The sequence below is a fragment of the Streptomyces sp. NPDC051776 genome, assembly GCF_040681345.1.
GTDB lineage: Bacteria > Actinomycetota > Actinomycetes > Streptomycetales > Streptomycetaceae > Streptomyces.
Map to the genome: position 1 here is coordinate 1 of NZ_JBFAYQ010000030.1, position 57,487 is coordinate 57,487.

Sequence of the window (57,487 nt, forward strand, 5' to 3'; positions counted from 1 at the left end):
CACCCCCCAGGCCATGCACTCGACAGGGGGACCCAGTCATGCCAGCTCCAGAGGCCGGGAGCCCCATTGCGGGGCCACGAAGAAGGTAATGGGGACCGCGGCCCGGCGTCCACGATCCACGCGTGCCTTGACGTGGTGTACGTACGCCGTGTACAGCGTCTCCGTCCGCCCGCAGGCAGGCCGGCAGGAGGTCAGGCATTTTGCGGGTACCACCGCAGTTCCACCGTGTTGCCGTCCGGGTCGCGGACGTAGAGCGACTGCGCGTAGCCCCGGGCACCGAAGCGTTCGCCCGGCCCGTCCAGGACCGTGAACGTGCCGGAGGCGACGACCTGTTCCCAGTCCAGCGGCTCGACGACCAGGCAGATGTGGTCCACGTTGGAGCCCACCGGGGAGTCTTCGGGGCGCTGGACGACGTCGATGATGGTCGACGGGCTCACCCGGACCGAGGGGAACGGTGCCCTGCCCGCCCGCCATTCCTCCACGCGCACCGGCTCCAGGCCGAGCGGGCCGCAGTAGAAGTCCAGCGTGCGCTCGATGTCGGCGACGCTGAGGACGAGATGGTCGAAGTCGATCACGCGCATGCTTTCCTCCACGGGATGCGGGGCCTGCTCGTCGGCTGTGGGGGCCTGGGGCGTCACCGGGACCCGGGGCTTTACCGGGGCTCGGGGCTTTGCCGGGGCCAAGGGGGCTTTACCGGGGCTCGGGGGCTTACCGGCGCCCAGGGCGTCGGAAGACAGTCTCGGTCATGCGCGGGGCGCGATGGCCGAGCCACCCGCCGGGCGCTGGGCGGGACCACCCGCCGGGCCGCTCGCCGCGCCACTGCCTCGGACCGTCACCTACGGCGGCTCCCGGACCGACCCGTCATGCGAAGAGGGGCAGCCCCGCCTCGCGCCGTACCGGATACGTGAGGACGGGCTCGACCCGGTTCCGGGCCGCCGGTCCCGCGCCCGGTCCGACGAAGCGGCCGAGATCCGGACGGCGTACCGCGGTGCGGCCGCCCACGGGTCCACGGTGCGTTCCCGCGCGAAGCCTTGACAAGGGCATTGGTCTGGACCACGTTGTACCGCAACAGCGCAGGGGCCCCCGCGTTCACCACGAACCACTCTCCCAACTCCCCCCACCCCGGAGGCAGTCGTGGAACGCGCACGCACACATCGGTCCAGGAACAGATCCCGGCTCGCAAGCGCACTGACCGCCGCGGCGATCGCGGCCGGCGCGCTCACCGGGCTCGGCAGCGGGCTCGGGACCGCCAACGCGGCGGAGGAGCCGGTGGCCGCCCCCAGGCACGCGGTGACCGGCTACTGGCAGAACTTCGACAACGGCGCCACCGTGCAGAAGCTGCGGGACGTCCAGGACGAGTACGACATCATCGCGGTCGCCTTCGCCGACGCCACCGGCACCCCGGGCGCTGTCGGCTTCACCCTCGACCCGGCGCTCGGCTACGGCTCCGAGGACGAGTTCAAGGCCGACATCAGGGCGAAGCAGGACGCGGGCAAGTCCGTCGTCATCTCGGTCGGCGGCGAGAGGGGCACCGTCTCGGTGAACGACTCCGCCTCGGCCGCCAATTTCGCGGACTCCGTCACCGGGCTCATGGACGAGTACGGCTTCGACGGCGTCGACATCGACCTGGAGAACGGCCTCAACTCCACCTATATGTCCCAGGCCCTGAAGGCCGTCCACGCCGAGGCGAGCGACGTGGTCGTCACCATGGCCCCGCAGACCATCGACATGCAGTCGACGTCGAACGAGTACTTCAGGACGGCCCTCGCCATCAAGGACTTCCTCACCGTCGTCAACATGCAGTACTACAACAGCGGTTCCATGCTCGGCTGCGACGGCAAGGTCTACTCCCAGGGCTCCGTGGACTTCATCACCGCCCTCGCCTGCATCCAGCTCGAAGGCGGCCTCGACCCGTCCCAGGTCGGGATCGGCGTCCCCGCCTCCCCCCGGGGCGCGGGCAGCGGCTACGTCGAACCGAGCGTCGTCAACGCCGCCCTGGACTGCCTCGCCAGGGGCACGAGCTGCGGCAGTTTCGAACCGGACAGGACCTACCCGGGCATCCGCGGCGCGATGACCTGGTCCACGAACTGGGACGCGAGCAACGGGAGCGCCTGGTCCAAGGCGGTGGGCCCGCACGTCCACGGCCTCCCCTAGCCAGGGAGAAGCTGGCTGCGGCGATAGTGGTCCGCCTCACGAAAGGGTGATGGCCCATGGAGGAACAACGTGGGCCGAACGAGGGCGAGTTCGTGGCGGACGGGAGGTGCCGGGCTCTGCCGGTCGTTCGATAGGCATCGCTGTGCCGAAGAGAGTGCGGAGTCACCCGGTATCCGCCGGGCCGTCGCGAAATACGCTGAAGCGGTGCCAGTCTTGTAAGGACCTCAATGACCCGACGGTCTGCTCGTCGGGTGCGTCGAAGACCTCGTGGATCAGGCGCTGAGCCACGCGCGGGGCCTCGGCCCGGATCACGTCAACGATCCTGCGACGACCGGCCTTTCGCACGTGACCTCGCCGAACGGGTAGATCCTGCCAGGCGGGGCTTGGCGCGGCGCAACGGCAGCGAAGCGGTTCATGCCAAGCTTGAACAAGCGTTGAAGAGCCTGTCACCGAAGAGCTCATTGAACTCAGCAAGCTTTGGCACGATACCTGACAATGACAGCGAGGACGCGTGCACCGAATGGCGTTGTGGAAATGTCCTCGGATTGAGCCCCGTTGGTGGGTCGCGATCACCTCGTCCGGCGCGCTCGCCCTGTGCTACGTCGACCAAGAGGCGGTCGCCATCGCCCTCCCCAGCATCCAGCGTGATCTAGACGCGACGACCACGCAGCTGCAGCTCATCGTCAATGCGTATTTGATCACGCTCGCCGCATGCATTGCGCTGGCGGGGCGGGCTGGGGACGTCTTCGGCTGCCGCAGGGTGTTCCGGCTGGGTATTGTGACTTTTCTGGTCGGCTCCCTGATGTGCGGACTCAGTCCTGCGGTCATGGACATCGTGATCGGCAGGCTGGTCCAGGGCGTGGGGGCGGCCATGATGGTCCCCAATGCGACGGCCGCTGTCCTTGCCGCCTTCGCCCCCAGTTCACGTGGCCGGGCACTGTCTGCCAGTACCGGCGTGGCTATGGTCTTCCTGTCTCTGGGACCGTTCATCGGTGGGCTGCTCACCTCCCTCATTTCATGGCGCGCAGTCTTCCTGATCAATCTGCCGCTCGGACTTGCCCTGCTGGTGGTCATGGCGGTGACTCTGCCCCCGGAGAGCCACTTGCCCGCAAAAGCCGCCGCGCGGCGGCTCGACTGGTTCGGGCAGCCGCTGCTCGTGCTGGGCCTGGGCGCCCTCATTCTCGGCGTGATGCAAACCCGACCATGGGGATGGCGCTCTCCCGGCGTGATCGCACTGGTCATCAGCGGAACTGTCTTCCTGTTCATCACAGTGGTCTGGGAGCTGCGGTGCCCCGATCCGCTGATCGACTTGCGCCTCCTTGCCCAGCCCCGGTTTGCCGTCGAACTCACGGCCGTCACGGTGGTCCGATTTGCCATCGTGGGCTTTTCTCTGTTCAGCGCCATCTGGATCCAGGACATCCTGGGCTTCGACCCGATTGAGGCAGGCCTGGCGCAGCTGCCATTCTTGCTGACGCTGCTCGTGGTCACCACTCTGTCCGGCCTGTTGTACGACCGCGTCGGCCCCGGGCGGCCCGTCATCGTGGGAGTGACGGCCACCGGGGTGTCGCTGCTGTGGATGGCGGCGACACTGCATCACTATTCATATCCGCGGTTGATTGCTCCATATGTCCTGCTGGGCGTGGGACTGGGGCTGGCGGTGAGCCCGGCGATCACGGACCTGCTCGAAGCGGCGGCCGAGGACCGCCGGGCCCGGGCTTCTGGCCTGGTCCAGACCGTTCGCGAATTCGGTGCCTCCCTCGCCATCGCAGTCATGGGGGCGGTCGTGGCAAATGTGCAGATCGAGCGCATCCGTCAACTCGCGCGCACTGGAGCACTTCCGCCCGGCCTGGACCTTGGCCGGGTGGAGCGGGATGTCGGTGGCGCGGTCGCCGCGCCGGACCGCGCCGGCACTGAGGGCTTTCCTTTGAGACAACTGCCGGAGATCAAGGAAGCAGTGACCTTCGCCGTCGCGGTCTCGTACGTCCTGGCGGGTGTCTTGACGCTCCTGGCGGCGCTCCTCGCTTTCGTGCCGCTGCGGTCGGTTTCAGCAGCACGGAGGGGCGCGGCAGGTGGCAGACATCGCTCCGCGAAGTGAGAAAAAAGCGACATATATAGGTATAATCGCCCAATGGGGCTATCATCCGAGGTCGACATCGAAGCAGCTACACGTGCGGCCCGTGCATTCATTGAAACCCTCGGCGTCTCCTTCGACAACGAGTGCATGGAGAACACACCCGGCAGAATGGCTCGTGCCTACTGTGAGTTGCTCTCTCCGCGCGAGGTCAATCTCAAAACCTTCCCCAATGATGACGACTATGACCAACTGATCCTTGCGCGATCCATCCCGATGCGGACCGTGTGTGAGCACCACATGCTCCCTGTTGTGGGGACCGCCCACGTTGGCTACCTCCCAGACGACCGCATCCTGGGTCTGTCCAAGCTCGCCCGCGTCGTGGAGCACTTCGCGCGGCGTCCCCAGGTCCAGGAACGGCTCACCAAACAGATCGCCGAGTGGCTGTACGAAGCACTGAGACCCAAGGGGGTCGGCGTGGTGATCACGGCATCGCACTCCTGCATGACACTGCGCGGCGTAGCTGCCGCGGGTTCAACCGCCGTGACGTCTGCACTGTTTGGCACGCTGCGCGATGACCACAGCGCGCGTCACGAGTTCCTGTCCTTGATCGAATTGGACGCCCCGGCCTGACCGCTCCGGTCACCGATTACCCCGAGCACACCTCACCAGAAAGCCATCGGAATGGATCGGTTCGCCCTCGTCACAGTCCTGGAGTTCTCCTACGGCCACCGTCTGCTCCATTACAGCGGCAAGTGCCGGCATCTCCACGGCCATAACGGCCGTCTCGAGGTCGTCATCGAAGCGGACCGGCTGGACGACATCGGGATGGCCCTGGACTTCGGACAGATCAAGGCCGGCGTCGGCACCTGGGTCGGCGAAAACCTCGACCATCGCATGTTGCTGTGCGATGAGGACCCCCTGGTTCCCATACTCCGGGCCGCCGATGAACCCCTCTACCTCATGGATGCGAATCCCACCGCGGAGAACATCGCCAAACTGATCTGGTCCTGGGCACTGGGCGCTGGATACCCGATCAGCGAAGTCCGCCTATGGGAGACCTCCACCGCTCTGGCGTCCTATCGCGGGAGCGAGTGATGGAAGAGGTCGCCCTCCTCGCCAGCGGAGGCCTGGACAGCTGCGTCCTGATAGCTGACCTCGCAAAGCGCACTCGCGTTCATCCCGTCTACGTCATGTTCGGCCTCACCTGGGAGCCTGCGGAGCGAGCGGCTCTCGAACGCTTCCTGCCCGCTCTGAATTCCGACGCCGTGGAGCCACTGACCCTCTTGGAGGTCCCCGCCGCCACCGTCTACTGCGATCACTGGAGCCTCACTGGCCAGGGCGTTCCTGATGCGCAGACATCGGACGCCGCAGTGCTGCTGCCCGGCCGAAACGTGTTGATGCTGGCCGTAACCGCCGTCTGGTGCTCCCTGAGGGACATTCATACCATCGCGATGGGCACCCTGAGCGCGACCCCCTTCGCGGACGCAACACCCGAGTTCTTCCGGGACTACGCACGCTGTCTGGGGGCCGGACTGGCACCGCACCACATCAAAATCAACACGCCATACCGCGACCGGACCAAGGCGGACGTGATCGCGGAGTTCCCGGACCTTCCGCTCCACCTGACCCTGACCTGCCTCGCGCCGACCTCAGACGCCCACGGCCCGCTCCACTGCGGAGCGTGCAACAAGTGCGCCGAACGCAAGCTCGCCTTCGAGCAGGCCGACGTCAACGACCCGACACGCTATGCAATCCGCGAGAGGCCGTGATCACCACGTGGATCGGAGCATCGTTGCTACGCCGTGCTCAATCAACAGGACCGTGAGCCACCATCGTCGCTGACCTGGGGTCTGCAAAGTTGACGGCTCTGTCCCGTAATCGGGGCTCCTGCGGGAACTGCTGGCCGCCTGCCCCGAGAGGGATGAACTCTCCCGGCTCATAGCAGAGTTCACCACACTCCTCACTCCCGACCCGAGCAGTGGCTTCCGGCTCACTGAGTGGATCGCGGCCGTCCGCGATTGCGGCCTGCCCCCCACCTGCACGGCTTCGTCAACGGCCTGTCTGCCCCCTGCCGGCGGACGACGCTACGTTGAAGACGGGCCCTGGAACGGTATGCCGGAGCCGACACCCGGAACCGCCGCCGAAAACTCACTGGCCGCCACCACCCCCGCGTCCGTGCGAGGCCACCACCCCACGCCGGCCGCCGCCGTCCCGTACGGAGGCGGCCCGTACGGAGGCGGCCCGTACTGAGGCGGCCCGGCACATGCCCGGCGCCCGTACCGGCCGCTGCCGCCCTGTAGCGTCGGAGGGTGTGAGCGCCTCCTCCCCCGGCAAGGACGCACGGCTGCAACGGAGCCTCGGGGTCCTCGACGCCGTCGTCATCGGACTCGGCTCCATGGTCGGCGCCGGGATCTTCGCCGCACTCGCACCCGCCGCCGACGCCGCCGGGTCGGGGCTGCTGCCCGCACTCGGGGTGGCCGCGGTCGTTGCCTACTGCAACGCCACCTCCTCGGCGCGGCTCGCGGCCCGCTATCCGGCCTCCGGCGGCTCATACGTCTACGGGCGCGAGCGGTTGGGCGAGGCATGGGGCCATCTCGCGGGCTGGGCCTTCGTGGTGGGCAAGACCGCCTCGTGCGCGGCGATGGCGTTGACGGTGGGCGCCTACGCGTGGCCGGAGCAGGCTCACGCGGTGGCCGTGGCCGCCGTCGTCGCGCTCACGACCGTGAACTGTGCGGGCGTGAGGAAGGCCGCATGGCTGACCCGGGCGATCGTCGCTGTGGTGCTGGCCGTCCTCGCCGCGGTCGTCACCGCCTGCCTGGCCGGCGGTACGGCACGCGCCGTACGGCTCGAACTCGGCGGCGACGCAACGACCTCGGGCGTGCTGCAGGCAGCCGGGCTGCTGTTCTTCGCCTTCGCGGGCTACGCGCGCATCGCCACACTGGGAGAGGAGGTCCGCGACCCGGCACGCACCATCCCGCGCGCCATCGCCGTCGCGCTGGGCATCGCGCTGGCGGTGTACGCGGCGGTGGCCGCGGCCGTTCTCGCGGTGCTCGGCCCGGAAGGGCTGGCGGACGCCGCCGCACCGCTCGCCGACGCCGTGCGTGCCGCGGGCACCCCCGAACTCGCCCCCGTCGTACGGGCCGGGGCCGCCGTCGCCGCGCTCGGCTCGCTGCTCGCCCTGATCCTCGGCGTCTCGCGTACCGCGCTCGCGATGGCCCGGGACCGCAATCTGCCGCACGCACTGACCGCCGTCCATCCGCGGTCCGGTGTGCCGCAACGGGCGGAGCTCGCCGTGGGCGCGGTCGTCGCAGCGGCGGCCGCGACGGCCGATCTGCGGGGGGCGATCGGCTTCTCCTCTTTCGGCGTGCTGGTCTACTACGCGATCGCCAACGCCTCGGCGTGGACGCTCACCCGCGAGGAAGGCCGCCCGCCGCGCGCCGTACCCGTCGTGGGCCTCGCCGGCTGCGGGCTGCTCGCCTGCACTCTGCCACCCCCCTCGGTGGCCACGGGAGCGGCGGTACTGGCGGCCGGTGCGGCGATCCACCTGCTGCGGCACCGCTTCGGGCACCCGCGGCCGCCCGGTTAGGACAGTCCCGCGCGGCGGGTGGCCGGGGGAGCGCCGGACGGAACTCGCCCTGTGGCAGCCCTGCGGCAGGTGGAGTTCGCTTCACGGCGGAAGGAACTCACCGCCACCGGCCGGACGGCACACCCGGGCCGGGATGCCCGGACCGCACGCCCCGGACCGGAACGCACACCCGGGCTGGGATGCCCGGACCGCCGCCCGGACCGGAACGCACACCCGGGCCGGGATGCCCGGACCGCACGCCCCGGACCGGAACGCACACCCGGGCCGGGATGCCCGGACCGCCGCCCGGGCGACCGGAACTCGCTCCGGCCGCCCGGGAGCGGACATGATCCGGAGCGGACGCCCGCCCTGTCGACCCCGCCGTAGTCCACAGGGGCGGGCGCCTCCGCTCCACGTGCCCGGTCGTTGCGACTACTGCTGGGGCTTGGGCAGTTCGCACCCCGGCAGGCCGAGGTCGACCTTGTTGCCCGTGCCGATGCACTTGGTGATGCCGTAGGTCTGCTGGGCGTAGTTGATCCCCTGGCGGACGGTCACCTTGCCGTTCTCGTCCACCTCGCAGGGGTTGTTCATGGTGCACTCGCCGCCGCTCTCGTTGCCCGTGTTGTTCACGGCGACGACCTTGCCGCTCGCACTGTCGACGACCGGGGAGCCGGAGGTGCCGCCGATGGTGTGGCAGGCGGGGGTGTAACGGACCGAGTCCTTCCAGGTCCAGTCGGCCTCCCGCAGTTCATGGACGAAGCCGTCGATCTCGCAGCTGTAGATCCGCTTCCAATAGCCGGAGACGACGTCGATCGCCTTGCCCTGCTCGGGGTGGTCGGCCGACAGCTCCAAGGCCTTGATCCCGTGCTGGGACTCGATGTCCGCGTAGGTGGTGTCCAGTTCGTAGAGGGATATGTCGGTGTCGGTCATGGTCGCGTACGCGACCTTGGTGGCCTTCAGCGATGCGACCTCGTCGCCGTCGGCGTTCAGCAGGTCGAAGGTGCGGTCGGACGGCTCGTCGACCACGACGTCGCCGGCGCCCGGCATGCCGCTCTCCAGGCAGTGGCCGTTGGAGAGCACGAGAGCCGGGTCCTGGTCCTGGGATCCGGGCATCCGCACCACGGACCCCGAGCAGTTGGAGAGTGCGACGGTGCCGGCGAAGTCGGCCGCCTTCGCCTTCTGCCGGAGGGCCGCGGGCTTCGCCGCTTGTGCCTGCTGGAACTGTCGGCCGGGCTGCGCCGACTCCTCGGCCGCGGTCATGGCTCCTGTGGGAGCCGTACCGGCGGCCAGGAAAAAGGCAGCGAGCGCACCGACGAGAGGCTTGTTCATGTGGGGGGTTCCTCTCCCTACCGAAGTTCTTTCGGTATTGACATGCGCATTGTGGATGCACGGACGCGGAGAGGACAAGCATCCGACGAACTATTGACCTATCCATGCCAGTTCCCCAGCATGGGTCGAACAACCGCACGCGCCAGTCGCCTTGAGCACCCCCCACACTGGAATCCCAGGAGACTCCATGCGACTCCCCATACGCGGCAGAAGGACCACAGCCCTCGCCGCACTTCTCACCCTTGCCTTGGCCGTCCCCATCACGGCCCAGGCAGAGGACCCCTCTCCCTCGCAGGTGGCGTCGGCCACCGATGAACAGCTCCAGCAGTACGAGATCCACGGGCCGGCGACCGTCGCCGAACGCACCCGGATCGCCGGGACCGGCGTCAGCATCGACGAGACGCACGAGCACACCGTGGTCGTCACCGCCGACCCTGCTCAGGCGAAGAAACTCCGCTCCATGGGCTACGAGTTGAAGGCCCGCCCGGCGCCCCCGGACCGCTCGACGGGCCGCGCGGCCGAGCCCTTCGACTTCCCCTCCGACGACTCCGGCTACCACAACTACGCGGAGGCCGAGAAGGAGATCAACGACCGGGTCGCCGCACACCCGGACATCATGAGCAAGAAGGTCATCGGCAAGTCCCACGAGGGCCGCGACATCGTCGCCATCAAGATCAGCGACAACGTCGGCGAGGACGAGAAGGAGCCCGAGGTCCTCTTCACCCACCACCAGCACGCGCGCGAGCACCTCACCGTTGAGATGGCGCTGTACCTGGTGCGCGAGTTCGGCGACGACTACAAGAAGGACGAGCGCATCACCAAGGCGGTCGACGGGCGCGAGATCTGGATCGTCCCGGACCTGAACCCGGACGGCGGCGAGTACGACATCGAGTCCGGCGACTACCGCATGTGGCGCAAAAACCGGCAGCCCAACGAGGGCTCCTCGGAGGTCGGCACCGACCTGAACCGCAACTGGGACTACAAGTGGGGCTGCTGCGGCGGCTCTTCGGACGACCCGGGCTCCGAGACCTACCGCGGTGCGTCCGCCGCGTCCTCGCCCGAGGTGAAGGTCGTCACGGACTTCGTGCACAGCCGCGTCGTCGGCGGCAAGCAGCAGATCAAGGCCGCGATCGACTTCCACACGTACAGCGAGCTGGTGCTCTGGCCGTTCGGCTGGACCGAGGACGACACCGCTGAGGGGCTCACGCAGGACGACCACGACGCGTTCGCGGCCGTCGGCGAGAGCATGGCGAAGAGCAACGGCTACACACCGGAGCAGTCGAGCGACCTCTACATCACCGACGGGTCGATCGACGACTGGCTGTGGGGCGACCAGAAGATCTTCGCCTACACCTTCGAGATGTATCCGTCGGGCGGCGGCGACGGCTTCTACCCGCCGGACGAGGTGATCGAGCGGGAGACGGACCGCAACCGGGACGCGGTGCTGCAGTTGCTGGAGAACGCGGACTGTATGTACCGCTCCATCGGCAAGGAGGAGCAGTACTGCTCGGAGGGCTGAGACGGAACGGCAGAGTCGTGGAGGGAGGCCCCGGGACCGCGGTTCCGGGGCCTCCCTCGCGGGAGGGTCTCAGCCGAGGACGGCCAAGGCGTCGATCTCGACGAGCAGCCCAGCGGGAAGTCCGACGTACACGGTGGTACGCGCCGAGGGAGCTTCCTTCAGACCGGCGAAGAACTCGTCGTAGACGGCGTTGAATGCGGCGAAGTGGGACGTGTCGGTGAGGTGGACACGGACCATCATCACGTCCTCCCAGCTCGCACCGCCCTCTTCGAGGACGGCCTGCACATTGCGCAGCGTCTGTACGGTCTGCTCGCGCAGCCCCGGGCCCACGGGTGCGGGCGTCCGGCCGGGCTCGGCGGGGCCGAACCCGACCTGTCCCGCGACCTGAAGGATGTTGCCCTTCCTGACTCCGTGCGAGAACTTGGCCGGCGGGGTGGTGTGGTTCGGCGGGGTGATGGCGGTCTTCCGAAGCGTGTCGCCCATCAGGCTGGCTTCCTTCCCTGGGGTCGTGCGGGCGGGTGTGCGAGGGGGAGGCGGTGGCAGGTGTTCGTCACCGGCCAGTGCCGGAATAGTCGCGGCTGATGGCCTCTGCCGTCCGGCGCACCAACGGGATGAGGGTGAGGAGTTCGTCGGCGCTGACGACCACGTTCGGGGCCGAGACGGAGCAGGCGGCGGCGACGCGGCCGTCCGCGCCGCGGATCGGCGCGGCGACGCAGTTGATGGACTCCTCGTGGCCGCCGAGGTCGGTGGCCCAGCCCTGTTCCCTTACGGTGGCCAGCTCTGTGAGGAAGGCGGCCGCGTCGGTGGTCGAACGGGCCGTGTAATGGGGGTAGTCGAGCCGCTCGGCGAGCGCGCGCCGCTCGGGCTCCGGCAGGTCGGCCAGGAGCAGCTTGGCGACGGCGGCGACGGTTATCGCGACGGGCTTGCCGATCCGCGAGTACAGCCGGACCGGATAGCGGCTCTCGACCTTGTCGATGTAGAGGACCTCGTTCTCCTCGTGGACCGCGAGGTGGACGGTGTGCCCGCACTTCTCGTTGAGCTCGACGAGGTGCGGGTGGGCGATCTCCCGGATGTCGAGGTGCTCCATCGCCTCCTGGGCGAGGGTGAAGAGACGGGCGCCGAGGCGGTAGCGCTGGTCCTGCTGGCGGTAGACGATGCCGTGCTCGTGCAGGGTGCGCAGCAGGCGCAGCGCGGTCGACTTGTGCACGCCGAGCCGCTGGGCGACCCGTTCCAGATTGGCCGGTCCCTCGGCGAGCAGCGGAAGGATGCTCAGTGCGCGATCGACGGTCCGGCTCATGGTGTGCGTACCTCCACCCGTCCTGTGCCCGCCCGTTCGCCGTCCACCCGGGGTCGAGACGCGGTGTCGCCCAGTGGGCGGTGTCGAGCGCTCCTTGAGGGCTGCAACCGGGGGGCTTCCGTACACCATTGACCCGGTGGTTGCGTGGATGTTAGACAGCCATCAGCGACATACGCAATGCACGTTGCACATGGTGCAACGCGAACGGAGGAGCCTCCATGGCCGCCGACACCGCCGCCGGACGACTCGCGGACGAACCGATCGACCACCGGTTCAAGGCGCTCCCCCCGGACGCGGAAGGGCTCACCGTCGGCGAACTGGCCGCCCAGCGACGTGACCTGTTCACCGGTGGCTTCACCACCCCCGTCCTCGCCCTGTCGGCCGAGGCCATGGAGCACAACCTCGCTCTGATGGAGCGTTACGCGACCGGGCACGGGCTCGCGTTCGCCCCGCACGGCAAGACCTCCATGTCCCCCCAGCTCTTCGAGCGCCAGATCGACCGCGGCGCCTGGGGCATCACCGCGGCCGTGCCGCACCAGGCGCGCGTCTACCGGGCGTTCGGAGTCCGCCGGATCTTCCTCGCCAACGAACTGGTCGACGCCGCCGCCCTGCGCTGGCTCGCCGGTGAGCTCGACGCCGACCCGGACTTCCGCTGCATCACATACGTGGACTCGGTGCGCGGCGTGGAGCTGATGGACGAGACCCTGCGCGCATGCCGCGCCCGCCGCCCGGTCGAGGTGATGGTCGAACTGGGTGCGGGGGACGGGGCGCGCACCGGAGCCCGTACGGAGGCCGACTGCACGGCGGTCGCCGACGCGGTCGCGGGCACGCGCTCACTGCGGCTGGTCGGCGTGGCCGGATACGAGGGCGAGGTCCCGCGGCCGGACAGCGAGCGCGTCCGCGCCTGGCTGGACCGGCTCGTCGCCCTGACCGCCGCCTTCGACAAGGCCGGGCGCTTCGCGGACGTCGACGAGATCGTGCTGAGCGCGGGCGGCAGTGCCTGGTTCGACACGGTGGCGGAGGTCTTCGCGGACGTTCCCGCGCTGTCCCGGCCGGTGCTGAAGCTGCTGCGCTCCGGCGCGTACGTCTCCCACGACGACGGCCACTACCGCCGCATCACGCCCTTCAACCGGGTCCCGGAGGAGGGTGCGCTGCATCCCGCGTTCCGGCTCTGGGCCCAGGTCGTCTCCTGCCCCGAGCCGGGCCAGGCGTTCGTCAATGCCGGGAAGCGCGACGCCGCGTACGATCTCGACCTCCCCGAACCCCGGGTCGTGCGCTCCGTCCGCGACGGCTCCACCCGCCCCGCGACCGGCATCACGGTCTCCGGGCTGTCCGACCAGCACGCGTGGCTGCGGCTGGAGGAGGGGGCGGAGCTGGAGGTCGGCGACTGGGTGGGCATGGGTCTGTCGCACCCCTGCACGTCCTTCGACAAGTGGCAGCTCATCCCCGTCACCACGGACCAGTCGACGGTCACCGACTTCATCCGCACGTTCTTCTGACCCCCCGGTCGCCGCACCGCACCCCGGGCGGGAAGAGGCATCCGCATGGATCTCGTGGTCCGCGAGGCACGCGTCATCGACGGGACCGGCGGACACCGGGGGAGCGACGGCACTCTGCAGGGGGCAAGCCGCGCCCACGGGCGTAGGGGACGTTCCCGCACTACCTCGGCCGCTACGTCCGCGAACTCGGTGTACTGACGCTGGAGCACTGGCTGGCACATCGTGCTGACACTGGAGGAGCGGGTGGCACATCTCACGTCCCGCCCCGCGGCTCGCCCGCGGCTGCCGGACCGGGGTCTCGTACGCGAGGGCCACCGCGCCGACCTCGTGCTCATCGCCCCGGAGACGATCCCGGCCGGCTCCACTTTCGAAGATCCGCGGACCCTCCCCGCCGGCATTCCGCATGTGCTCATCCACGGCTGCTTTGTCATCGAAGACGGGCGGTGCACGGACGTTCTCGCGGGGCGGTCGGTTCGCCGGACACGCGGGGCGTGATCGCACCTCCCGCGACCCCGTGCAGGCCTGCGAAGCGCCGCCCACGTGGCGGAAAACATCGCGCCGCTTCCGTCGCCCGGCCGTATCGTGTCGGACATGCAGGTGATCCAGTCAACCAAGCTCGCCAATGTCTGCTACGAGATCCGTGGCCCGGTCCTCGAGGAGGCAATGCGGCTGGAAGCGGCAGGTCATCGCATCCTCAAGCTCAACACGGGCAACCCGGCGCCGTTCGGCTTCGACTGCCCGCCCGAGATCCTCGAGGACATGCTGCGCAACGTGGGTTCGGCCCACGGCTACGGGGACGCCAAGGGCCTGCTGTCGGCCCGGCGCGCGGTCATGCAGCACTACCAGACGCAGTCCATCGAACTCGACGTCGAGGACATCTACCTCGGCAACGGCGTCTCCGAGCTGATCCAGATGTCGATGCAGGCGCTGCTCGACGACGGGGACGAGGTGCTCGTCCCGGCGCCCGACTACCCCCTGTGGACGGCCGCCGTCTCCCTTGCCGGCGGCACCGCGGTGCACTACCGCTGCGACGAGCAGGCCGACTGGATGCCCGACCTCGCGGACATCGAGCGCAAGGTCACCGACCGCACCAAGGCGCTCGTCGTCATCAACCCCAACAACCCGACGGGCGCGGTCTACGACGAGGAGCTGCTTCGCGGCCTCACCGAGATCGCCCGCCGCCACAACCTGATCGTCTGCTCCGACGAGATCTACGACAAGATCCTCTACGACGGCGCCACGCACATCCCGACCGCCGCGATCGCCCCCGACCTGCTGACGCTCACCTTCAACGGGCTGTCCAAGGCGTACCGGGTGGCGGGCTATCGCAGTGGCTGGATGGCGGTCTGCGGCCCGAAGGAGCATGCCGGCAGCTACATCGAGGGCCTGACGATCCTCGCCAACATGCGGCTGTGCGCCAACATGCCGGCCCAGCATGCGGTGGCCACGGCCCTCGGCGGACGGCAGTCGATCAATGACCTGGTCCTGCCGGGCGGCCGGCTGCTGGAGCAACGCGACACGGCGTACGACCTGCTGACGCAGATCCCGGGCGTGACGTGCGTGAAGCCGAAGGGCGCGCTGTACGCCTTCCCGCGGCTCGATCCGAAGGTCTACAAGATCAAGGACGACCGGCAGCTCGTCCTCGACCTGCTGCGCGCCGAGAAGATCATGATCGTCCACGGTACGGGCTTCAACTGGCCGGAGCCCGACCACTTCCGGCTCGTCACGCTGCCGCACAAGGAGGACCTGGCGGACGCGGTGAACCGGATCGGCCAGTTCCTGGACGGCTACGGGCAGCCGTAGCGCGCCCGGCACCGTCGGCCGTCCGGCGCGAGGGCCCGCCCGGCCCCGGCCGGCCCGCACGACGGTCGGCCCAGCCCCGCCCGTCCCGCACCACCGCCGGCACGGCCCCGGCCCTCCGGCACCTTCGCGAACCCGCCCCGGATTACGCCCCTTTGGCGCCCGGGGCGGGAGTTTGCGGCGCTGCGCGCACCTGCCCCGCGCACGCCTCGGCGGCGACCGGGACTCGGCTGAACTTTAGACTGCGTCTAATGTAGGATGGACTCCTGAATATGGCTGGAGGCCATCATGTACGAGCCGATCCGCACCAAGTCGGTCCACTCCACCGCCGAGCAGGGGTTTCCGCACCGCTCCCGGGAAGAGGAGCTGGACATTCAGCTCGCCGGGCATCTGGCCGCGCTCCTGTCGGTGACCGATGACCTGCGAGCCGGCACACCGGCCCCGGCCCCCGGTCTCGACCGGGCGGCGAACCGCATTGCCGAGCAGGTCGCGCGGCTGCGCAGGGGGGCGAGCCCGGCCCGCGTCCCCGAACCGTCCGAAGCCTCCGGTTCTGCGACGGAGTCCGCCCGTACGGCAACGGATTCCGCCCGTACGACACCGGGTTCCGCCCGCATCGCGTTCGGGGATGCCCGTACCGCGGCTCTGCACCGGCGGGCGCACGCCCTCGCCGGCCGGGCGCTGGTGGTCGCCGCGTCCCGAGCGGACACCGCCGCCGCGATCCTCGCCGCCGAGCAGATGGACCTCCACGCGGCCGCACTGGACGGCGAAGACCTCGACGCGACGCACGCCGTCCAGCCCTCGCCCGCCCTGAGCGCGGCCCCCTGAACCGGCCCTGGGCCGCGCACCTGCGAGGTGCGCGGCCCAGGAGCCATCTCTTTGCGATTGGCGGCCCGGCGCTCGGTGAAGCGCCGGGCCGGGCCCGTACGTAGCCGGGCATCACCGGGCTACAGCCGGGGTGCACGTCAGCCGAGGCGCTCCACGAGCGCGCGGTACTCGTCCCACAGCTCCTTGGGCGTGTGGTCACCGAAGGTGTTGAGGTGCTCGGGGACGAGCGCGGCCTCCTCGCGCCACACCTCCTTGTCGACGGTCAGCAGGAAGTCGAGATCGCTGTCGGAGATGTCGAGCCCGCCCGTGTCCAGGGCCTCCTTCGTCGGCAGGACGCCGATCGGCGTCTCGACGCCTTCGGCCCTGCCCTCCAGACGCTCGACGATCCACTTGAGCACGCGACCGTTCTCGCCGAAGCCCGGCCACACGAAGCGGCCGTCGGCATCCTTGCGGAACCAGTTCACGTAGTAGATCTTCGGCAGCTTGGACTGGTCCTTGTCCTTGCCGACCTTGACCCAGTGGCCCATGTAGTCGCCCATGTTGTAGCCGCAGAACGGCAGCATGGCGAACGGGTCACGGCGCAGCTCGCCGACCTTGCCCTCGGCCGCCGCGGTCTTCTCGCTCGCGACGTTCGCGCCGAGGAAGACACCGTGCTGCCAGGTGAAGGACTCGGTCACCAGCGGCACGGCGGAGGCGCGGCGTCCGCCGAAGAGGATCGCCGAGATCGGCACGCCCTTCGGGTCCTCCCACTCGGGCGCGATGGTCGGGCACTGGGCGGCGGGCACGGTGAAGCGGGCATTGGGGTGCGCCGCCGGGGTGGCGCTCGCCGGGGTCCAGTCGTTGCCCTTCCAGTCGGTCAGGTGCTCCGGAGTCTCCTCCGTCATGCCCTCCCACCAGACGTCGCCGTCGTCGGTGAGCGCGACATTGGTGAAGACCGAGTTGCCCCACAGGGTCTTCATGGCGTTGGCATTGGTGTGCTCGCCGGTGCCTGGCGCGACACCGAAGAAACCGGCCTCGGGGTTGATCGCGTAGAGGCGGCCGTCCTCGCCGAAGCGCATCCAGGCGATGTCGTCGCCGATGGTCTCCACCGTCCAGCCGGGGATGGTCGGCTCGAGCATCGCGAGGTTGGTCTTGCCGCAGGCGGACGGAAAGGCCGCTGCGACGTACTTGGGCGCACCCTGCGGCGGGGTCAGCTTCAGCACGAGCATGTGCTCGGCGAGCCAGCCCTCGTCGCGGGCCATGACGGAGGCGATGCGCAGGGCGTAGCACTTCTTGCCGAGCAGCGCGTTGCCGCCGTAGCCCGAGCCGTACGACCAGATCTCGCGGGTCTCGGGGAAGTGCGAGATGTATTTGGTGCTGCTGCACGGCCACGGCACATCGGCCTGACCGGGCTCGAGCGGGGCGCCGAGGCTGTGCACGGCCTTGACGAAGAAGCCGTCCTCGCCCAGTTCGTCGAGAACGGCCTGCCCCATACGCGTCATCGTGCGCATGGCAACGGCGACGTACGCGGAGTCGGTGATCTCCACGCCGATGGCCGAGAGCGGCGAACCGAGCGGTCCCATGCAGAACGGCACGACGTACATCGTGCGGCCGCGCATCGAACCCCGGAAGATCCCTGTCTCCCCGGCGAAGATCTCCCGCATCTCTCCGGGAGCCTTCCAGTGGTTCGTGGGGCCCGCGTCCTCCTCCTTCTCGGAGCAGATGAAGGTGCGGTCCTCCACGCGCGCCACGTCACTGGGATCGGACGCGGCGTAGTACGAGTTGGGGCGCTTGATCGGGTCGAGCTTCTTGAAGGTGCCCTTGGCGACGAGCACCTCGCACAGGCGCTCGTACTCGGCCTCGGACCCGTCACACCAGACAACCTCGTCGGGCTGGGTCAGGGCCACGATCTCGTCGACCCAGGTGACCAGTTCCTGATGGTTGGTGGGGGGCTTGGGAGCCGCATTGCTGCGCGCCACGATCGCTCCGTTCCACGCCGGGACCGCGCCCCAGCGACAGGTATGAGGGTTGTACGGACGCTCCTGAGCCGGGATCCCCCCGCCGGACGGCGAAGGGGTCCTTTCCAAGGGAGTCCGTTCTCTTCAGGTAGTTGCCCCGTGGGGGCCGCGACCCGGATGCTTCGTGACCGCTCATCCGGTGCCGACCGCACTCATTTGATCATCCGACCCCGGCGAGATTCTGTCCAGGGGGCGCCCTCGTGAGCATCGCCACTTGATACCTGCGCGTAACCTACGGTCCCGTAGGTAGCATGTCGCGCATGACTGCCGCCGCGCCCGACGCCGTACCCGACGCCGCGTCCGACGACTCCGCCACCGCCGAGCCCCGCTCCGGCTCGAACCCTCTCCACCTGTCGATACCGGTCAAACCCGTGCTCCGCGGCTGGCTTCACGCCGGGATGTTCCCGGCCGCACTGATCTCGGGCGTCTTTCTGACGGCGCTCGCGGACAGCACGCGCGGACGGATCGCCTGCGCCGTATACACCCTGACCGCCTGCCTGCTCTTCGGGATCAGCGCGCTCTACCACCGCGGGAACTGGAGTCCGCGCGTCACGGCGGTACTGCGGCGCCTGGACCACGCGAACATCTTCTTGATCATCGCCGGAACGTATACACCGCTTACGATCCTGCTCGTACCGACCGGCCGCGGACAGCTCCTGCTGTGGGCGATCTGGGCCGCGGCCGTGGCCGGGATAGTGTTCCGGGTCTTCTGGGTGGGTGCGCCGCGCTGGCTCTACACACCCTGCTACATCGCGATGGGCTGGACGGCCGTGTTCTTCCTGCCCGACTTCATGCGGAGGGGCGGCATCGCGGTGCTCGTCCTGGTGATCATCGGCGGCGTTCTCTACAGCGCCGGTGGCGTAATCTACGGGATCAAGCGGCCGAATCCCTCACCGCGCTGGTTCGGCTTCCACGAAGTCTTCCACTCGTTCACGCTCGCGGCCTTCGTCGTCCATCACGTGGGGATCTCCCTGGTCGCGTACCAGCACCGCTGACCGGCCGCCTGCACGTCGCGGCCGCCTCGACGGCCGAGTTGTCAGCCGAATCGACGGGTGGCGCATCGAAACCGACACCCTCCGTATTGACGGCACGAATCTTTTGAGAGTCGCTGTCATTTGATGCGCAGCTCTCGGATGCGTGCACGGGGGTGGATGCATCCGGGTACGTAGGGCGGCGCGCGGTCGAAGATCGGGACGGCGGTCATCCGTGGTCGCGGCCGACGCGGATGCCCGACAATGACCCGTATGGCTCCTGCACACACCTCTCCCGGCGCCGTTTCCGGGCCCGAACTCGGCCTGCGCGAACGGAAGAAGATCAAGACCCGGCAGGCGATCCGCCACGCCGCCTACCGGCTCTTCACCGAGCAGGGCTACGACGCCACCCCGGTCGAGCAGATCGCCGACGCCGCGGAGGTGTCCCCCAGCACAGTCTTCCGCTACTTCCCGACGAAGGAAGACATCGTGCTCACGGACGAGTACGACCCGATCATGGAGAACGAGCTGCGGAACCGCCCGCCGGGCGAGCCGCCGCTCGTATCCATCCGACACGTGATGACACAGACGGTGCGAGCGTTCGTCGCCCATGAGCAGGAGGAGACGGTGCTGCGGGCCCGACTGCTGCGCGACGTCCCGGCGATCCGCGCCCGGATGTCGGAGAGCAACGTGGTGACCGGGCGCATGCTCTGCGGGGTTCTGGCAGGGCGCACCGGCCGTCCCGCGGACGACCTGGAGCTGCGGGTGTTCACGGCGTCGGTGCTCGCCGCCGTCGAGGAGACGATGTTCCACTGGATCGAAGGCGGCGCGCGCGAGGACCTCGCCGAGTTGCTGAACCGGGCCCTGGACATGCTGGGACGCGGTCTCGCCCTTTGACCGTCCCGCCCCGGACCTGACGTCGAGCTGCCTCGAGGCTGGCGGAACGGGCGATCGCAAGGCGGTGCAGCCTCAACGCTGACGGGGCCTCAAGCCGGACGGATTCTCAAGTCCGCGACGCGCATGGACTGTTGAAATGCTGAGCCGGGCACAGAGCTCAGGGTCGCAATCTCCGCGGCCAGTTGCAGCCGACCGGGGCGTCTCCGCCTTGCCGTGGCGGTCACGGCGCCGCCCCGTGCACGGCGTCCCGGTACGTCTCTTCGCTGATGATCGGCAGATCCTCCTCCAGCGGGCAGGACAGCCGTGGCGGTCGCTGGGGCCACGGCCGGTCACTGCGGCGGCGGCACAACCGAGGGCTCTCCGGCACAGTCGGATACGAAAGCCGCCGTCGTCAGACCGTTGTGCCGCCCACCTTTCCGGCCAGCGCCGAGGGGTCCACCGTCGGTGCGTCACACGTGAAGTTGCGGCACACATACGCAGCCGGACGCCCGTCCACCAACGGGCGGTCGCGCAGCAGCGGCACGCCGTCGGCCTGCTCCCCGGGCTCGCCGACTGCCACCACGGCGCCCGGCGCCGTCCCCAGCAAGGCCGTTCGGTGCAGGTCGGCGGTGCCGGGGTCGTCCTGCGGGCCGACGACCGCCACCTCGCGCGGCCCGTCGAGCAGGGCCTCGGCGACCGCAAGCCCCCAGCCGATGAACCGCGGGGCCCGCGGTCCGAGCGTCTTGACGACGCCCAACGCCCGCTCTGCGGCGGTGCGGTGGCGGCTGCTTCCGGTGAGCGCCGCGTACGACAGGAGGGCACCTGCCGCGGCGGTCCAGCCGGACGGCGTGGCGTTGTCCGTCGGGTCCTGCGGCCGCCGGATGAGCACCTCACCGTCGTCGGGCGTGTCGTACAAGTCGCCGTTCCCGCCGGCGAAATGGCGCAGCACGGTGTCCAGCAGCAGGCCCGCGAATTCGGTCCACACTCCCTCGCCCGTGACTGCGGCCAGGGCGAGGAAGCCCTCGGCGGTGTCGGCGTAGTCCTCCAGGACACCGGAGTTGTCGCCCGCCGTGCCGTCGCGCGAGGTGCGGGCGAGACGGCCGGCCGGGTCCATGTGGACGCGGACGATCAGGTCGGCCGCTTCGAGGGCGACCCCGGTCAGGTCAGGGCGGTCGAAGTAGGCGCCGGTCTCGGCGAGGGCCGCGATGGCCAGGCCGTTCCACGCGGTGACGACCTTGTCGTCCCGGCCCGGCCGGGGCCGGGTGTCGCGAGCTGTCAGGAGGCGCTGCCGGATCGACTCGGCGCGGGCGGCGTCGGTGAGCCCGTCTCCGGGCAGTTGGAGCACCGACAGGCCCTGCTCGAAGGTGCCCTCCTCGGTGACGCCGAAGTGTCCGGCCGCGAGCGCGGCGTCCTCCTCACCCAGCACCGCGCGGAGCTGCTCCGGTGTCCAGGCGTAGTAGGCGCCCTCCACATGCTTGCCCGTGGCGGCCTCTTCGCCCTCGAACGCGGGACTGTCCGCGTCGAGCGCGGAGGCGAACCCGCCCTCCGGGGTGCGCAGTTCGCGCACCATGAAGTCCGCGGTCTCCAGGGCCACCCGCCGGGCGAGGGCGGAACCCGTGGAGCGCCACAGATGCGCGTACACCCGGCAGAGCAGGGCGTTGTCGTACAGCATCTTCTCGAAGTGCGGGACGGTCCACATACGGTCGACGGAGTAGCGGGCGAAGCCGCCGCCGAGCTGGTCGTAGATACCGCCGCGGGCCATCCGCTCGCAGGTGTCCGCCGCCATCTGCAGGGCGCCCTCGGAGCCGGTGCGCGCGTGGTGCCGCAGCAGAAACTCCAGGACCATGGACGGCGGGAACTTCGGCGCACCGCCGAATCCGCCGTGCGAGGCGTCGTACTCGCGGCTGAGCGCGAGCAGCGCGGCGTGCAGGTCGTCCTCGCCGGGCGGCCGCGACCCGCCGGAGCTCAGCGCCTGTGAACGGGAGGACAGCCCACGGACGATCCGCCCGGCGACATCGCCGACCTCCTCCCGGCGGCCGGCCCACGCGGCCTGCACGCCCTCCAGGATCTGACGGAACGAGGGCATGCCGTGACGCGGCTGGGGCGGGAAGTAAGTGCCGAAGTAGAAGGGTTCGGCGTCCGGGGTGAGGAAGACGGTCATCGGCCAGCCGCCCTGGCCCGTGGCCGCCTGCACGGCCTCCATGTAGACGGCGTCGACGTCTGGCCGCTCCTCGCGGTCCACCTTGACCGGCACAAAGTGGGCATTGAGATACGCGGCGGACTCGCCGTCCTCGAACGACTCATGCGCCATCACATGGCACCAGTAAATCAACAGAAGCCATAAGTGACAGGACGCATACCCCACACTCAAGAGGATGGGTACGTCCCGCCGCTTAGCTTCTTCCATCGCCTCCTCTCCCCATGGCCACCAATCCACCGGGTTGGAGGCGTGCTGGAGCAGATAAGGCGACTGGGAATTAGCCAGCCGATTCATACCTGCATCGTTGCACGAAGCGGGTGGTCCGGCCCAGCTTGCCGCGGCCGGGCCCCCTGGTAAGGAGTTGCACACAGTACGTAACCAAGGGTTCCGCCGCTTCGGCCGACGAGACGGGCCCGAGCGATCTTGACCTGCGCGGCTAGCTGTACTCGGCCAAGTGGTCGGGTGACTCGCGTCGGTAGTTGATCAAGATGAGGCCTCCGGGCGGGCCCCGGTCATGGCGCCGGGAGCCAGGCTCGCCAACACGCCGACGATGCTGCCGGATGCGGCGAACAGCCCCGTGAGGCTGAGCGCGGCGCCCGAGCACATCACCACGTAGTCAGTGGCCGAAGGGGGGAGCTTGAGGGTCTCCGTCTCGTGCAGCGGGTCGAGCAGGCAGGTCCGCGACTCGGACATTGCGGCTCCTCTCTTCGTTCATGCTGATCGGCCGCGTCGTTCGGCGGGTGGTCGCGGCTACCGACGGCGGACGGTTGGAATCCCTGCACCGCGACTTGTTGCCTGTGGCCGGCGGGTGTCCTTCCAGGGGCGTCGGCCCGGGGCGTGTGGGTCGGCCAGACGCTTGTCGTCCACCTGATGGGTTGCTCGCCGTGGAGTTGGGTCCACAGGCGACGGACGCCGGTCGTGGCTGCGGTGGCTTCGCCGGTGCTGGAAGGCTCTGACTGATTGCTGCGCGTAGGAGATGCGGCTGTGGAAGCTGATCGCGCGGGTCGCTCATTCGTCTGATCGCTCGACTGGCGCAATTATCAGGCCGGTGGCCTCTGGTGGTGATGTAGTGATCCCCGGAGAAGCGAGACCGCTCTCCCAAAGTCGTCTTGGCGCCTTCTGCCTGAAAGGAACAGTGACATGCGAAGTAGGGCCTATTCGAGTGTGTGCCTGCTAGCGCTGGTGGGCACATTCGCGGCGAGCGGATCGGCCATGGCCGACTCAGGACACGCAGAACTCAATCGCAAGGAAGTCCTGCACCTCAAGCACGTCGAGACTAAGCATTTCAAGGTGGGGGGAGGACTCAAGGAAGGGGATCGTTTCGGTTTCTCCGGCCGCCAATACGAGGTCCGAACCGGCCAAGACTTTGGGACCTACGGTGGCGAATGCACGGTACTGTCCGTGGATCGCAAGCACAGGAATATCACCCATCAGTGTTACGTGACATCGGAGACCCCACGAGGTCAGATCACGCTCCAGGGAATCCACACCGAGCCTTTGGAGGACGGGTCGGCGGATTCAGAGGAACCGACCGGGCGCCCTTCCGATGATGCGGTCACCGGTGGCACGCGTGATTTCGCCCACGTCAGTGGTTTCTCCCGCACCGTCCAGGTTTCGCCCACGACCTACGACGTGACCTACTATCTGGGGTGATTCACCTGAACCCCCGCAGTTCACTTGCGGCGGCGTTCGAATCCTGAGCGGGAAAGCGAAAGCGCCTTCTGAGCTGGAACGATAGGGCTTGTAGAAGGCTTCTGCCGTTCCAGCAGGAAAGCACTTTCTGCGTGCTCCTACGAGAAGACAGCCGCGATCCACCCGGCCGGACTCCATGTCGCAGGCATCCACCTCTGGCCCGTTCGGTGATCAAAACGAAAGCCCCTGGGCGCGAGTTCCTTGAGGGGTGTGGCGGCGGTCGCGGCAGGTCGAATTGTCACACGGAGGGCCGCAGTGGCCGAGGCCGGCTCACTGCGGCCTTCTCGCGCGTGTTTCCGTACGAGGTGGAGTGGGTCGTCTGTCGCACGACGGGGCGCGGACTCTTTGATGAACCGTTCTGCTGGGTGAGCGCACCACGGGCGACAGGGAAATCGAAGTAGGTGTCCGGGTACGGCTCCGATTGGAGGGTGTAGTGCCACCACTCGACGGGCAGGTTGACGAAACCGGCGGCTTCCATCACGGTCTTGAGGAGCAGCCGATTCCGTCTTTGCTGTCCGCCTACCTCCGGGTTCATGGTGTGCGAAAGAACGTCAAAGAAATCAAAATCCGTGCCCATGTCGAGTGATTCCCATTCGCCTGTTTCTTCGCCATACTCCGCAATAGTCAGATCGACAGTGCTGCCTCGACTATGGCCCGACTTCTCCGCAATGTAACCGTCAGTGAAGAGCTGCCCCTTGTCGACTCCTGGATAATATTCCACCTTCATGGGCTGATCGTCCAGATCCTTCGCCCATGCAACAAACTCATCAACAGCGCGCTGCGGCCGGTAACCGTCATAGACCTTCAGCGTATATCCGTTGGCCCAGAGCTCGCTCTGCACGGCCTTCAGCGCTTCAGCCGCCGGGCGCGTGAGTATGCACAATCGCTCCGGATATCCATTGACCGGGCGTCCTATGAAATTTCCCCCCACGCAATAACGGACATCGTGCAGAATTGTGGGAGCAATGTCGCTGACGGCGACGAATTCCGCCAGGGCCTTCACTTCACCCACCGCCCGAGTCGGACCACTGATCAGCCTGTCGGCGGTGCTGCCGTTGTTGACATCAGTCATCGAATGCGGGGATCCCATCAAGAATGGACTTTCCAGCCAATAGTTCGACATTTGGTTCCGGCGTATTGGCGCAGATCAAGGGCATTTCTCCATGAGGTGGCCTCTCCAAAGGAAAGGCGGAGGGGGCTGGGAGTTTCCAATGCGAAGCGCTTTGACCTGCCGCTGGAGGTGAACCCTCCGTGATGCCTTTACGAGCACGACGTCGCCAGGACGAAGGCGTCGCGCAGGAACTTGGAGCAGCGCCTTGACGGCCTGAGGGCTTCCGCAATCTCGCCCTTGGCCTCGACGATCTTCTCCACCGTCCCGAATTCGCCGAGGTGGGCGGTGCACGATGTTGGTGACGACGGACACCGGGCGGGGAAATTGCAGTCAGGTGCCGGATGTGGCCCAGCCCCCCTGGCTCCATCTCCGGGACCAGGTATTCAGTCGAGGCATCGGCCCGCGTGACGGTGAGGGGCATCGCCATCTCGTCTCACAGTCGGAGAAGGTGTACACCCTTGTGCAAGTGCGCTGAGTCGCCCCGAGCCTCGTCGCCGCTGTCGGCGTCGCAACCGGAGAGGCCCGCCTCCGCCTGCGCTCTCGCCGATCGCTCGGTCCGCGCCTGCCGCAGCGTCCGCTGGATGAGCAGTTCGCTCACCGGGGGCAGCTCCTCTTCTCTTTCTCTTACGGCCGAAGAAGCGCCCTCTCGTACCGCCGAGGAGCCGCCCTCTCGCAGGGTTGGCGGAGCGCCGCGGGGCACGGGCTCAGGTACGCCGTGCTCGGGCACGCTACGCGCGTTCATCGCGCCTAGCGCGCCGAGGGCCCCTAAGACGTCCCGTACCGGCACCGTGTCCAACGTCCCCTTGAGCCCGCGCAGTTCCGCCAGTTCATCGCGGCAGGCGGCGCAGCCGGTCAGATGGTCCTTCAGCGCCATGGCCCCGGCCACGTCCAGCGCACCGACGGCGAACGCACCGAGCACCACCAGGTCGTGCACCTGCGCGTCGTGCCCACGCGCGTCGTGCGCACCGCTGTGCCCGGCACGCGTCGAATCAGCGCCGCCCTGCTCAGTACCGGGCGGATCGCCGCCGCCCTGCTCAGTACCCGGCGGATCGACGCCGGTCCGCTCTGTGGCCGCCCGCTTCTCCCCCCTGGTTCGAGGTGGTGTGGTCACGCGCTCGGTCGTCCTTTCCGTCCTCTCCCTCTCCATCTCCGCGTCACCGTCCACGAGTTCCTCCGGGTGCCCTTGAGTCCGCTGTATCCGGTACTCCGGTCACGTACGGGGGGCGGTTTCGGTTCACTGCGGATCCTTTCGAGGTACTGACGTCGCGTCCGGAGTTGAACCGGCCACACCGCTCGCCCGTTAGCCAGCCGACAGCGAAACCCGGGCCCCTTGCCAGGAACGACGAGAAACACCGTGACACCACCGCAGCACACCGCTCCCGCATCCAGGTCGGAGGCCGTACCGCCGACGCCGCTTGCAGCGCCGCCGCACCGCATCCGCGAGGTCGACGCCCTGCGCGGCTTCGCGCTGCTCGGAATCCTTCTGGTCAACGTCCAGATGATGGCCGGTCTTTACGCGGGTCTGGCCGGCGTCGATCCGTCCGCGACGGGCGCCGACCAGGCGGTCGCCTGGATCGTCACGGCACTGGTCGCCATGAAGTTCTATCTGTTGTTCTCGTTCCTGTTCGGCTACAGCTTCACCCTGCAGGTACGGGCCGCTCAGCGCGACGGAGCGGCCTTCGCGCCACGGCATCTGCGGCGCGTGCTCGGCCTGTCCCTGCTGGGACTCACCCATGCCGTCCTCCTGTTCGTCGGCGACATCCTGATGACGTACGCGGTCCTGGGCCTCCTGCTGTACGCGTTTCGCAACGCCGCGCCGCGGCGAGCGCTGATCGCGGCGATATGGCTGACCGGCGTACTCGGCGCCGTCCTGCTCGGCGCGGGCCTCCTGACAGCCGCCGGGGGGCCGGGGACCGCCGGGGACGGAAGCACGAGCGACGTCACGGCCCAGCTCTCCGGCCTCGTGACGTCGTACCGCGGCGGTCCTGGCGCCGTCGTCCAGGCGAACCTGCGGCGGCTGCCCGATGCGCTCAGCAGCGACCTCGTCTTCGCGGCGGCGCTGTTCGCGGCGTTCCTGGCCGGCCTTGCTGCGGGCCGGCGCGACGTCCTTGCCCGGGCCGCTGCACACCGTCCGCTGCTGATCCGCATCCTCCGCCATGGCCTGGTGATCGGCCTTCCGGGGGGCGTCGTGATGGCGGTCTGCCGCAACGGGCCGCTCGACAGCGGCCGTTGGTCGCTCATCGGAACGGCGGTGGGGGTTCTCACGTCCCCGGCACTGACCGCCGCGTATGCCTGCGGGCTGCTCCTCCTGCTGCGCACGCCGCCCGGCGCACGCCTCGCCGCCGCGCTCGCCCCCGCGGGCCGGCTGGCGCTGACGAACTACCTCACGCAGTCGCTGGTCATGGCGCTGGTCTTCACGGGTTACGGCCTGGGCCTGTACGGCCGAGCCGGCACGGCGACGGCGGTGGCGGGCTGCCTGGCCCTGTACGCGACCCAACTCGCCCTCAGCGCCTGGCTGGTACGGAGCACGAGGTACGGGCCGGCCGAATGGCTCCTGCGTACGGCGACCCTGGGCCGTCGCCCGTCGCGCGCTCCTCGAGGAGCCGACACCACGCCGGCTCCTTGAGGAGAGGAATCAACGACACACCGGTGCGGCGCCACGCCCCGCGCGGGGGCCGGCCGGCGGGCCTTCGCCCTTCCGGGGTCCGCACCGCGCAGAGCGGCCGGATCAGCACCCGGCCACTCCACTCGTCCGGAAAAGGCCAGCCTCGTGGCCGACACGGTGTCACCACCGACAGCGGACGGCCCGGGACTGGCACTCCTCATGGATCTCGCTGCCCGAATCGGGACCCAGGCCTCATCCCCGACGAACCGGATCGCCCCGCCCTCCTTGAGGCCGGCGAGAGGGGACACGAAGCCGCCGCCCTGGAGACCGTCCGTGTCGTCGTCAACCGCGGCCACCGTCTGCGGATCGAGATTCATCACGCACCGCCCGGACCACCCGGAGTGCCAAGACCGGTCCCGCCCTGCTGTTGTGCGAACTGCGTGGGCACCCCCGTCGTACCAGGAACGGCCCCGCCCTGCTGCTGTGCGACGGGCACGGGCACCCCCGTCGTGCCAGGAACGGTCATGCTCGCCGCGACCAGCGTGTTCTGCGGGTCGACCTGCGGTCCGGCGCCCGGCAGGTCGACCTGCTGACCACCCCAACCACCCAGACCGTTCTGCAGAGTCGTCATCGGCAGCTGTGCCGTCTGGTCACCGGTCGGCTGCGGTACCGTCCGCTGCTGCATGGCGGTCGTCGGCTGTGCGACGTTCGGCGGCGCTGGCTGGGTCAGCGGGTTGACCGACTGTTGCTGGATTTCCTTGATCGCCATGGTGGCGATCATCCGGGCTTGGGCGGCGGCCGACTCGGCCGACCAGCTGCTCTCGGCCTGCTGCTGTGGCGGGAGGCCCACGGGTGCCGTCTGGGGCAGCGTGGGCAGCAGTGAGTTGTCCTGCTGCGCTTGGCGCTGCAGATTCTCCCACATCGCTTTCGTGAGTATCAGCATGGGGACATTCTTCGGAGCCCCGCCCAGTGCGAACCCGATGCCTTGCCCGTTGGTCCCGAACTCGGGCGCTTGTTGCGGCTCGTGGGAATGGTCGGCCGCCTCCGGCGCAAGAGAACCGTTCTGGACGGGTGGCGTGGCGTAGGGGCCTTCAGCGGACCCGATGGGCGGGAACACGAACGCTTGCGGCTCGCGGGAATGGTTGGCCGCCTCCGTCTGTACGGGGGGCGTGGGGTAGGCGAGTACGGCATCCCCGTTCGGCTCGAATCTGAGCAGAGGCTCACCGCCCTCCTGGTGCGACTGCACGATCCTGTCGAAGATTTCCTTGCTGTGCGGCGATTCCGGGTCCCAGTACACGTGCGCCCCGTGCATGACACCAATGTCTCTGCGCATCATTTCGTCGATCACGCTGTTGTATGTGTTCAGCGTCAGCGACGAACCTCCGGGAGTCCTGATGTTGTACAAGTCGTGGTCGCCGGTTATCCGCGTCCAAGCGCCCTCCGCGTTCTTGCCCAAAACGAGCCCGTTCTCGACCTTGTACCTTCCCTGGTCCGCCAACTGGGCCATGGGCCCGGCCAGTTGCTGGAACTCGTCTTCCCGCTGTTCGAACCGAGCCTCAATACGACCCCATGTCACGTCGTCGAAATCCTCGCGCTGGGGTTTGACGGGCTGGAAGTACCCAACTAGTCCGACGTCCTCCGCTCGGGCTCCGAGGTGGACGTCCAGCTCGTTGATCGTTTTGGCCTTGATATCCTTCGGCTTCGGCAGCATCCCCTGCTGGAGCCACTCCGGGGCGGTCCGGGTGGTCGGCCGGACATCAATCCTGAGACCGTGATTCTGCGCAGTCCGCTGGAACTCGTGGAAGTTTCTTGTCGGCATGCCGTACTGTCTCTGTGCCTGCTCCTCGGTCAAGTCGTCTTTTTTCGGCATAATGGCGGTCCTTTCTGTGAGTTTCTGCGGAAATCGGTGGTGTTACGCGGCCCGGCCGGGAGGTCCGGTCAGGCCGGGCGGGAGTCCGTCTTCGGCGGTTCCTTCGGCCGGTGGCCCCCCGGTTTGCAGCCCGCAAAGGGGCCCGAGGGGTCGCGCAGGGTGTTCATGACGTGGCCCAGGTAGTCGCGGTGCCAGACGGCCGGGCCCGTCATCCCGGCGCGCGGGTCCGTCAGTTCCTGCCAGGCCATCCACAGGCCGTACAGCTGGGCCACCGCCTCGGGATGCTCCCACCAGCGCGGGCACCAGGGGGTGTTCGAGGTGATCTCCCTGGCGTACACCGGCAGCAGCAGATGGCGGACCCACAGGGCCAGGCCCCGCAGTGCCTCCTCGTGCTGTGCGCCCTGGAGGTAGAGGATGAACGGCGCCGACATGCGCTCCTGCCGGGGCTCCTTCTCGGCCGGCCCCGCGCCGGACCCTGCGTTCGTGGTCCGATCCGTCATGGCCCACCCGCTCCTTTGTCCGTGGGCAGCCGTCCGTCCTCGACCGGCAGGCGCCCCTGGGCCGCCCAGCCAGCCGCCGCGCGCTCCGTGATCGCCCGCGTCTCGGCCTTCGCCTGCGCGGAGATGGGACCCGCGTTGGGCTCCTTGAACCAGGGCCGCAGGCGGATGAGCGCCGGCCGTACACCCGTGGCGAGCAGGAGCGCCGTGCCCTTCGGAAGGGCGCGGATCTTGTCCGCCGGCAGCACCTGTTCCTGGCGGTACGAGTACGAGCGGGACGTGCCGTCCCTGCTCCGTGACACGCTCGGTGTCCTCACATCGTGCAGGCCCACCAGCCTGGAGATCTTCTCCACGAAGTCGGCGTCGTCGAGGCCGGCTCCGAGCAGCTTGATGGTAGCCGCGCTCCACAGCGCGTCCATGCCCACTTCGCCCCACACCCGGGCGCCCTGGCGGTAACTCTGCAACAGGGTCACGACGTTGATCCCCCGCGAGCCGAAGTGGCTGTAGAGGTCGGGCAGGTCGGAGATGCGGCAGACGTTGGCCGCCTCGTCCAGGACGGCGGTCATCGGCGGGTCGAGCCGGCCGCCCATGCGCTCGGCCGCGACCACTCCCGCCCGCATCGTCGCGTCGGCGAGGCCCGCGATCACGCCGGCTGCCGAGCCGCCGCCGTCCTTCGACAGCAGGTACAGCGTGTCCCGGCCGAGCACGTGCTCGTGCGGCTCGAACTGCGGAAGGCCGGGGTCCGGCGTCACCCAGGCGACGATCTCCGGGTCGAGGAGGCAGGCGACGCATTGGCGCGCCGTCTCGTAGATGCCGTCGCGCGTCTCGACCGCGCCGCGGACCGTCCCCTGCAGCTGGTCCGCCATCGCGACCATCCCGGCGTCCCGCAGCAGGTCGATCGGCGTGCGGTCCGCGGGGTCGGCCAGCCATGCGAGCAGGTCGATCACCGACGCCTTGCCGCGGGCGGCGGCGAGGAAGAGCGCGGTGAGCGTGTTCTGCGCGGCCGAGATCCAGAAGTCCTTCTGTGCCGCGTTGTCGTTGACGGACGCCACGAAGTGGCCGGCGAGACGGCGGGCGCCCTCGATGGTGACGCAGTCGGCAAGCATGTCCCACCACATCGTGCGGGGCGCGTGGGCGATGCCCTGCGGGTCGAACGTCCACACGGTGCCGATCTTCTCCCGCTCGGAACGCGTGACGGCGTATACATCGGACTTGTTCGACGTCAGCAGGACCGCGCCGCGTGCCCGCAGCACTCGCGGAATGGCGATACCCGTCGACTTGCCCGCGCGCGGGGCCATCAGGTCGAGTTCCACGTCCTCGAACGAGGAGCGCAGCTCGGGCCCGTTCGGATCGAGGTCGCCGAGCAGATTGCCTGTCTCGTCAGGATCGAGGTCGTTGGCGCCCTTCAGGGACGGGCGCAGTTCACGCGCCCGTGCGGCGATGCTTTTGGGACACAGAGCGGCCAACTCGCGCCGCCCGGCGAGCCCCTTGGGCCTCTGGAAGAGCCGCAGTACCGTGCGAACGAACAGCACGACCAGCACGATCAGCACGGTGCACAGGCTCAGGATGCCCGCGAAGACGGCCACCGGCGAGGCGCCCGGCCACATGCTCCCCGGCCCGTGCAGGGCCAGGGAGCGGAACGTCGACAAGACGTACGGCGGAGGGTGCCAGCCCGCGCCGGACAGCGCGGCTCCTAGCGTGCCACCGAGCCAGACGACGCCGGTCACGAGGAATCCGACCGCCGCTGCCCCCACGATCAGCCACGGCGCCATCTCGCTGCCGGGCGTCAAGCCCCTGGGTACGCTCATCCGGCCCGCCTCCCGCGCGGGTTCCGCGCGGCGCCGTGGCCCGGGACGGGATCGGGGCGGGGCACCGGCTCGATGCCTTGACCGCGGCCAGGGTCCTGTGGGTCCAGGACGGCGCGGAGGCGGAGCGTGGAGGTGTGCTCGGGGTCGTACCCGGCACCAGGGTGTCCCTGCGGATGTCCCTGCGGATGTCCCTGCTCGTGTCCCCGCGGAGACCCGGCTGTGTACGAGGCGACGTGTGCGGCGTCGTAGACAGGTATCGGGCCGCCTCCGTACCCGGGAACGGCACCGGCGTCGTACTCGTGGAGGGCCGCACCGCCGTATCCCTGGACCAGCCCGCCGCCGTACCCGGGAACGAGACCGGGGATCTGCTGGGCGTGCTGCCCGATCTCATATCCCCGGGCGGCCTCCGCCGCCGCCTGCCGGGCGACCTGCTCGACCCGCTGCTCCTGCGCCGCCCAGCGCGTGTTCGTGTTGTGCAGACCGCGCTCCGTGTCGGTGATGGCGACCCGGATCGGGATGCCGGGGCGGCCGCCGACCTTGATGAGGAATCGGCCACGGCCGGGCGGCTCCTCGCGTTCGCCGGCGGCCCACCCGGGCGGGGACGACCAGGAGGAGACCAGGTCGATCTCGCGCTCGGACAGGCCCACGACGCGGCCCAGCTCCTCCATCTCCACCCGCGGAAGGCCGGCGCACACAACCATGCCCGCGCGTTCGACGAAGCCCCGCGCCTTGGCCCGGTCGGCGTCGCTGGCGAGTGCCTCGGCGTCCTTCAGGGTGTGCGTGATCTTGGCGTCGCCGAGGCCGAGCGAGCGGTTGAGGCGCGTGAGCGCGTCGATCCGGTCGACGATGCCGGAGGCCGCGCGCAGGGGCCGCCACAGCTCGTCGAGCACGGTGAAGAACCAGCGCCGAGGTGCGAGCCCCGCATCGGCCAGGGCGTGAGACGCGGCCACCGCGCCGAGCCCGTCGGACCACGCCGCGAGCATCGCCGCCGCGGTCAGCTGCGTGTCCGCCTCGCCGATACGGGAGATGTCGATGCACACCGCCGGTGCGCCGGGGTCGATACGGGTCGAGGTCTCGGAGGCGAAGGTGTCGCCGAGCGGCCCGTCCAGGATGCCGAGCAGCGACCGGTGCAGCGGGTCGACGGCGTCCCGGTAGCGCGCGTCGTCACCCCGGTCGAGGGTGACCGCCCGCACCTGGTCCGGGCCCTCGGTCAGCACCCTCAGTAGTTCGGGCAGCAGCACCGACCGGCCGGGCGGGATCCGCTCGCGCACATGGTGCAGCACGGCGGAGACGACGGACTGCTCATGGTCGTCCATGGGGCGGCCGCGGACGATCGTGATCAGCGCGGCGACCATGTTGAGGACGCGGCCGTGCGTCTCCGCGGCCAGTGCCTTGCCCGCCTTGCCGCCGATCTTGCGGGCGGCCTCGCCCATCGCGCCGGGGTCGAGCACGTTGATGCCGCCGACGCCGCGCCCGATGGAGATCACCTGGCCGCCCAAGGCCCGTACCGTGTCCGCGTAGTCGGGCTTGAGATCGCCTAGGACCAGCGGGATGACGCCGGTGGCGGACAGGCCGATGAGCATCCGGTTGACGAGCGTGGACTTGCCCAGGCCCGGCATGCCGAGCATGAACAGCGACGGGTTGGAGATGTAGCGGGCGCGGGTGAACCAGGACAGCGGGTCCCCGCACACGGTGGCTCCCGTGTACAGGTGCTGCCCCAGCGGGACGCCCGTCATCGGCGCGCCCGAGCCGGCGGCGAACGGCCACAGACCGCAGGCCTGCACGGTCGTCGCACGCCACATCGTGGGCGGGTCCATATAGGAGACCTGGCCGCCGCCGGGTCCGGGCCAGCCGCGCGCCGGCCCCGCCGGCTCCTTGCGCGGTGCCTCCTCGGAGCGCCCGGACGTTGGACGCGACCGGGACGTGGGGGGCGACGCCGACCGGCCACGGGACGCGTCCTTCGTACGGGACGGTCCACTCCGGGACGCCTCCTCCGTACGAGGCGCCTCCTTCGCGCGGGACCTGTCCTTCCTCCGGGACGTGCCCCTCGCACTGGGCGAGTCCTTTGCAGCTCGGGGGGAGTCCTTCGCCCGGGGCGTGTCGCGACCACCGCGGCCGCTGCCCTTGTCCCTGGCTCTGCCGGTCGACCCGTTCAGTGCGTGCTTGGGGCTCACAGCGCCTCCTGGAGGTCTCTCGGGATGAGCGTGTACTCCCAGGGCAAAACCCCGGCCGGGAGCGTGCAGGTGAAGGCCGCGGCCTGCATGCGGTCGGCAGGGCGCAGCGAGATCCGGGACGTGGCCTGCAGATTGCGCACGGTCACGCCGGCGTCGGCCAGTTGGTCCTCGGAGTCGACCGTGACGGTGACCATCAGCGAGAACTCCACGAGGCCCGCGCCCGCAGCCTCTTCGGCGGCGGTCTGCTCGGCCGCACGCATCTCGGAGGCGGCACGCGCCTGCACCATGCCGCGGCCCGAGGTGGCCGTGAACTGCGCGGAACGACGGTCGGCCTCGACGATGCGCGCCGACGTCGCGGGGTCGATGGGCCGGTAGAGCAGGGTGACCCGCTTACGGCGGGTGCCCGGCGCGGCCTCGAGCAGCCCGCGCAGCACGCTGGAGCGCACGGTGCCGCGCGGGGCGAGTGTCAGCATCCAGGTGCGGGAGACCCCGGAGTCATGCTTGTAGACGCCAACGGACTCCACGCAGGCGGCGGGTCCCGCGTCACTCCATTCCAGGCCGGTGCCGCCCTGCTCGGCGCGGGCGCTGAGGACGTCGGCGGCCACCGCCGGGTCGTAGGCGACGCGGACGACCTCGGCGATGCGCTCCGCCGACAGCGGGTACGCGGACCCGCCGCCCGCCCCGACCAGGCCGGCGAGCAGACCCGGGATGCGGATGGCGAGGTCGGCGAGGATCTCCTTGTGGCTGCGCTTCTGCCCGGTCGGCGCGCCGTAGGTGAGGGTGATGTAGGTGTTGCTCTCCGAGGAGGCGGAGGGATAGTGCTGCACGACCTCCTCCATCACCGCCCGGGCGGCCGGAGGGGAGTTGGGGTGGATGCGCGGCAGCACCTCGTTGGCCAGCCTGGTCCCCGAGTCGGGCGCCGTCTCGACGATGACGCTTGCGCCGCGCAGGCCGGGCTCGTGCGACAGGCGGGCCAGCCACTCGCCCCACGAGGCCACCCACACGTCCACCTGGTCGGCATCCACCAGGGAACCGCCGTCGGGCTCACACCCGATCACGATGGTGAACAGGTTGCGCCCGGGGTGGTGCAGCACGCCGAACGGACGGTCGTAGGCGTCCCTGCCCTCACGCATGGTCACCCGGCTGAGCAGCCCCGGCGGGTGGTACTGCCCGCCGGGACGCTGGGACAGCGGTCCCGAGACGTAGGTCGTCGCCCCCTTGCGTTTGCGGCGGGTCCATCCGATGCGCACGGCGAGCAGCTGGTAGGTGTTGCGCCCGTCCTGGGTCCGCAGCGCCAGCGGTGCGATGAGCAGCACGAGCGGGACGAGCAGGGCCAGAGCGGCGATCAGCGACGCCAGCGACGCCAGCAGCGTCAACACGAGCCCGCCGAACACCCCGAAGGTACCGACCAGACCGAGCGGTCCGAGCCCCGGACGCCGGGGCCGGCGCCAGTTCCCGTAGGTGGGACGGGTGGCTTCGATGGACATGCGTGTACTTCCTTCCGTTCACGAAGGCGGCCCGCGGGCCTACCGGTTGTGGCCCCAGTCGCCGTCGGCGCCCCCCACCGCACCGGCCGCGGCCTCGCCGGCCGCCTTGACGCCTCTCGACACGGCTCCCACCACGGCGCCGGCCGGTCCCGCCGCCGCTGCCGCGCCGCCGGCCGCTCCGGCCTGCTTCGCGGCACCGGACATGCCGCCCGCGCCGGATCCGCCTGCCGCACCGGACGATCCGGAGCCGCCCGGGGCGCTGGAGGCTCTTGAGCTGCCGGACGGCGCCGATCCACCGGAACCGCCCGAGAAGGAGTCCATGGCGCTGCCGCCGGCCTGCTTGGCACCGGAGGCGATGCCGCCGGCGACGGCGCGCACACCCTGGCCGTAGGCCTGTTCACCGCCGAGAGCGGCGGTCGCGGGCACCACGAGCTTCAGCAGGGCGGGCAGCGCGATCGTCGACAGGAACAGCACGCCGATGCCCGCGATCTTCTGCTGAACCTGGTCGGTGGCACCGCTGGCGGTGAGCATCTTCGTCCCCGCGTAGATGATCAGCGCGACCGCGGGCTTGTACAGCAGCCAGGCGATCAGCCAGCCGGTGTGCTTGCGCCACCAGCCGCCGCCCCAGTCCGTCATGGACGCGGCAGCAGCCAGCGGCAGCGTCCCGAGGAGCAGGATCAGGACGCCGAGCCGGATGAACATCAGGATCGTCTGGATCACGGCGCCGACCAGCAGGAGGAACGCGAGGATCAGGATCAGGAATGCCGGGACACCGTCCGTGGCGCTGCAGGCGATGCTGTCGAGCTGGTTCTGGACGGCGACCTGGAACAGGTGGTCGGAGTAGCTGTCGGCGAGCCTGGCGGCGGCGCCGGCGACGGTCGTCGCACCACCGGCGACGAACAGCAGCCGGAGCACGCCCCTGAGCGCGGTCTGTCCCGCGTCGCCCCGCCGCTCGAAGGCCATGCGGATGGCCGCGAAGAGGATCGAGCCGACCGCGAGATAGACGACCAGCCAGTTGGTCTGCGTGGCGATGCTCTTCGAGGTCTCGACACCCGCGAGCGTCGGCACCGCATTGGCCAGTGACCGGTACGCCTCGATCGCGGCACCGAGGACGAGGCTGGCGATTCCCTTGACGATCGCACCGATCGGGTCGCCGAGGAACTTGAAGAAGCCGACGAGGGCGTTCAGCGGATTATCGTTGCTCGGGCAGGCCACGCTGTGCTCCCCACATGATGAAGTCTCCGTTGTTCTGTGCCTCGACCAGGGACGAGTGCAGGGAGCCGTCGCCCCGCGGCAGCACCTTCCAGTCGCCGCCGCTCCACCGCACGGACACCGACGTCGAACCGAAGCCCCCCTGTGGGAACTTGATGAGCATCCGCACCGTCGCGGCCTGCTGCGAATAGTCCGAGAGCGAGAACCCGGCATACGAGCCGACCTGGCCCTCCGCGCCGTCAGCGTCAGCAAAGCTGGACCGCTGCGCCGCAAAGGTGTTCCGGGCCTTGCCCGGCACCAGCTGCTCCCTGGCGACCGGACGCCAATCAGGGCCGCTCATGTGCACGGGAATCGTGTGCGCGGCCAGTACCGCGCCCAGGGGCGTGTGGGCGAAGCACCACCAGACCGCGCGGCTCGTCTTCAGTGGTCCGGCGGTCCGCGAGGTCGGCACGGCGTAGAGATCGATCTTCTTCCAGACCACGCCGGCCGGCGCGGAGGTCGGCACGGCGCTGCTGCTGTCGTCGGTGCGGCAGCCCTGCGGCCGGCCGTCCGCCGTCCGAACGCCCGATGTCAGCGGCCCGTTCGTCCCGTCCAGGTCGGCGGCCGAGGCATCGGCGCCCTCGTCGGGAATGACCCGGGACGCCGCCGCAAGCAACACGATCATGGCCACGAAAGCGGCCGAGAGCAGCCAGCTGCGCTGCCGCCAGAACGGCGTGGCTTCGGACCCGCCGTCTCGCCCGTCGGGTACGGCCGCGCGGTCGTCCGCTGCCGGATTCACGGGATTCACGGAATCGAGGAGTCAGGCGAAGACGAAGGTGACCAGAGGGCCGGCCGTCGCCACCAGCACACAGCCGCCGAGCACCATGCCGAGCCGGCCCATGTGCTCGGAACTCTCGCCGCGCTTCAACGAGACGGCCATCGTCGCGCCCGTGATGAGGACGCCCGCGACACCGGCCGCGGTGCCGGCCCAGGCGGTGATGCCGAGGACGAGATTCACCTTGTCGCTGAGTGCGGCCGGAGCCTGCCGGCCGGGGTTCGGAACGGCGGCGAGGTAGAGGGCCAGGTTCTTGAGCATGGCTGTTTCCAAGCGGTATGTGGTGGCGGGAACTTGGTGCAGGGAAAAGGGAAGGAAAATGAGAGCGGAGGTCAGTCCAAAAGCCCCAGCGGGCCGAGGAATTGAACGAGTGGGCCAGCGGTCGCGGCAAGGACGCAGGCGCCGAGGATGATGAGCAGATGCCTGATGTGCTGATGGTCGCCGTCGAACGATCCGCGATGCAGTTGGAGCGCCATCCGGATGCCCACGGTGATCACGCCGCCGACTCCGGCGGCCGAGGCGATCCAGGCGAGAATGCCGAGCAATGTGTTCCCATCGCCCCCCGGATTGAAGGTTGCGGCGAGGAGGACGCCTGCGGCCGTCGAACTCATTACTGTCGTCAGGCCCCCTTCGGATACGGGGCATGCAGGCGGATCAGAACTGCGAGGCGGCGTATCCCAGGGTCACGGCCACCCGTTCCAGGCCCGGCGGATGCTGCCCCTTCTGCAGGGATTCGAGGATCCGGCCCGCGGCCGGCGGACCGGCGGCGTGGGTCCGGGCGAGCAACACCATGTGCCCCGCCTCGCCCTGCGGCGGATCGGGCCGGCGGCGGCCGCCATCGGGGCCGCCGAGCAGGCCCGCGAGCGTGCTCGCACCCGCGCCGCCGTGCGCACCGACCCAGCTCGGCCAGCAGCCTGACGGAACGCGTCGGGCCACGCACCCAACTCTGCGGGCCCCAGGGCACCCTTGAAGGGACGCTCATGTGCATCCACCCTCTCTGCTGACTTCGGAAGGACGTCGGATCGACGCCGGATCGACGCCGATCGACGCCGGGTTGAACTGCTGCGCCCCCAGACCCGTTTTGGTCTGTGGAGTGTGCGTCGGTCTTACGGGACTTTTCCCGGATCGGTTCACGGCCGCGGCGAAGTCGTGACGTTCGACGCACGGGCCTCGGCGCTGAAGCCGTAAGCGCTCCGCTGAAAAGCCGTCCACAAACCTCGGGCCGTCCGTGGCCGGTCGCGCCCACGCGGCGGAGCGGCATATCGACTCGGCCCCGCGCCCCTTACGGGGCGCGGTACCGCACCGGACCTTGACACGGCTGCTCATGCCCCACACCCGAGGGCGTGCGGGACCCGCGGAGGCTCCCGGAGATCCCGGCGACCCAGAAGAGCTGCGAAGAATCCCGAGACCCGAAGACAAGGAGAAGAAAGTGGTGCGTTCATGAGTCAGAAGGGAGCGGGGAAGCAGGCCGCCGACACGGCGAAGTACGCCTACGCGATCAAGATCGCGGCCGGTGCGGCCGGCGGCATGGGATGCCTCGCCTCACCCCTGGTCTTCGCCATCCTCGTGATCGTCGTGATGGTGTTCGGCGGGCTCGGCGTCCTGCTCGCGCCGATCCTCATCTTCTTCAACACCGGTGACAGCAGCGGAGGGAGCTATCAGCCGCCGGAGAACCCGGACCGGATCGCCGTTGTCATCCAGGGCGACGGAAAGGGAAAGCTGGACAAGAAGCGCGTGCCGCAGAAGCTGCGGGACAGCATCAAGGACGCGGGCGCCATCTGCGACGCGATCGGCCCGGTCGTGATCGCGGCCCAGATCGAGCGCGAGACCAACTTCAGGGAGGACTACGTCGGCCCGGACGGCAACGAGGGCATCTCACAGCTCCCGAAGGACGTGTTCGAGCGACTCGGCGAGGACACGAACAACAACGGCGAGACCTCCGCTTTCGACGCAGAGGACTCGATCCGGGCGCAGGGCCGCTATCTGTGCGAGCTGGCCGGCGAGGCACAGGAGCTCATCGACCAGGGGGCCTCGGGAAGCGTGCTCGACCTGACGCTCGCCGCGTACAACGCGGGCACGGACGCGGTACGGGAGGCCAAGGGCGTCCCGCAGGACACGACCACCCAGTCCTACGTCAGCGGTGTGAGGGCGCTGTTCCCGCGCTACCAGGGGGTGCTCGGCGATATCCCGCCCCCCACCGACACCGTCACCCCGACACCGACCGGCAACCCGACGCCCTGATGGCGGGCGCCTCCCACCGGTGCGTGACCTGGAACGGCGAGGTCGAAGCCGTGCGCAGATGCTCCGCACACCCGTTCACGCGACCGTCCTCGATCGGCATCAGGGTGCTGCCACCCTGATCCAGGTCCCGCCGGACGGCTCATACCCCTTCCTGGACGAGGGACCCGCGCGGATACCGGCACGGGAAGGCACCCAAGCCGTGGCAACCGGTCCTGCCATGACCCCCGGTACGGTGGCCGAAAACGGTGTGAACTCCCTCACATCCGGGGTCGCCAGGCCCACCATCCGGGGCGCAGAAGCATCCCACTGACCAGTGGCCATACCACACCGACACCGAGCGCCAACATCGCGTCGACCTCATCATCACTTGTGGCGGAAACGTGACGCTGATAGGTAAATCCGGTGGACGAGGGGGAAGGTTAAGTGGACTTCAGCGTGCTGGGGGCCCTGGAGGCTAGACGTGACGCGGCCATGCTCGAACTCGGCCCGCCGATGCGGCGTGCGCTGCTGATCCGGCTGCTGCTGGAGGACGGCCGTCCGGTCCAGGTCGAACGCCTCTGCGAAGACCTGTGGAACGGCGTCCCGCCGGCCGGAGCCGTGGCGTCCGTCCACGCGCACGTCAGTAGGCTTCGCCGGCTTCTGGAACCGGAGCGCCGGCGCAGGGGCGAGGCGAAGATCCTGGTCAGCGAACCGCCCGGATACGCGCTGCGGGTCTCGCCGGAGTCCCTGGACACCGTGCGGTTCGAACGAGGCGTGGCGGCCTCCCGGCGCGCCCTGGCCGAGGGGCGGCCCGAGCGCGCGCACGACGATGTCGTGGCCGCCCTGGCGTTGTGGCGCGGACCCGCGCTCGCGGATGTCGCCGACTACGGCTTCGCGGCACCGGAGGTGGCCCGGCTCGAGGAAGCGAAAGTCGCGGCCGAGGAGCTGCGCGTGGCGGCGCTTGTGGGGCGGGGCGAGTACGAGCGGGCCGTTACCGCCGCCGAGCAGTTGACGGAACGTCATCCGCTGCGCGAGGCGGCCTGGGCCTCGCTGCTGCGCGCCCTGTACCGCTCGGGCCGCGCGGCCGACGCCCTCCAGCGCTACGACAAGGTGCGCGGCCTGCTCGCGGAGGACCTGGGCCTCGAACCGGGACCGGAGCTGCGCGACCTCCAGGTGGCGATCCTGCGCCACGACACCTCCATCCTCGGCACAAGGCCCCCGCTCGGCGCCTCCGCCACGGCGGCTCAGCTCCTGGGCGGCGGTACCGCGGTGAGCGGCGCTTCGGCACTCACCGCCACGGCATCGATGACCAAGTCGGGCACGGCCGTTTCGGGCTGCCCGCCCACCCGGTCCGCGGCGGACCGGGTGGCGGTCGCCGATTCGGTGATGGTCGGCCGGGGGGAGGAGATGGCACGGCTGCGCCGGGTGCTCGACACCGCCCGCGGAGGAAGGGCCGCCTGGGCGATCATCAGCGGCGAGGCGGGCATAGGTAAGACACGGCTGGCCCAGGAACTGGCCTGTATGGCCGAGGACTCCGGATTCACGGTGGCGTGGGGGCGCTGCGTCGAGGACGGTGACGCACCGCCGTTCTGGCCGGTTTCCCAGCTCCTGCGCGGTCTGGGCTTCGTCGGCGGCTCCAGCAGACACGACGCGGGGCCGCTTGCGTCCCTCGTGGCGTCCGTACGCGGGGAGCGACGCGAGGCCGGCGCCGAGGCGGGCGCGGGCCACGAACGGTTCGCGCTGTTCGACGAGACAGCCGGCTGGCTGGCGGCCCAGGTCGGCACGCGGCCCACGCTGTGCGTCATAGACGACCTGCAGTGGGCGGACGCCGACACCCTGGCCCTCATGACGTTCCTCGCCCGGCATCTGCACGACGCGCCCCTCGCCATGGTGGGCACGACCCGGGACTCCAGCGCCGCGCACTACCCGGATTTCCTGACCACCTCCGTACGGCGGGGCGGTACCTGCATCGCGCTGCGCGCCCTGACCGTTCGCGATGTGCAGGCGCTGTTGCCGGACGCCGACGAGGAGACGGACACCGCCGCCCGGCTGCACGCCCGCACCGGCGGCAACCCCTTTTATCTCACCGAGCTGCTGCGCCTGCCCCCAAAGCGGCGCCTGGGCGACGGCGCGCAGCTTCCGCTGTCCATCGCCGACGCGCTGGGCCGACGGCTGGGCCGGCTCGACCCCGCCGTACGGGACCTGGTCGACACCGCCGCCGTGATGGGCGAAAGGCTGGACACGGAACTTCTCGCCCATGTGCTCGGCATCCCGCTGGACGAGCTGTCCTTGCTGGTCGACCGCGCCGTCGCCGACGGGGTGATGGCCTGGGTGTGCAGCCCGGGCGAGGCCGGCGCCTACGCCTTCACCCATGCCCTGGTCCGCGAGACCACGCTGGACGCCCTGCCGCAGCCGCGACGGCAGCGGTTGCACGCCGCGGTCGCGCGGTCGCTGCAGACCCTGTGCGGACGACACCCCGGGGAGACCGCCCACCATCTGGTGGCCGCGGCGCCCCTCGTGCCCAACGAGGAGATCGTCGACGCCACGCTGGAGGCCGGCCGGTGGTTCGCCGAGCGCGCCTCGTACGAGGAGGCGGTGCGCTGGCTGCGGCACGCGGCGGATGCGGCGGGCTCCTGCCCGCACCGGCGGAGCGAGGCGCTGTGCGAGCTCGGGATCGCCCTGATCAGGACCGGCCGGCAGGCAGAGGGCACCGACTGCATAGTCGACGCACTCGATTTGGGGCTCATGGGCACGGACAGCGATGCCAGCCTGGAGTTCCTCGTCCGTTCGGCGGACGCCGTCACCGTGACCCACGGTCTGTGGCCCTTGCTGCCCGCCGGGACCGAGTCTCTGCGGCGGCTCATCATTCCCGCCTGGAGCAGGTCCTGGAACGCCTCGACGCGTCGGCCACGGCGGAGCGAGCCCGGGTGCTCAACGTCCTCACCGCGGCGGTGTACTACGCGGCCGCCACGGGCTCGCCGAGGTCTCGCTCCTCGCGCGTGAGCAGCTCGCCCTGTACCGGGGCGACGCGAGGGCGCTCATCAGAGCGGTGCGAAGCGCTCCCAGCCCCGCGGACGCCTCCGATCCGGCGGGCCCCTGGCACACGCCTACGACCACCTGGCGCCCGCGGACGCCCTGGAGGGGTGAGGGAGCGGGCGTTCCGGATCCTGCGGGACCACCCCGCGTCCGACTGGCCGGTGAACTGGTCCTGGCTTCCGGTGATGGTCCTGTGCGCGGAGGGCGGTGTGCGGCGCACCGACCGGCGGCACGCGGCAGAACTGGTGCCGCTGATGCGGCCGTGGGAAGACCGGCTGGCCGTGTTCGGCACGTCGTTGTTGTGCCTCGGTCCCATGGCCTCACGCTGGGGCGGCTGAACCTGGTACTGGGGGACGGGCCTTCGGCGCAGCGGGACCTCCGGCTTGCGCTGCAGGTGTCGAACCGCCGCGGCTCGCCGCCGTTCCGCGCCCGCTCCCGCTCCCGCTCCCGCTGGTACCTCGCCCGCGAACTCGAGGACACGGCTCAAGTCGAGGCGGCGCGGCTGCGGATCCGGGGCCCTCAGGGAGGCCGCGGAGATCGGCATGGCGATCGAACCGGGCGGGGACGACGAACGGCTGAGCTGACGCCACGGCACCCCGTCGCCACTCACACCGGCATGCCACGGGACTCGAGGGCGTGGCGCAACGCGCGCATGGCGTAGTACGTACGGGACTTGACGGTGCCCGGCGGTATGTTCAGCTCCTTCGCGGTCTCGGTGACGCTCCGCCCCATCCAGTACACGTGCACGATGACCTCCCGGTGCGGCGGAGCGAGGTCGTCGAGGAGTTCGAGGACGAGCTGTGCGGTGAGGGTGCGCTCGATCTCGTCCACGCCGGGGTGGTCCGCGAGCGCGAAGTCGCCGCACTCCGCCGGGCGAGCCTGCCGGGACCGGTGTATGTCGATCACCTGATTCCGTACGACGGTGAACAGCCAGGGGCGCAGGGTGTGGGGCGGCGCGTCCAGGGCGTCCACCCGCCGCCAGGCCCGTAGCACCGCCTCCTGGAGCACGTCCTCGGCCTGATACCGGTCTCCGTTGAGGAGCCCCGTCGCAAAGCGCAGCAGCACGGAGCCGTGCTGCTCGTACACCGCCCGGATGAAGGCCTCGTCCCGGGCGGGGATCGGCCGCACGGCGGTGCTCTGCCCTGAGCCGACCTGCGCCTGCGCGGGGGGCCGCCGGTCGGCCGCGACCGGCGCCGCGGCAGGCTTCCCGCCTCTCGCAGCCGGCTCTTCGATCACCCCGGTGCGCCTCACATGTCCAGAAGTCCTCACATGCTTGGAAGCCCTCACATGGTCAGAAGCCCTCACATGCTCAGAAGTCCTCATGTGCCCAGAAGTCCTCATGTGCCAGAAGTCCTCGTCCGTCAACCGGTTACGTCTGCGCCGCGCTGTGTGCCGAGCGCGGCCCGTACACACTCGGGCAGGTGTCTTGGCGGGGACTTGCCGGTGTCTTGCCGTCCCCGGCAAGACACCGTCGCCTTGTCACCGGGGTGGCGGGACCCTCCGTGGTGGCCGACATGCTCGGGCGGCAGTTCCCGCAGGTCAAAACGATGTTGTTGGATGCGGCGACGGACATCACCGCGTTCGCCGACTTCCCGCCGGCGCGCTGGAAGAAGATCTGGTCGACGAAACCGTGCCCGGACGGGCCCCGGGCCACGACCTGGATGCGCTTTGCCGGGACCAGGTTGCCCGCACAGGCAGCGTGAGCCGCCTTCGAAGAGAAGTTCCCTCTGGTGAAGTCGAGTTGGATCGACCCGTGGAGCTGAGGTCTTGTCCAGCCTGCATCGATGGGCGAGGCGGGCGCTGGTCCACTGCCCGATGGCCGGGTACGCCGGGACGGCGGCGGTCGCAAGAGCCCCGAGGAGCTTGACCCGCTGCTCGTTCCGGCGTTGCTGGCGCTGGTCGAGCCGGATGAAGGGGGCGATCCGATGTCGACGCTGCGCCATGACGACCAAGTCACTGCGGTCTCCGGCCGGGGAACTGACACGGCAGGGCCATGCCGCGTCAGCGCCGAAAGTGGGCAGGCTGTTAGGGGAGAACGGTTCAGTCTTCAGGCCAACGCCAAGACGCTTGAGGACGCTCAACGCTTCGACCAGCAGGCGCAGTTCCGGTACATCAAAGACCAGGTACAGGGATCATCAGGCGGACGGTCGGTCAGTGGTCAGAGGGATACGAGGTAGAAGGAGTCATCGGGGAGTTCAAGAATGCGGGACGGCAATGGCGGCCCGGCCGGCGAGCAGGTGGGGGTCGATGTCCATGACTTCCCCGGTGATGCACTGGGCAAGGCCCTGCCCTACGGCATCTACGACCTGGCGGCGGACACCGGTTGGGGGCACGCCGGTACGGATCACGACACCGCGGCCTTCGCGGTGTCGAATCGATCCGCCGCTGGTGGAACGGGCAAGGACGCCTCGACTACCCACGGGCCGGACCTCTGCGGGCCTTCACCCCAGGCCCTCACGCCCGACCAACCAGATCGTCCCGCTTTCCTTGCGGCCGGCGAGAGGGGACACGAAGCTGCCACCCCGAACACCGGCCGTGTTGTCGTCAAGCGCGGCCACAGTCTGCGGATCGAGATTCATCACGCACCGCCCAGACCACTCGGTGTGCCAGGAACGGTCCCGGCCGGCTGCTGTGAGTCTTGCATGGGCACCCCCGTCGTGCCAGGAACGATCCCGCCCGGCTGTGTGACTTGCATGGGCACCCCCGCCGTGCCAGGACCGGTCATGCTCGCCGCGACCTGCGTGTCCGGTCCTCCGGCGCCCGGCAGGTTGACCTGCTGACCCCAACCACCCGAACCACCCAGACTATTCGGCACAGTCGTCGGCGACAGCTGTGCCATCTGGTTACCGGTCAACTCCTGTGCCGCCTGCTGTTGCACGGGGGCGAACGCGGTCGGTGTCTGGGGCGGCGTGACGAACGGCTCTTGCTGATCGTTCGGGGCCGCCGTCGACGCGTTCAGATCGAGCCCCGTGGGATGGCTCGGGGGCGCGGCCCCCTGCGTGCCGAGGCTCTCAGGCTGCTGGGTGCCCAGGTTGCCCGGCGGCAGGGTGCTCACGGTCGTCTGGGTCGGCGGGTTCACACGCGGTGCAGAGAACGGCAGCTTCTCCCACATCGGTCTCCAGAAGTTCTGGAAGTTCTGAAAAAGGTTCGGGCGCACAGGGCGGTTGTAGGGCTGGACCTGCAGCTCATCACCGACTGCGCCGTTCATGCGCCGGTTGTAGGCCTCTTGGGACAATTGGGCTGTGTACCGATACGTGTCCGTGTCTGTTTTTTGGTTCAGGGCCATGTATGCGGCGATATCTGTGAGCACGGTGTCGTAGTGCACATGGGGTGTGGCCTGACCGTAGGTGATTCGGTCCTGCAGATGTTCATGCACGCTGCGGTCCAGAACCCCCTTCCGGGCGTCCTGCTCCAGGATCTCTCTGAGATTGCCGAAGTTTTTTTCGCCTGCTTCCATCTGCTTTTGCATCGACCCTCTGAGCTCCTCGCTGTCGGCCTCTCCCGGGAGATGGAAGTTCACCCACTTGAGGTCGTTATCCTGGATGTGCCTGTAACGTTTGTCCGTAGATATGTGCATGAGCTCGTGGAGGACGGTGGCCGTGGCGAATGAACCGGGGTCGGTGTACGACTTGGGTTCGTAGGCCGGGTCGTACGTGATCCAATAGCCGTCCTCCGCGCTCCAACGCGCTTGGGCGGGTTGACGGTCGTCTACAGGCTTCAAGGGCAGGCCGCCCATTTGACCGGCCGCCTCATCGTAGAGCTGTGCAAGGAGCGGCGAGTTCCAACTGCCCGTGCTCGGCAGCCTCCCTCCGGCGGCGGCAATCAATTGGTTGAGTTTCGACCTGTTCATTTCATCGAACTGGTTGTTGGTCGGCGACACGGCGGTCTCTCCTTCTTCGCTGTCCTCGCGGGCGAACTGACATGGATAGCTACGAGGAATCAGCGATGGCGGTTCAACGGCCCAGTGTTGAGAAGACCTCCTTGGGTCCTCGCCGGATTGCGCCGTCTCGAGTGATCGTCTCCTGCGGTGAGCCGACGCTCCACCGTAGGAGGGCAGGCAGTTGGGGTCCCATCCATCGAGTTGCTGAGAGACCGACACGCTCGAGCTTGGTGATGCGTCTCCCGACCCGACGAGCGATATCCCCCGTCCCCCTGGTGCGGATCCCGCCTGAGCCGCACACCCGCCCCCTCCTCATCTGACAGACGAGCCGGGCTGTGCGCCGATGCTCAGGTAACTCGACAAGCTGCGTGCCGGGAACAGCGTTCCTTGGGTACCGACGACCGCCACTCCGGGGTTCCGGGCAGCTCCGCTAATTCGCGTCTCTGGCCAATTGCTGTTGGCCCCTAACAGGTAGCGCTTCGCCTTGCGGATTCTGGCGCCGCTCATGACCCCATGCCGTCACGGCGCACAGCGTGAGCTGCGTTGTCTGCACCCGTTGTCCGACCTGGCCAAACCCGGTTCTTCAGGAACGGTGACGCCCCGCCCGGCAGGCGCCGAGCCCAGTCCCCAGGAGACAGGCTCCTCGATTTTCATCCTGGCGCTCGACGGCGAGGCTTACGCAAATTTCATCCTGGCGCTCGACGGCGAGGCTTACGCCAACAAGCTCGCCGCATTGACGGGGTCGCATCGCACACCTGGTCATTGGCGTACTCCGGCGGCGTGACCTTGCGGCGCTGCACGTGTCGTCAGGTCGTGGTTTCAAACCGATTTCACGGTACGGGTGAAGTCGCGCGTGGACAGCAACAGCTTGTAGATGATGGCCAGTTCGAAGAGGAGCAACAACGCACCCGCGCCGAAGGTCGCCGGTGCGACGGCGTTCACAGCGGGACCGACGATGAATACGGCCATCTGGAATTCGATGCCGCTGACCAGGTGTGTTCTTATGCGGTGACGAAGCAGGAGGGAGCGGAGACGCAGGTACCAGGGAAAACGGCGCCGAAATTCCTGATGCAGGTCGACGACGGCCGGCGGGCCTGGTTCGGTTCCATTCAGCGAGACTTCGTCGTCCGCGACCGTCCGGTCCTGCTCGAGGTCGGCCTCGGGGTTGCCCCGAAGCAGGTCTTCCATGAACGCGAGTTCCCCCTCGTTCTCGGCATCTCGAGCCGCGCGCAACCGTGCTTGATCTGCTTCCGCATCCCGTGACGGATCTTGAAGATCTGCAACGCGTTGACGTAGCGGAGCATGTCGAGGAAGACCACGGCGAGCGCGAGCCAAGAGATAGACGACCTGGCCAGTACGGGCGTACTGGCCGCCCATCAGAGCGACGGCGCAGGCCAGTACGCGGACACGGTCGAAAACGTAGTCCAGCCAGGCACCGAAGACGGAGCCGGTGCCGGTGAGCCTGACGAGCTTGCCGTCCATGCAGTCGAGGATGAAGCTCAGGTGGTAGAGCCCGGCACCAGCCAGCAGCCACCCCCAGCTGCCCACTGCGAAGCAGCCCGCAGCTCAACCCCGCATGCTCCGGTCGAACTTCTCTTGCCTTGCCATTCGGTGGCGTTCCGTCTGCCGACCGTTCGCCCCACTTTGGCCACCGAGAGCTGGAACAACATCCGCCAGGTGGCTGAGAAGATCGCATCAGCGGCGTTCAGGAATTCGAGCAACTCCGAGGGCTGAGCTCCGTGGAGGGAATCGGATGGCCGGACGGCGTTGGAGCCCCCGAGGCCACGGTCTGCAACGGCGGGTACCCGTGCCATGGGCTGACGGGGCAGGAGCGGTGGGGCCGTAGGCCCTGACCGGAGCTTGTGTGCAACACCGCAGCCAGGCGAATCGGTGGGCGCTCTCCTCCGCACCGCGCGCGTGCGTCGGCCGGCGGGGGAAACGTCGTACCCCCCTTCGTCGCCCTCGGCTGCTTCGAACCGGGCACGGCCTGCGGCAAGCGGGTGCAGCGACATGGCGAAGGAGACGCGGACGTACTCGGCCTGGCCCCGTCGACGGCCTCGCGACCGAGGACGGTGCCCGATCGAACGTGGGCGCACCCCGAACTGCCGAACTGGTCGCGCCAGGTGCCGAGTTTGTGCGTGAGCCACTGTCGGTAGCGACTGGGTGGGGATGACCGCACGGGGCCACCGCACATGGGAACGACGTCGGCCCCTCCGTCCCCCGCCTGGGTGCTCCGTGTGAACAAACCAGGTCAGAACTACCTGGTTCTCCAAGTGCAGTGACACCACTGGCAGGACGAACAGCCGACGCTGAGCAGCACGGGCACATCGCGCCGCCGGGCCTCGGCGAACGCCTCCTCCGACCAGGGAAACCAGTCGACGAGGTTGTCGGCGTGCTGGAGGAGACAGGGCGAGGTCTCGTGGGCCAGTCGGTTCGGCATGCTCCCATCCTGGGTCATCCGGTCGGCATCCCCGAGTTTGTCCACAGCCCGAGTTATCCACAGAGCTGACGGAAAACCTTGAGAGGCGGAAGACTTGAAGTACGAGACATCGCTGCTGGAGGGGGAAGCCCATGTCGGGCTCAATGGCGATCCTGCGGGACATCCATCATGCCGAGGCCGAGCAGCTCCTGGCCCGCGCCATCGAGGAGGAGGTGCGCCGTTCTGGAGGGCACGCGGACACCGCGTTCCTCATGGGGCGGGCGCGCGAAGCATTGCCGGAAATGGCCGGGACCGCGGCGGAGGAGTACGGCGCGTACATCCGGGCGCTGGATGAGTCGGAGGCGGGTAGGGAGCCGCTGGGTCGCCGTCTCTCGCCCGAACGACTCGGCACGCCCGCGCTGGTGGCGCTCACCGCCACCGTGGCCGCATTCGGCGCCGACCTCGGGTTCGGGACATCGGCGGGCACGGCGTTGGCCGCGGCCGGCACCGTCGCGGTCGTGGGATCGGCGACCGCGCTGGTCAAGCTCACGGCCGGGCACTGGCCGTCGGCGCACAGCCGCGCGGGTCTGCGGAATCGGCCCGGTGGTGCGGAGCAGTTGAGGCTGGAGTGGCTGACCGCGCTGGAGGTGCGCGGCATCCGGCCCTTCCTCGACCAGCAGCGCATGCTGGCGGCCGCAACGCGCCGCGGCGGCGGGGCGGCGGCGCCCTCCGCCCGCGGCCAGGGCGGCTCGGCGGCGCCTGGGCGCGGACCGAAACTGCGCGGCGGTGACAAGAGCGCCGCGGCCCGGCGGCGGAGCGTGCTCCAGCGGTCGTTCGGCCACCTTCCCGAGGAGGACGGCCCCTTCGTGGGCCGGCGTGCCCAGCTACTCCAGATCGCGCAGTGGGTGCAGGCCGCCCGCGCGAGTACGGAGACCAAGCCGACGGTTGTCGTGCTGCACGGCGCTCCGGGGTCCGGCCGGACGACCCTGGCCGTGCGGGCCGCGCACCATCTGAAGGACCAGTTCCGGGGGGCATGCGTCGTGGACCTGCGGGGCGACAGCCCGGGCGAGCCGCCGCTGCCCACGCGGGATGCCCTCCTGCATCTGCTCAACCGCCTCGGCGCACCGCGCGAGCAACTGCTGTTCCGGGAGCGGTCCTCCCCCGAGCAGCAGGTCAAGCGGCTGAGCGAGCTGTACCACCAGCATGTGACGGGAGTGCCCGTCACCGTCGTCCTCGATGACGCCTCGGATCCGGAGCAGGTGCGGGTGCTGCTGCCCGAGCGTTCGGAGAGCCTGCTCCTGATCACTGCCCGCGGCCCGCTGGAGCTGCCGGAGGACCTCCCCGCGCATATCCACGAGCTGGGTCTCGAACCGCTGGACGCGGCCGGGGCGGAGGACCTGCTGAAGGCCGTTGCGCAGGAGGACGCCGGACCGTACGACATGGAGGCGGGCGAGAGGATCCGCGACCTGTGCGGCGGACTGCCGCTGGCGCTCCGTATCGCCGGTTCCTCTCTCGGCGCCCGCACGCCCAGCGCCCTCGCCGCAGGCCTTGCGGGCCACGAGGCGGCAAGCCCGGTCGAGCGCGCCCTGCACATGCGATACGCCGATCAGCAGGACGCGGGCCGAAGACTACTGCGCCGTCTTTCCCTGGCCGGTCGGGCCAGCCTGGGCGCGGCAGCGGCGGCGGCCCTGCTGGCCACGGACGAGCAGCAGGCGAGTCGGCAACTGACGGCCCTTGCCCGGGCCGGGCTCATCGATCACGTTCGCGGAAGCCGCTACCGGCTGCACGACCTGGTCCGCGGCTTCGCCCTGTCCCGGCTGCTCGACGAGGAGGAGCCGGCCGAGCGGTCCGCCGCGCAGGAGCGGCTGATCCGCAGCTACGCGGAGCTGGCGGACTCGGTGATCCGCCTCGTCGACGGCAAGACATCCACTCGCGCAGACGCCGCTTTCCAGAAGGGCGCCGTGGGACCGCACGGCTTCACCTCGCTCGAGGCGGCGCTGCGCTGGCTGGACGACGAGTCGAGCTTCATCACGGCGGAGCTGCGCCATGCGGAGGACGTGGACCAGTCCGCGGTGCTGCATCTGCTGGGCGCCCTGTGCGACTACTGCCTACTTCGCGGCGACCTCTACCGCCTCGGGGAGCTCAGCGAACTCACCAAGGCCGCGGACCGAGGCCTGCTGATGCGCTCGGTGCAGTGGCGCACCGGTGTGGCGGCGCGCCAGCTCGGCGAGCTGGACAAGGCCCGCACGACCCTGTCCTCGGTCGTGGACCTCTACCGCGAGGCCGAACACGCGGCCGGCGTGGCCCGCGCCCTGCGCGACCTGGGCATCACCCTGCACCACCAGGGCAATCTGCCGGAGGCGGCGGCCAAGCTCCGCGAGGCGCTGGAGATGCAGGCCGGTGAGGAGCTGCGCGGCGACCGCGCCTGGACGCTGCACGCCCTGGGCGCGGTGGAGCGCGACCGGGCACGCATAGCGGAGGCGCTGGAGCTGCTGCGCGAGGCGCTGGAGCTGCACCGGGCCAATGAGAGCGTGCACGGGCAGGCATGGACGCACTTCCAGCTCGGCCAGGTGTATCTGCGGATGGGCGAGGTGCCGGAGGCGGAGAAGCAACTCCGCCGCGCCCTCGATCAGTACGGCAGCACCCGCGACAGCCGTGGAGAGGCCTGGGCGCTCACCGAACTCGCCCGGGCGCGCCTGGTCGACGGCGACGTGGGAGCGGCGAACGCCGAACTCGATCAGGCGCTGTCCCGCCACCGGGACAACGAGGACGCCCGTGGCGAGGCGTGGACCCGCTACTACCTGGGCCAGGCCTTGGAGGAGCGCGGCGAGCACGGAGCGGCGGTTCGCGAACTGGAGCGGGCCCGCACGATGTTCAGCCGCATGCGGGACGTCTACGGGCTGGCCTGCGCCAGGCACCACTCCGCGCGGGTCACTCGCGACCAGCGGGCGGCCCAGACCGGATCACTGCGCAACAGCGGGTTCGCCCGGCAACTCCTTCAGGACGCGCGGCAGGACTTCCACCGCGTGGGCGTCGCGCACGGCGAGGCATGGTCATGCATCGAACTTGCCGTGATCGACGCGGGCAACGGTCGCGCGGCCCAGGCCCTGGCTCTGGCGGAGGAGGCGGGACGGCTCTTCGCGGGCTACGGCGATGTGCGCGGCGAGGACTGGGCGCGGTTCCTGCGCTGCACCATGCTCTCGTTCGCCTCCGCGGGCGGCTCGGTCGTCGGCTCGGCGGTGGCACAGGAGGAACTGGCACAGCTTCTGCGGGAGTCGCACCCTCGGCGCGACACCAGGCTGGAGGACTGCGCCGAGGCGTACGCCCTGATACTCGAGCGCGGCGTCGAGCCGGAGACCGGTTGGCAGGCCTGGAACCTCGGCATGGTCCCCAACCGTCACTCCCGCGAGGTGATGGGCGTCCGGGTGCCCGCCCCGAGCTGACGGCGGGGCGCGGCGGGCGAGGGCGGGCGGGCAGAGGCAGGGGCAGCCGGTTGGGCGCCACGGCGGGCATCAGCGCCCCTTCCCCGTTGTCCGGGAAGGGGAGGCCGATCCGGAAAGGAGAGGCCGACCACTGCCTTGACGAGGACCGAGCCGGGCCCGGCCCTCGCGCGTCCGCGCACGGGAGGCCCCGGGCCGGCCGACCGCCCCGAGGTCCGCCGTGTACGGCTGGCTGGTGCCGCCCGCCCCCCGGGTTTGCCCCGCTCGTCGCCTTGGCACGGCCGTCGGCTGTGTTGCCGGATCAGCCGAGCAGGCCAACTACGAGGCGGATCCGGCGCCTTGCATCCGACAGCCCCCGGGACGCCTCGCTACCCGGCAACCCTTTGCGGGGGCGCCACTAGTCGCCCTTGGAGTCCGTGGTGCGGGAATCCGCGGTGCGACCGGGGGCGGGGTCCTCCGCCCGGTCCGCTCCGCGGTCGACCTTGCCCGTCGGGCTTCCCGTACGACCCGTACGGGAAGCCGCGGACGCGGCGGGCGCCTCCTCGAAGTCGATCTTCTGGAACTGCTTGTTCATGCTCTTCATCAGCAACCACACAGCCCCACCGAGCAGCGCGAAGACGATGAAGCCGAGGACGCCGGGCGTCACCTTGTTCTCGTCCAGCTCCTTGGCGAGGGGCACGAGCTGCGTCATGGTCGCGATCGTCATGCGCTCAATTCTGGCGGATGCCCGCGAAGAGGTCGTCCTCGGGTAGCGAGGTATCGACGAGCGACTTCGCCAGCTCGTACTCCTCCGTCGGCCAGACTTCCTGCTGGATCTCCATCGGCACCCGGAACCAGCCGCCGTCGGGGTCGATCTGGGTGGCGTGGGCGATCAGCGCCTTGTCTCGTACCGGATAGAACTCGGCACAGGGCACGTGCGTGGTCAGGTTCCGCTCGACCCTCTGGAACTGCTTCCACCGCTCCAGCCACTCGCCGTACGGGGACTCCAGGCCCCGCGCGAGCAGCGCCTCGTGCAGGGCCAGCGTGCGGGGCCGGTTGAACCCCTGGTTGTAGTAGAGCTTCAACGGCTGCCAGGGCTCCCCGGCCTCCGGCCACTGCCCCGCGTCGCCCGCGGCCTCAAAGGCCACCATCGAGATCTTGTGGGTCATGATGTGGTCGGGGTGCGGGTATCCGCCGTTTTCGTCGTACGTGGTGATCACGTGCGGCCGGAACTCGCGGATCAGCTTCACGAGCGCGCCCGCCGCCTCGTCGACGTCCTGCAGCGCAAAGCACCCGTCGGGCAGCGGCGGCAGCGGGTCGCCCTCGGGCAGACCGGAGTCCACGAACCCCAGCCACGCCTGCTTGACGCCCAGGATCTGCCTGGCCTCCTCCATCTCCTTGGCGCGCACCTCGTGGATGTGCGCCTGGATGTAAGGGTCGCCCTGCAGCTTGGGGTTGAGGATGGAGCCGCGTTCCCCTCCCGTGCAGGTCGCGACCAGCACGTCCACCCCCTCGGACACGTACTTGGCCATCGTCGCCGCGCCCTTGCTCGACTCGTCGTCGGGATGGGCGTGGACTGCCATCAATCGCAGTTGCTCGGTCTCGGTCAAGACTTGATCCTTAAGATCCTCAGTCACTGGTCGCGGCCCGCTCCACCGTCCGGAGAAGGCGCCTTCTATAGTGACCGAATCCAAGGGCCGTACATTCCGCGGTCCGTATTGCGGGAGGACGACGATGGCCGCCAGTGGCGAGAAGCGCGCCGCCGCGCGGTACGGCCGCACCGCGGACGCCCGCGCGGACCGCAAGCTGAAGATCATCGGCGCGGCGCTCGGAGTGGTGATGCTCGGAGTGACCGGGTGGTTCGGTTTCAGTTACGTCTCGGGCCAGAAGGTCACGGGCGAGCTGATCAAGTTCAAGGTGGTCTCGGACACCAGCGCCGAGGTGCATCTGGAGGTCCGCAAGGACGCCGGGACGCCCGGGGTGTGCACGGTCTTCGCGCAGGCCGAGGACGGCTCCGAGGTCGGCTGGAAGGACCTCCGTTTCGACGAGCACCAAGGCCGCGTGGACAAGGTCGGCACGATCCGTACGACGCAGCGCGCCACGGCGGTGGAGCTGATCGGCTGCAAGCCCGCGAGCGGCGGGTGACGGCGTTCACCACGCCCCTTGACCTGCCTCTATGCACCTTTAGCGGTATTCCTCCTCCCCGTTTCGGCTCGCAATTGTTAGGCTCGTGGTTTCGCCCACCTGTGACGGCGTAATGCTCCGGGGTAGGGCGTTGCTTTGTATTCCCAGTACCGACGAGGAGCACCTGTGACCCAGACCAGCGAGAACGTCACCTGGCTCACCCAGGAGGCGTACGACCAGCTCAAGGCCGAGCTGGATTACCTGTCGGGTCCCGCACGTGTCGAGATCGCCAAGAAGATCGAGGCGGCTCGGGAAGAAGGTGACCTGCGGGAGAACGGCGGGTACCACGCGGCCAAGGAGGAGCAGGGCAAGCAGGAGCTTCGCGTGCGCCAGCTCACTCAGCTTCTGCAGCACGCCAAGGTCGGCGAGGCTCCGGCGGACACCGGCGTGGTGGCACCGGGCATGGTCGTGACCATCGCCTTCGACGGCGACCCGGACGACACCCTGACCTTCCTCCTCGCCTCCCGTGAGTACGCCAGCGCGGACGTCGAGACCTACTCGCCGCAGTCGCCGCTCGGAACCGGCGTGATGGGCAAGAAGGTCGGTGACGACGCCGAGTACGAGCTGCCGAACGGCGGCAAGGCCACGGTGAAGATCCTCGAGGCCAAGCCGTATTCCGGCTGAGCAGCGCACACGTGAGCCCCCGGCCGATTTCGCCCGGCCGGGGGCTCCGTCGTGCGGCGGCCTCGTCGTGGCCGGTGACGCCTCGCCGCCGGGCTGCCCGGCCCGCTGCCCCGGCACGGCCGTCTGCTGCGTTGCCGGATCAGTCGCCGGATCGGTTGCCGGAACAGCTGAGAAGGCCCACTACGAGACCGATCGCCGCTTGCATCCGACCGCACCGGGACGCCTCGCCACCGGGCAATCCTCGGGGGGCGGAAACCTAGGTGTTCGCCGAGCGGTACTTGCGCACCGCCAGCGTGCGGAACGCCGCGATGATCACGATCGACCAGAGGACCGAGGCAAGCACGGGGTGCTGCATCGGCCAGGCGTCCGGTACCGGGTAGTTCGGCGGAAGGTTGCCGAACAGTTCACGACAGCCCTGCACCGTGGCGCTGAACGGGTTCCACTCGGCGATGTGCCGCAGCACGGTGGGCATGTTGTCCGCCGGCACGAAGGCGTTCGAGATGAACGTCAGCGGGAACAGCCAGATCAGACCGCCCGACGTGGCGGCTTCCGGCGTCCGTACGGACAGGCCGATCAGCGCGCCGATCCACGAGAACGCGTATCCGAGCAGGAGCAGCAGCCCGAACCCGGCCAGCGCCCGGAGGAACCCGTCGTGGATCCGCCAGCCGACGATGACCGCGACCACGGCCAGCACCACGACGGTCAGCGCGGTCTGTACGAGGTCGGCGAGCGTACGGCCGGTGAGCACCGCTCCCCGCGCCATGGGCAGCGACCGGAAGCGGTCGATCAGCCCCTTGTGCATGTCCTCCGCGATGCCCGCGCCGGCGCCCGCCGTGGCGAAGGTGACGGTCTGCGCGAAAATCCCCGCCATCAGGAACTGCCGGTACGCGTTCGCGTCGAGCCCGGCACCCGGGACATTGATCGAGCCGCCGAAGACGTAGCTGAACAGCACCACGAACATGATCGGCTGGACCAGCCCGAAGATCACGACCTCGGGGATTCGGACCATCCGGATCAGGTTGCGCTTGGCGATGACCAGTGAGTCACGGACGGACTGCCCCAGTGCGCTCCGCATCCTCGGGCCCGCTGCGGGGGTTCCGGTGGTCGTCACGGCGGTCACTGGGCAGCCTCCTCGTGCCGGACTCGCGCCTTCTGCGCCCGGGCCTTCGTCGCTCCGGAGGCCGGCCCGGGCGGTCCGCCCTGGCCTGCCTCGGCGTCCTCCTCGACCTCCGCGGCGTGCCCGGTGAGCGAGATGAAGACGTCGTCCAGAGTCGGCCTGCGCAGGCCGATGTCGTCGATTTCGATTCCGCGGGTGTCGAGCTCGCGGATGACCTCGGCCAGCAGCTTGGCGCCGCCACTGACCGGGACGGTGACCTTACGGGTGTGGTTCTCGACGCTGACCTCGCCCTTGCCGAAGCCGCGCAGGAGCTCGGTGGTGGTGGCCAGATGCTCGGGGTCGTGCACGACGACCTCGACGCGCTCACCGCCCGTCTGCGCCTTGAGCTGGTCGGAAGTGCCTCGTGCGATGGCCTTGCCGTGGTCGATGACGCAGATGTCGTGCGCCAGGCGGTCTGCCTCCTCGAGGTACTGCGTGGTGAGCAGCAGAGTCGTGCCGCCCGCGACCAGTTCCTCGATGACCTCCCAGAGGGCCTGCCGGTTCCGCGGGTCGAGGCCGGTGGTCGGCTCGTCCATGAACATCACGGGCGGGCTGACGACGAGGGCCGCGGCCAGGTCGAGGCGCCGCCGCATACCGCCGGAGTAGGTCTTGGCGGTCCGGTCGGCCGCGTCGGCGAGGTTGAACCGCTCGAGCAGCTCGTCCGCGCGGGCTTTCGCGGCCCGGCCGTTCATCTGGTAGAGCTGGCCGACCATCCGGAGGTTCTCACGTCCGGTGAGGTACTCGTCGACGGCGGCGAACTGGCCGGAGAGGCCGATGGCCCGCCGGACGTCGTCGGGCTGCCGGACGACGTCGAGGCCGGCGACCGTGGCCCTGCCTCCGTCGGGCTGCAGCAGCGTCGTCAGGACACGTACGGCGGTGGTCTTGCCCGCGCCGTTCGGGCCGAGCAGGCCTAGAACGGTGCCCTCGGGAACGTCGAGATCGACGCCGTCCAGAGCCCTCACATCGCCGAAAGTCTTCACGAGACCTTCGGCGTAAATGGCGCCTGGCATGGAAGCAACTCCTGGGATTCATGGGTGAGTGTGAAGTTGTGGGGGCCGGGTCCGGCATGTGCCGTCGGCGGAGCGTTGGGGAAACCGCCGGGAAGACCGTACCGCAGACGCGATATGTCGCGTTAGTCATGCGAAAGGTTTGAGTCACTTGATACCAAAATGT

General features: G+C 69.4%; 48 protein-coding genes and 5 pseudogenes. 24 read left to right on the forward strand and 29 right to left on the reverse strand.

What is annotated here, in order from left to right:
- Window positions 1–191 precede the first annotated feature (191 nt).
- The gene (locus tag AB0M26_RS21805) at window positions 192–581 is read right to left on the reverse strand and encodes a VOC family protein (RefSeq protein WP_365263479.1); all 390 of its coding nucleotides are present in this window, start codon (window positions 579–581) and stop codon (window positions 192–194) included.
- 280 nt (window positions 582–861) lie between these two features.
- Window positions 862–1,002, reverse strand: coding sequence for a hypothetical protein (locus AB0M26_RS21810; protein WP_365263480.1), 141 nt, complete (start codon window positions 1,000–1,002; stop codon window positions 862–864).
- Between the two features lie 132 nt (window positions 1,003–1,134).
- On the opposite strand from AB0M26_RS21810, the gene AB0M26_RS21815 reads away from it, so the two are divergent.
- Entirely contained in the window at window positions 1,135–2,154 is a 1,020-nt protein-coding gene (locus AB0M26_RS21815) for a chitinase (protein ID WP_365263481.1), read from the forward strand.
- A 162-nt stretch (window positions 2,155–2,316) separates the two neighbouring features.
- Here AB0M26_RS21815 and AB0M26_RS21820 read toward each other — a convergent pair whose 3' ends face one another.
- Complete coding sequence (locus AB0M26_RS21820) at window positions 2,317–2,466, reverse strand: hypothetical protein (RefSeq protein WP_365263550.1); 150 nt, start codon at window positions 2,464–2,466, stop codon at window positions 2,317–2,319.
- 208 nt (window positions 2,467–2,674) lie between these two features.
- Here AB0M26_RS21820 and AB0M26_RS21825 point away from each other — a divergent pair, with 208 nt between their 5' ends.
- From AB0M26_RS21825 to AB0M26_RS21845, 5 genes are all read left to right on the forward strand, one after another.
- The gene (locus tag AB0M26_RS21825; protein WP_365263482.1) at window positions 2,675–4,249 is read left to right on the forward strand and encodes an MFS transporter; all 1,575 of its coding nucleotides are present in this window, start codon (window positions 2,675–2,677) and stop codon (window positions 4,247–4,249) included.
- 33 nt (window positions 4,250–4,282) lie between these two features.
- The gene (gene folE / locus AB0M26_RS21830) at window positions 4,283–4,858 is read left to right on the forward strand and encodes a GTP cyclohydrolase I FolE (RefSeq protein WP_365263483.1); all 576 of its coding nucleotides are present in this window, start codon (window positions 4,283–4,285) and stop codon (window positions 4,856–4,858) included.
- 51 nt (window positions 4,859–4,909) lie between these two features.
- Window positions 4,910–5,323, forward strand: a complete 414-nt coding sequence (locus AB0M26_RS21835) for a 6-carboxytetrahydropterin synthase (RefSeq protein ID WP_365263484.1) — start codon at window positions 4,910–4,912, stop codon at window positions 5,321–5,323.
- The gene (locus tag AB0M26_RS21840; protein WP_365263485.1) at window positions 5,323–5,997 is read left to right on the forward strand and encodes a 7-cyano-7-deazaguanine synthase; all 675 of its coding nucleotides are present in this window, start codon (window positions 5,323–5,325) and stop codon (window positions 5,995–5,997) included. Before AB0M26_RS21835 ends, AB0M26_RS21840 begins: the two co-directional genes overlap by 1 nt.
- Before the next feature lie 494 nt (window positions 5,998–6,491).
- Window positions 6,492–7,814: an APC family permease gene (locus AB0M26_RS21845; protein WP_365263486.1), complete on the forward strand. Its 1,323-nt coding sequence runs from the start codon at window positions 6,492–6,494 to the stop codon at window positions 7,812–7,814.
- Window positions 7,815–8,225: 411 nt separating this feature from the next.
- On the opposite strand, the gene AB0M26_RS21850 is transcribed toward AB0M26_RS21845, so the two are convergent.
- Complete coding sequence (locus AB0M26_RS21850; RefSeq protein ID WP_365263487.1) at window positions 8,226–9,122, reverse strand: serine protease; 897 nt, start codon at window positions 9,120–9,122, stop codon at window positions 8,226–8,228.
- Window positions 9,123–9,309: 187 nt separating this feature from the next.
- Between AB0M26_RS21850 and AB0M26_RS21855 the strand changes: the two genes are divergently transcribed.
- Window positions 9,310–10,641 (forward strand): M14 family metallopeptidase, encoded by a 1,332-nt coding sequence (locus tag AB0M26_RS21855; protein ID WP_365263488.1) that lies wholly within the window; start codon window positions 9,310–9,312, stop codon window positions 10,639–10,641.
- 69 nt (window positions 10,642–10,710) lie between these two features.
- Here the strand turns inward: AB0M26_RS21855 and AB0M26_RS21860 are convergent, their stop codons facing one another.
- Both AB0M26_RS21860 and AB0M26_RS21865 read right to left on the reverse strand, forming a co-directional pair.
- Window positions 10,711–11,124, reverse strand: coding sequence for a RidA family protein (locus tag AB0M26_RS21860; protein WP_365263489.1), 414 nt, complete (start codon window positions 11,122–11,124; stop codon window positions 10,711–10,713).
- A gap of 67 nt (window positions 11,125–11,191) precedes the next feature.
- Window positions 11,192–11,938: an IclR family transcriptional regulator gene (locus AB0M26_RS21865; protein WP_365263490.1), complete on the reverse strand. Its 747-nt coding sequence runs from the start codon at window positions 11,936–11,938 to the stop codon at window positions 11,192–11,194.
- 218 nt (window positions 11,939–12,156) lie between these two features.
- On the opposite strand from AB0M26_RS21865, the gene AB0M26_RS21870 reads away from it, so the two are divergent.
- The 4 genes and pseudogenes from AB0M26_RS21870 to AB0M26_RS21885 all read left to right on the forward strand — a co-directional run bounded on the left by AB0M26_RS21870 (window position 12,157) and on the right by AB0M26_RS21885 (window position 16,062).
- Entirely contained in the window at window positions 12,157–13,437 is a 1,281-nt protein-coding gene (locus AB0M26_RS21870; protein WP_365263491.1) for an amino acid deaminase, read from the forward strand.
- 119 nt (window positions 13,438–13,556) lie between these two features.
- A pseudogene (locus AB0M26_RS21875) lies at window positions 13,557–13,932 on the forward strand (amidohydrolase family protein); the annotation flags it as partial.
- A 96-nt stretch (window positions 13,933–14,028) separates the two neighbouring features.
- A complete protein-coding gene (locus tag AB0M26_RS21880; protein WP_365263492.1) occupies window positions 14,029–15,240 on the forward strand; it encodes a pyridoxal phosphate-dependent aminotransferase in 1,212 nt (403 codons plus the stop codon).
- A gap of 285 nt (window positions 15,241–15,525) precedes the next feature.
- Window positions 15,526–16,062 carry a hypothetical protein gene (locus tag AB0M26_RS21885; RefSeq protein WP_365263493.1) on the forward strand — a complete coding sequence of 179 codons (537 nt, stop codon included), beginning with the start codon at window positions 15,526–15,528 and terminating at the stop codon, window positions 16,060–16,062.
- A 137-nt stretch (window positions 16,063–16,199) separates the two neighbouring features.
- Here the strand turns inward: AB0M26_RS21885 and AB0M26_RS21890 are convergent, their stop codons facing one another.
- Window positions 16,200–18,020: a phosphoenolpyruvate carboxykinase (GTP) gene (locus AB0M26_RS21890; protein WP_365263494.1), complete on the reverse strand. Its 1,821-nt coding sequence runs from the start codon at window positions 18,018–18,020 to the stop codon at window positions 16,200–16,202.
- Between the two features lie 299 nt (window positions 18,021–18,319).
- Between AB0M26_RS21890 and AB0M26_RS21895 the strand changes: the two genes are divergently transcribed.
- Window positions 18,320–19,054 (forward strand): hemolysin III family protein, encoded by a 735-nt coding sequence (locus AB0M26_RS21895; protein WP_365263495.1) that lies wholly within the window; start codon window positions 18,320–18,322, stop codon window positions 19,052–19,054.
- A 240-nt stretch (window positions 19,055–19,294) separates the two neighbouring features.
- Window positions 19,295–19,927, forward strand: coding sequence for a TetR family transcriptional regulator (locus AB0M26_RS21900; RefSeq protein WP_365263496.1), 633 nt, complete (start codon window positions 19,295–19,297; stop codon window positions 19,925–19,927).
- A gap of 391 nt (window positions 19,928–20,318) precedes the next feature.
- Here AB0M26_RS21900 and AB0M26_RS21905 read toward each other — a convergent pair whose 3' ends face one another.
- Window positions 20,319–22,400, reverse strand: a complete 2,082-nt coding sequence (locus tag AB0M26_RS21905) for a thioredoxin domain-containing protein (RefSeq protein WP_365263497.1) — start codon at window positions 22,398–22,400, stop codon at window positions 20,319–20,321.
- Between the two features lie 189 nt (window positions 22,401–22,589).
- On the reverse strand, window positions 22,590–22,799 hold the full coding sequence (locus tag AB0M26_RS21910) for a hypothetical protein (protein ID WP_365263498.1): 210 nt from the start codon (window positions 22,797–22,799) through the stop codon (window positions 22,590–22,592).
- Window positions 22,800–23,318: 519 nt separating this feature from the next.
- Between AB0M26_RS21910 and AB0M26_RS21915 the strand changes: the two genes are divergently transcribed.
- Window positions 23,319–23,759 (forward strand): hypothetical protein, encoded by a 441-nt coding sequence (locus AB0M26_RS21915; RefSeq protein WP_365263499.1) that lies wholly within the window; start codon window positions 23,319–23,321, stop codon window positions 23,757–23,759.
- A 277-nt stretch (window positions 23,760–24,036) separates the two neighbouring features.
- Here the strand turns inward: AB0M26_RS21915 and AB0M26_RS21920 are convergent, their stop codons facing one another.
- The gene (locus AB0M26_RS21920; RefSeq protein ID WP_365263542.1) at window positions 24,037–24,870 is read right to left on the reverse strand and encodes a M15 family metallopeptidase; all 834 of its coding nucleotides are present in this window, start codon (window positions 24,868–24,870) and stop codon (window positions 24,037–24,039) included.
- Window positions 24,871–25,342: 472 nt separating this feature from the next.
- Window positions 25,343–26,020, reverse strand: coding sequence for a hypothetical protein (locus tag AB0M26_RS21925; RefSeq protein WP_365263500.1), 678 nt, complete (start codon window positions 26,018–26,020; stop codon window positions 25,343–25,345).
- A 243-nt stretch (window positions 26,021–26,263) separates the two neighbouring features.
- Between AB0M26_RS21925 and AB0M26_RS21930 the strand changes: the two genes are divergently transcribed.
- Window positions 26,264–27,535 (forward strand): DUF418 domain-containing protein, encoded by a 1,272-nt coding sequence (locus AB0M26_RS21930; protein ID WP_365263501.1) that lies wholly within the window; start codon window positions 26,264–26,266, stop codon window positions 27,533–27,535.
- Window positions 27,536–27,890: 355 nt separating this feature from the next.
- On the opposite strand, the gene AB0M26_RS21935 is transcribed toward AB0M26_RS21930, so the two are convergent.
- The 10 genes from AB0M26_RS21935 to AB0M26_RS21980 all read right to left on the reverse strand — a co-directional run bounded on the left by AB0M26_RS21935 (window position 27,891) and on the right by AB0M26_RS21980 (window position 38,312).
- Complete coding sequence (locus AB0M26_RS21935) at window positions 27,891–29,366, reverse strand: hypothetical protein (protein WP_365263502.1); 1,476 nt, start codon at window positions 29,364–29,366, stop codon at window positions 27,891–27,893.
- 86 nt (window positions 29,367–29,452) lie between these two features.
- Window positions 29,453–29,815: a DUF4913 domain-containing protein gene (locus AB0M26_RS21940; protein WP_365263543.1), complete on the reverse strand. Its 363-nt coding sequence runs from the start codon at window positions 29,813–29,815 to the stop codon at window positions 29,453–29,455.
- A gap of 65 nt (window positions 29,816–29,880) precedes the next feature.
- Entirely contained in the window at window positions 29,881–31,689 is a 1,809-nt protein-coding gene (locus tag AB0M26_RS21945; RefSeq protein ID WP_365263503.1) for a TraM recognition domain-containing protein, read from the reverse strand.
- On the reverse strand, window positions 31,686–33,506 hold the full coding sequence (locus AB0M26_RS21950; protein WP_365263504.1) for an ATP/GTP-binding protein: 1,821 nt from the start codon (window positions 33,504–33,506) through the stop codon (window positions 31,686–31,688). Before AB0M26_RS21950 ends, AB0M26_RS21945 begins: the two co-directional genes overlap by 4 nt.
- A 353-nt stretch (window positions 33,507–33,859) precedes the next feature.
- Window positions 33,860–35,350 carry an SCO6880 family protein gene (locus tag AB0M26_RS21955; RefSeq protein WP_365263505.1) on the reverse strand — a complete coding sequence of 497 codons (1,491 nt, stop codon included), beginning with the start codon at window positions 35,348–35,350 and terminating at the stop codon, window positions 33,860–33,862.
- A 39-nt stretch (window positions 35,351–35,389) separates the two neighbouring features.
- Entirely contained in the window at window positions 35,390–36,565 is a 1,176-nt protein-coding gene (locus tag AB0M26_RS21960) for a hypothetical protein (RefSeq protein WP_365263506.1), read from the reverse strand.
- The gene (locus AB0M26_RS21965) at window positions 36,543–37,340 is read right to left on the reverse strand and encodes a hypothetical protein (protein ID WP_365263507.1); all 798 of its coding nucleotides are present in this window, start codon (window positions 37,338–37,340) and stop codon (window positions 36,543–36,545) included. The genes AB0M26_RS21960 and AB0M26_RS21965 overlap by 23 nt, the downstream gene beginning before the upstream one ends.
- Before the next feature lie 21 nt (window positions 37,341–37,361).
- On the reverse strand, window positions 37,362–37,637 hold the full coding sequence (locus tag AB0M26_RS21970; protein WP_365263508.1) for a hypothetical protein: 276 nt from the start codon (window positions 37,635–37,637) through the stop codon (window positions 37,362–37,364).
- A 71-nt stretch (window positions 37,638–37,708) separates the two neighbouring features.
- Window positions 37,709–37,987 (reverse strand): hypothetical protein, encoded by a 279-nt coding sequence (locus AB0M26_RS21975; RefSeq protein ID WP_365263509.1) that lies wholly within the window; start codon window positions 37,985–37,987, stop codon window positions 37,709–37,711.
- 43 nt (window positions 37,988–38,030) lie between these two features.
- Window positions 38,031–38,312 carry a hypothetical protein gene (locus tag AB0M26_RS21980; protein ID WP_365263510.1) on the reverse strand — a complete coding sequence of 94 codons (282 nt, stop codon included), beginning with the start codon at window positions 38,310–38,312 and terminating at the stop codon, window positions 38,031–38,033.
- Window positions 38,313–38,816: 504 nt separating this feature from the next.
- On the opposite strand from AB0M26_RS21980, the gene AB0M26_RS21985 reads away from it, so the two are divergent.
- From AB0M26_RS21985 to AB0M26_RS21995, 3 genes are all read left to right on the forward strand, one after another.
- On the forward strand, window positions 38,817–39,617 hold the full coding sequence (locus tag AB0M26_RS21985) for a transglycosylase SLT domain-containing protein (protein WP_365263511.1): 801 nt from the start codon (window positions 38,817–38,819) through the stop codon (window positions 39,615–39,617).
- A gap of 423 nt (window positions 39,618–40,040) precedes the next feature.
- Window positions 40,041–42,599, forward strand: coding sequence for a BTAD domain-containing putative transcriptional regulator (locus AB0M26_RS21990; protein ID WP_365263512.1), 2,559 nt, complete (start codon window positions 40,041–40,043; stop codon window positions 42,597–42,599).
- Between the two features lie 140 nt (window positions 42,600–42,739).
- Entirely contained in the window at window positions 42,740–42,970 is a 231-nt protein-coding gene (locus tag AB0M26_RS21995) for a hypothetical protein (protein ID WP_365263513.1), read from the forward strand.
- Between the two features lie 268 nt (window positions 42,971–43,238).
- Here AB0M26_RS21995 and AB0M26_RS22000 read toward each other — a convergent pair whose 3' ends face one another.
- A complete protein-coding gene (locus tag AB0M26_RS22000; protein ID WP_365263514.1) occupies window positions 43,239–43,868 on the reverse strand; it encodes a sigma-70 family RNA polymerase sigma factor in 630 nt (209 codons plus the stop codon).
- Between the two features lie 176 nt (window positions 43,869–44,044).
- Here AB0M26_RS22000 and AB0M26_RS22005 point away from each other — a divergent pair.
- Window positions 44,045–44,263: pseudogene (locus AB0M26_RS22005) on the forward strand (transposase); the annotation flags it as partial.
- A gap of 294 nt (window positions 44,264–44,557) precedes the next feature.
- Window positions 44,558–44,944: pseudogene (locus AB0M26_RS22010) on the forward strand (ISAzo13 family transposase); the annotation flags it as partial.
- Window positions 44,945–45,210: 266 nt separating this feature from the next.
- Here AB0M26_RS22010 and AB0M26_RS22015 read toward each other — a convergent pair.
- Complete coding sequence (locus AB0M26_RS22015) at window positions 45,211–46,512, reverse strand: hypothetical protein (protein WP_365263515.1); 1,302 nt, start codon at window positions 46,510–46,512, stop codon at window positions 45,211–45,213.
- Window positions 46,513–47,068: 556 nt separating this feature from the next.
- On the opposite strand from AB0M26_RS22015, the gene AB0M26_RS22020 reads away from it, so the two are divergent.
- Window positions 47,069–47,296, forward strand: coding sequence for a hypothetical protein (locus AB0M26_RS22020; protein WP_365263516.1), 228 nt, complete (start codon window positions 47,069–47,071; stop codon window positions 47,294–47,296).
- A gap of 35 nt (window positions 47,297–47,331) precedes the next feature.
- Here the strand turns inward: AB0M26_RS22020 and AB0M26_RS22025 are convergent.
- Window positions 47,332–48,078 (reverse strand): annotated as a pseudogene (locus AB0M26_RS22025) (CDP-alcohol phosphatidyltransferase family protein); the annotation flags it as partial.
- Window positions 48,079–48,790: 712 nt separating this feature from the next.
- Window positions 48,791–48,952, reverse strand: a pseudogene (locus AB0M26_RS22030) (DUF255 domain-containing protein); the annotation flags it as partial.
- A 131-nt stretch (window positions 48,953–49,083) separates the two neighbouring features.
- On the opposite strand from AB0M26_RS22030, the gene AB0M26_RS22035 reads away from it, so the two are divergent.
- On the forward strand, window positions 49,084–52,374 hold the full coding sequence (locus AB0M26_RS22035) for a tetratricopeptide repeat protein (RefSeq protein WP_365263517.1): 3,291 nt from the start codon (window positions 49,084–49,086) through the stop codon (window positions 52,372–52,374).
- A gap of 394 nt (window positions 52,375–52,768) precedes the next feature.
- Here AB0M26_RS22035 and AB0M26_RS22040 read toward each other — a convergent pair whose 3' ends face one another.
- On the reverse strand, window positions 52,769–53,062 hold the full coding sequence (locus AB0M26_RS22040) for a hypothetical protein (RefSeq protein ID WP_365263544.1): 294 nt from the start codon (window positions 53,060–53,062) through the stop codon (window positions 52,769–52,771).
- A 19-nt stretch (window positions 53,063–53,081) separates the two neighbouring features.
- Window positions 53,082–53,933, reverse strand: coding sequence for a mycothiol conjugate amidase Mca (mca, locus tag AB0M26_RS22045; RefSeq protein ID WP_365263545.1), 852 nt, complete (start codon window positions 53,931–53,933; stop codon window positions 53,082–53,084).
- A gap of 151 nt (window positions 53,934–54,084) precedes the next feature.
- On the opposite strand from mca, the gene AB0M26_RS22050 reads away from it, so the two are divergent.
- Both AB0M26_RS22050 and greA read left to right on the forward strand, forming a co-directional pair.
- Window positions 54,085–54,495 (forward strand): DUF4307 domain-containing protein, encoded by a 411-nt coding sequence (locus AB0M26_RS22050; RefSeq protein ID WP_365263518.1) that lies wholly within the window; start codon window positions 54,085–54,087, stop codon window positions 54,493–54,495.
- Between the two features lie 165 nt (window positions 54,496–54,660).
- On the forward strand, window positions 54,661–55,158 hold the full coding sequence (gene greA, locus AB0M26_RS22055) for a transcription elongation factor GreA (RefSeq protein ID WP_365263519.1): 498 nt from the start codon (window positions 54,661–54,663) through the stop codon (window positions 55,156–55,158).
- Window positions 55,159–55,414: 256 nt separating this feature from the next.
- Here greA and AB0M26_RS22060 read toward each other — a convergent pair whose 3' ends face one another.
- Together AB0M26_RS22060 and AB0M26_RS22065 are read right to left on the reverse strand one after the other, a co-directional pair.
- Window positions 55,415–56,233 carry an ABC transporter permease gene (locus AB0M26_RS22060; protein ID WP_365263546.1) on the reverse strand — a complete coding sequence of 273 codons (819 nt, stop codon included), beginning with the start codon at window positions 56,231–56,233 and terminating at the stop codon, window positions 55,415–55,417.
- Between the two features lie 41 nt (window positions 56,234–56,274).
- Entirely contained in the window at window positions 56,275–57,324 is a 1,050-nt protein-coding gene (locus AB0M26_RS22065; RefSeq protein ID WP_365263520.1) for an ATP-binding cassette domain-containing protein, read from the reverse strand.
- Window positions 57,325–57,487: the final 163 nt, after the last annotated feature.

Bases quoted from the DNA above. Each gene is read 5' to 3' on its own strand.
- AB0M26_RS21985 (WP_365263511.1), top strand. From the start codon at position 38,817: ATGAGTCAGAAGGGAGCGGGGAAGCAGGCCGCCGACACGGCGAAGTAC.
- AB0M26_RS21865 (WP_365263490.1), bottom strand. From the start codon at position 11,938: ATGAGCCGGACCGTCGATCGCGCACTGAGCATCCTTCCGCTGCTCGCC.
- AB0M26_RS21850 (WP_365263487.1), bottom strand. From the start codon at position 9,122: ATGAACAAGCCTCTCGTCGGTGCGCTCGCTGCCTTTTTCCTGGCCGCC.
- folE (WP_365263483.1), top strand. From the start codon at position 4,283: ATGGGGCTATCATCCGAGGTCGACATCGAAGCAGCTACACGTGCGGCC.
- AB0M26_RS22050 (WP_365263518.1), top strand. From the start codon at position 54,085: ATGGCCGCCAGTGGCGAGAAGCGCGCCGCCGCGCGGTACGGCCGCACC.
- AB0M26_RS21910 (WP_365263498.1), bottom strand. From the start codon at position 22,799: ATGTCCGAGTCGCGGACCTGCCTGCTCGACCCGCTGCACGAGACGGAG.
- AB0M26_RS21835 (WP_365263484.1), top strand. From the start codon at position 4,910: ATGGATCGGTTCGCCCTCGTCACAGTCCTGGAGTTCTCCTACGGCCAC.
- AB0M26_RS22040 (WP_365263544.1), bottom strand. From the start codon at position 53,062: ATGACGCAGCTCGTGCCCCTCGCCAAGGAGCTGGACGAGAACAAGGTG.
- AB0M26_RS21920 (WP_365263542.1), bottom strand. From the start codon at position 24,870: ATGACTGATGTCAACAACGGCAGCACCGCCGACAGGCTGATCAGTGGT.
- AB0M26_RS21855 (WP_365263488.1), top strand. From the start codon at position 9,310: ATGCGACTCCCCATACGCGGCAGAAGGACCACAGCCCTCGCCGCACTT.
- AB0M26_RS21950 (WP_365263504.1), bottom strand. From the start codon at position 33,506: ATGGACCCGCCCACGATGTGGCGTGCGACGACCGTGCAGGCCTGCGGT.
- AB0M26_RS21915 (WP_365263499.1), top strand. From the start codon at position 23,319: ATGGCCGACTCAGGACACGCAGAACTCAATCGCAAGGAAGTCCTGCAC.
- AB0M26_RS21805 (WP_365263479.1), bottom strand. From the start codon at position 581: ATGCGCGTGATCGACTTCGACCATCTCGTCCTCAGCGTCGCCGACATC.
- AB0M26_RS21840 (WP_365263485.1), top strand. From the start codon at position 5,323: ATGGAAGAGGTCGCCCTCCTCGCCAGCGGAGGCCTGGACAGCTGCGTC.
- AB0M26_RS21885 (WP_365263493.1), top strand. From the start codon at position 15,526: ATGTACGAGCCGATCCGCACCAAGTCGGTCCACTCCACCGCCGAGCAG.
- AB0M26_RS21845 (WP_365263486.1), top strand. From the start codon at position 6,492: ATGCCCGGCGCCCGTACCGGCCGCTGCCGCCCTGTAGCGTCGGAGGGT.
- AB0M26_RS21900 (WP_365263496.1), top strand. From the start codon at position 19,295: ATGACCCGTATGGCTCCTGCACACACCTCTCCCGGCGCCGTTTCCGGG.
- AB0M26_RS21940 (WP_365263543.1), bottom strand. From the start codon at position 29,815: ATGTCGGCGCCGTTCATCCTCTACCTCCAGGGCGCACAGCACGAGGAG.
- AB0M26_RS22035 (WP_365263517.1), top strand. From the start codon at position 49,084: ATGTCGGGCTCAATGGCGATCCTGCGGGACATCCATCATGCCGAGGCC.
- AB0M26_RS21945 (WP_365263503.1), bottom strand. From the start codon at position 31,689: ATGAGCGTACCCAGGGGCTTGACGCCCGGCAGCGAGATGGCGCCGTGG.
- AB0M26_RS21895 (WP_365263495.1), top strand. From the start codon at position 18,320: ATGACTGCCGCCGCGCCCGACGCCGTACCCGACGCCGCGTCCGACGAC.
- AB0M26_RS22065 (WP_365263520.1), bottom strand. From the start codon at position 57,324: ATGCCAGGCGCCATTTACGCCGAAGGTCTCGTGAAGACTTTCGGCGAT.
- AB0M26_RS21970 (WP_365263508.1), bottom strand. From the start codon at position 37,637: ATGCTCAAGAACCTGGCCCTCTACCTCGCCGCCGTTCCGAACCCCGGC.
- AB0M26_RS21880 (WP_365263492.1), top strand. From the start codon at position 14,029: ATGCAGGTGATCCAGTCAACCAAGCTCGCCAATGTCTGCTACGAGATC.
- AB0M26_RS21860 (WP_365263489.1), bottom strand. From the start codon at position 11,124: ATGGGCGACACGCTTCGGAAGACCGCCATCACCCCGCCGAACCACACC.
- AB0M26_RS22060 (WP_365263546.1), bottom strand. From the start codon at position 56,233: ATGCGGAGCGCACTGGGGCAGTCCGTCCGTGACTCACTGGTCATCGCC.
- AB0M26_RS21905 (WP_365263497.1), bottom strand. From the start codon at position 22,400: ATGAATCGGCTGGCTAATTCCCAGTCGCCTTATCTGCTCCAGCACGCC.
- mca (WP_365263545.1), bottom strand. From the start codon at position 53,933: ATGGCAGTCCACGCCCATCCCGACGACGAGTCGAGCAAGGGCGCGGCG.
- AB0M26_RS21975 (WP_365263509.1), bottom strand. From the start codon at position 37,987: ATGAGTTCGACGGCCGCAGGCGTCCTCCTCGCCGCAACCTTCAATCCG.
- AB0M26_RS21825 (WP_365263482.1), top strand. From the start codon at position 2,675: ATGGCGTTGTGGAAATGTCCTCGGATTGAGCCCCGTTGGTGGGTCGCG.
- AB0M26_RS21955 (WP_365263505.1), bottom strand. From the start codon at position 35,350: ATGTCCATCGAAGCCACCCGTCCCACCTACGGGAACTGGCGCCGGCCC.
- AB0M26_RS21870 (WP_365263491.1), top strand. From the start codon at position 12,157: ATGGCCGCCGACACCGCCGCCGGACGACTCGCGGACGAACCGATCGAC.